Source organism: Microbispora sp. KK1-11, assembly GCF_006874435.1.
Classification (GTDB): domain Bacteria; phylum Actinomycetota; class Actinomycetes; order Streptosporangiales; family Streptosporangiaceae; genus Microbispora; species Microbispora catharanthi.
Map to the genome: position 1 here is coordinate 115,344 of NZ_VIRJ01000015.1, position 57,671 is coordinate 173,014.

Annotated in this window: 42 protein-coding genes (2 of these 42 cut by a window edge); 22 read left to right on the forward strand and 20 right to left on the reverse strand. The window is 72.3% G+C overall.

The features are described 5' to 3' along the window. The 9 genes in view from FLW16_RS22130 to FLW16_RS22165 are tightly spaced (at most 16 nt apart) and all read left to right on the forward strand, a layout consistent with a single transcriptional unit that may run on beyond the window. Positions 1-1,448, forward strand: partial view of a non-ribosomal peptide synthetase/MFS transporter gene (locus tag FLW16_RS22130; protein ID WP_142562017.1) — the 3' end only. 4,183 nt of this gene lie to the left of the window's left edge; only the last 1,448 of its 5,631 coding nucleotides appear in the window; the start codon falls outside the window, past its left edge; it ends in the stop codon at positions 1,446-1,448. Next, on the forward strand, positions 1,445-3,034 hold the full coding sequence (locus FLW16_RS22135; protein ID WP_142562018.1) for a class I adenylate-forming enzyme family protein: 1,590 nt from the start codon (positions 1,445-1,447) through the stop codon (positions 3,032-3,034). The genes FLW16_RS22130 and FLW16_RS22135 overlap by 4 nt, the downstream gene beginning before the upstream one ends. Before the next feature lies 1 nt (position 3,035). After that, positions 3,036-4,604 (forward strand): condensation domain-containing protein, encoded by a 1,569-nt coding sequence (locus FLW16_RS22140; protein ID WP_142562019.1) that lies wholly within the window; start codon positions 3,036-3,038, stop codon positions 4,602-4,604. Continuing rightward, on the forward strand, positions 4,598-4,831 hold the full coding sequence (locus tag FLW16_RS43880) for a phosphopantetheine-binding protein (protein ID WP_185949547.1): 234 nt from the start codon (positions 4,598-4,600) through the stop codon (positions 4,829-4,831). Before FLW16_RS22140 ends, FLW16_RS43880 begins: the two co-directional genes overlap by 7 nt. Continuing rightward, positions 4,828-6,639, forward strand: a complete 1,812-nt coding sequence (locus tag FLW16_RS22145; RefSeq protein WP_185949548.1) for a condensation domain-containing protein — start codon at positions 4,828-4,830, stop codon at positions 6,637-6,639. The genes FLW16_RS43880 and FLW16_RS22145 overlap by 4 nt, the downstream gene beginning before the upstream one ends. Before the next feature lie 16 nt (positions 6,640-6,655). Continuing rightward, positions 6,656-6,871, forward strand: coding sequence for an MbtH family protein (locus FLW16_RS22150; protein ID WP_396686800.1), 216 nt, complete (start codon positions 6,656-6,658; stop codon positions 6,869-6,871). Continuing rightward, positions 6,868-8,295 (forward strand): condensation domain-containing protein, encoded by a 1,428-nt coding sequence (locus FLW16_RS22155; protein WP_142562022.1) that lies wholly within the window; start codon positions 6,868-6,870, stop codon positions 8,293-8,295. The genes FLW16_RS22150 and FLW16_RS22155 overlap by 4 nt, the downstream gene beginning before the upstream one ends. Before the next feature lie 13 nt (positions 8,296-8,308). After that, positions 8,309-10,231: a non-ribosomal peptide synthetase gene (locus tag FLW16_RS22160; RefSeq protein WP_185949549.1), complete on the forward strand. Its 1,923-nt coding sequence runs from the start codon at positions 8,309-8,311 to the stop codon at positions 10,229-10,231. Further along, entirely contained in the window at positions 10,228-13,347 is a 3,120-nt protein-coding gene (locus tag FLW16_RS22165) for a non-ribosomal peptide synthetase (protein ID WP_142562024.1), read from the forward strand. Before FLW16_RS22160 ends, FLW16_RS22165 begins: the two co-directional genes overlap by 4 nt. Positions 13,348-13,431: 84 nt before the next feature. On the opposite strand, the gene FLW16_RS22170 is transcribed toward FLW16_RS22165, so the two are convergent. The 9 genes from FLW16_RS22170 to FLW16_RS22210 all read right to left on the reverse strand — a co-directional run bounded on the left by FLW16_RS22170 (position 13,432) and on the right by FLW16_RS22210 (position 24,290). Beyond that, positions 13,432-14,451, reverse strand: coding sequence for a LacI family DNA-binding transcriptional regulator (locus FLW16_RS22170; RefSeq protein ID WP_139572861.1), 1,020 nt, complete (start codon positions 14,449-14,451; stop codon positions 13,432-13,434). Positions 14,452-14,479: 28 nt separating this feature from the next. Continuing rightward, the gene (locus FLW16_RS22175) at positions 14,480-15,871 is read right to left on the reverse strand and encodes a GH1 family beta-glucosidase (RefSeq protein WP_142562094.1); all 1,392 of its coding nucleotides are present in this window, start codon (positions 15,869-15,871) and stop codon (positions 14,480-14,482) included. Between the two features lie 41 nt (positions 15,872-15,912). Further along, positions 15,913-16,719, reverse strand: a complete 807-nt coding sequence (locus FLW16_RS22180; protein WP_142562025.1) for a carbohydrate ABC transporter permease — start codon at positions 16,717-16,719, stop codon at positions 15,913-15,915. Positions 16,720-16,802: 83 nt separating this feature from the next. Beyond that, positions 16,803-17,777 carry a carbohydrate ABC transporter permease gene (locus FLW16_RS22185; protein WP_142562026.1) on the reverse strand — a complete coding sequence of 325 codons (975 nt, stop codon included), beginning with the start codon at positions 17,775-17,777 and terminating at the stop codon, positions 16,803-16,805. Positions 17,778-17,861: 84 nt separating this feature from the next. Further along, positions 17,862-19,208, reverse strand: a complete 1,347-nt coding sequence (locus FLW16_RS22190; RefSeq protein WP_142562027.1) for an ABC transporter substrate-binding protein — start codon at positions 19,206-19,208, stop codon at positions 17,862-17,864. 330 nt (positions 19,209-19,538) lie between these two features. Then, entirely contained in the window at positions 19,539-21,077 is a 1,539-nt protein-coding gene (locus FLW16_RS22195) for a sulfatase (protein WP_260615466.1), read from the reverse strand. A 203-nt stretch (positions 21,078-21,280) separates the two neighbouring features. Then, positions 21,281-21,925 carry a dihydroxyacetone kinase subunit DhaL gene (gene dhaL / locus FLW16_RS22200; protein WP_260615467.1) on the reverse strand — a complete coding sequence of 215 codons (645 nt, stop codon included), beginning with the start codon at positions 21,923-21,925 and terminating at the stop codon, positions 21,281-21,283. Positions 21,926-21,936: 11 nt separating this feature from the next. After that, positions 21,937-22,953: a dihydroxyacetone kinase subunit DhaK gene (locus FLW16_RS22205; protein ID WP_142562029.1), complete on the reverse strand. Its 1,017-nt coding sequence runs from the start codon at positions 22,951-22,953 to the stop codon at positions 21,937-21,939. Next, entirely contained in the window at positions 22,950-24,290 is a 1,341-nt protein-coding gene (locus tag FLW16_RS22210; RefSeq protein WP_142562030.1) for an MFS transporter, read from the reverse strand. The genes FLW16_RS22205 and FLW16_RS22210 overlap by 4 nt, the downstream gene beginning before the upstream one ends. A gap of 87 nt (positions 24,291-24,377) precedes the next feature. Between FLW16_RS22210 and FLW16_RS22215 the strand changes: the two genes are divergently transcribed. The 3 genes from FLW16_RS22215 to FLW16_RS22225 are packed head-to-tail and all read left to right on the forward strand — an operon-like array spanning position 24,378 to position 27,512. Then, on the forward strand, positions 24,378-25,265 hold the full coding sequence (locus tag FLW16_RS22215; RefSeq protein ID WP_185949550.1) for a dihydrodipicolinate synthase family protein: 888 nt from the start codon (positions 24,378-24,380) through the stop codon (positions 25,263-25,265). Between the two features lie 16 nt (positions 25,266-25,281). Then, entirely contained in the window at positions 25,282-25,989 is a 708-nt protein-coding gene (locus FLW16_RS22220; RefSeq protein ID WP_221891218.1) for a GntR family transcriptional regulator, read from the forward strand. Next, a complete protein-coding gene (locus FLW16_RS22225; RefSeq protein WP_396686784.1) occupies positions 25,947-27,512 on the forward strand; it encodes an aldehyde dehydrogenase (NADP(+)) in 1,566 nt (521 codons plus the stop codon). The genes FLW16_RS22220 and FLW16_RS22225 overlap by 43 nt, the downstream gene beginning before the upstream one ends. Positions 27,513-27,581: 69 nt before the next feature. Here the strand turns inward: FLW16_RS22225 and FLW16_RS22230 are convergent, their stop codons facing one another. Further along, positions 27,582-28,400, reverse strand: a complete 819-nt coding sequence (locus FLW16_RS22230) for an aldo/keto reductase (RefSeq protein ID WP_142562031.1) — start codon at positions 28,398-28,400, stop codon at positions 27,582-27,584. 99 nt (positions 28,401-28,499) lie between these two features. On the opposite strand from FLW16_RS22230, the gene FLW16_RS22235 reads away from it, so the two are divergent. Together FLW16_RS22235 and FLW16_RS22240 are read left to right on the forward strand one after the other, a co-directional pair. Next, the gene (locus FLW16_RS22235) at positions 28,500-29,531 is read left to right on the forward strand and encodes a hypothetical protein (RefSeq protein WP_185949551.1); all 1,032 of its coding nucleotides are present in this window, start codon (positions 28,500-28,502) and stop codon (positions 29,529-29,531) included. Next, the gene (locus FLW16_RS22240; protein WP_142562032.1) at positions 29,528-30,766 is read left to right on the forward strand and encodes a DUF6716 putative glycosyltransferase; all 1,239 of its coding nucleotides are present in this window, start codon (positions 29,528-29,530) and stop codon (positions 30,764-30,766) included. The genes FLW16_RS22235 and FLW16_RS22240 overlap by 4 nt, the downstream gene beginning before the upstream one ends. Here the strand turns inward: FLW16_RS22240 and FLW16_RS22245 are convergent. The 5 genes from FLW16_RS22245 to pulA form a co-directional block, all read right to left on the reverse strand. Then, positions 30,763-32,025, reverse strand: coding sequence for an alpha-2,8-polysialyltransferase family protein (locus FLW16_RS22245; RefSeq protein ID WP_260615468.1), 1,263 nt, complete (start codon positions 32,023-32,025; stop codon positions 30,763-30,765). The two genes, FLW16_RS22240 and FLW16_RS22245, sit on opposite strands and share 4 nt — an antisense overlap. Then, complete coding sequence (locus FLW16_RS22250) at positions 32,018-32,983, reverse strand: glycosyltransferase family 2 protein (protein WP_142562033.1); 966 nt, start codon at positions 32,981-32,983, stop codon at positions 32,018-32,020. Before FLW16_RS22250 ends, FLW16_RS22245 begins: the two co-directional genes overlap by 8 nt. Then, on the reverse strand, positions 32,980-35,082 hold the full coding sequence (locus FLW16_RS22255) for an N-acetylneuraminate synthase family protein (RefSeq protein WP_260615469.1): 2,103 nt from the start codon (positions 35,080-35,082) through the stop codon (positions 32,980-32,982). The genes FLW16_RS22250 and FLW16_RS22255 overlap by 4 nt, the downstream gene beginning before the upstream one ends. Before the next feature lie 123 nt (positions 35,083-35,205). Then, a complete protein-coding gene (locus FLW16_RS22260; protein WP_142562035.1) occupies positions 35,206-36,612 on the reverse strand; it encodes a cell wall metabolism sensor histidine kinase WalK in 1,407 nt (468 codons plus the stop codon). Between the two features lie 145 nt (positions 36,613-36,757). Then, the gene (gene pulA / locus FLW16_RS22265; RefSeq protein WP_142562036.1) at positions 36,758-42,532 is read right to left on the reverse strand and encodes a pullulanase-type alpha-1,6-glucosidase; all 5,775 of its coding nucleotides are present in this window, start codon (positions 42,530-42,532) and stop codon (positions 36,758-36,760) included. 121 nt (positions 42,533-42,653) lie between these two features. On the opposite strand from pulA, the gene FLW16_RS22270 reads away from it, so the two are divergent. Continuing rightward, positions 42,654-43,298, forward strand: a complete 645-nt coding sequence (locus FLW16_RS22270; RefSeq protein ID WP_260615471.1) for an amino acid-binding protein — start codon at positions 42,654-42,656, stop codon at positions 43,296-43,298. 8 nt (positions 43,299-43,306) lie between these two features. On the opposite strand, the gene FLW16_RS22275 is transcribed toward FLW16_RS22270, so the two are convergent. Beyond that, entirely contained in the window at positions 43,307-44,578 is a 1,272-nt protein-coding gene (locus FLW16_RS22275; RefSeq protein ID WP_142562037.1) for an ABC transporter ATP-binding protein, read from the reverse strand. A 313-nt stretch (positions 44,579-44,891) separates the two neighbouring features. On the opposite strand from FLW16_RS22275, the gene FLW16_RS22280 reads away from it, so the two are divergent. From FLW16_RS22280 to FLW16_RS22305, 6 genes are all read left to right on the forward strand, one after another. Beyond that, positions 44,892-46,187, forward strand: a complete 1,296-nt coding sequence (locus FLW16_RS22280; RefSeq protein ID WP_142562038.1) for an extracellular solute-binding protein — start codon at positions 44,892-44,894, stop codon at positions 46,185-46,187. Between the two features lie 3 nt (positions 46,188-46,190). Further along, positions 46,191-47,153: a carbohydrate ABC transporter permease gene (locus FLW16_RS22285; protein ID WP_142562039.1), complete on the forward strand. Its 963-nt coding sequence runs from the start codon at positions 46,191-46,193 to the stop codon at positions 47,151-47,153. Then, complete coding sequence (locus FLW16_RS22290) at positions 47,147-48,022, forward strand: sugar ABC transporter permease (protein ID WP_142562040.1); 876 nt, start codon at positions 47,147-47,149, stop codon at positions 48,020-48,022. The genes FLW16_RS22285 and FLW16_RS22290 overlap by 7 nt, the downstream gene beginning before the upstream one ends. Positions 48,023-48,048: 26 nt before the next feature. Then, a complete protein-coding gene (locus FLW16_RS22295) occupies positions 48,049-49,683 on the forward strand; it encodes a glycoside hydrolase family 13 protein (protein WP_142562041.1) in 1,635 nt (544 codons plus the stop codon). Between the two features lie 10 nt (positions 49,684-49,693). Further along, positions 49,694-50,716: a LacI family DNA-binding transcriptional regulator gene (locus tag FLW16_RS22300; protein WP_185949552.1), complete on the forward strand. Its 1,023-nt coding sequence runs from the start codon at positions 49,694-49,696 to the stop codon at positions 50,714-50,716. Positions 50,717-50,932: 216 nt separating this feature from the next. Beyond that, positions 50,933-51,826, forward strand: a complete 894-nt coding sequence (locus FLW16_RS22305) for a carbohydrate kinase family protein (protein ID WP_221891219.1) — start codon at positions 50,933-50,935, stop codon at positions 51,824-51,826. Between the two features lie 237 nt (positions 51,827-52,063). Here the strand turns inward: FLW16_RS22305 and eda are convergent, their stop codons facing one another. The 3 genes from eda to edd are packed head-to-tail and all read right to left on the reverse strand — an operon-like array spanning position 52,064 to position 55,463. Beyond that, the gene (eda, locus tag FLW16_RS22310; RefSeq protein WP_142562044.1) at positions 52,064-52,681 is read right to left on the reverse strand and encodes a bifunctional 4-hydroxy-2-oxoglutarate aldolase/2-dehydro-3-deoxy-phosphogluconate aldolase; all 618 of its coding nucleotides are present in this window, start codon (positions 52,679-52,681) and stop codon (positions 52,064-52,066) included. Next, complete coding sequence (locus tag FLW16_RS22315; protein ID WP_142562045.1) at positions 52,678-53,637, reverse strand: glucokinase; 960 nt, start codon at positions 53,635-53,637, stop codon at positions 52,678-52,680. Before FLW16_RS22315 ends, eda begins: the two co-directional genes overlap by 4 nt. Further along, entirely contained in the window at positions 53,634-55,463 is a 1,830-nt protein-coding gene (gene edd, locus FLW16_RS22320) for a phosphogluconate dehydratase (RefSeq protein WP_142562046.1), read from the reverse strand. Before edd ends, FLW16_RS22315 begins: the two co-directional genes overlap by 4 nt. A gap of 241 nt (positions 55,464-55,704) precedes the next feature. Here edd and FLW16_RS22325 point away from each other — a divergent pair, with 241 nt between their 5' ends. After that, positions 55,705-56,856 (forward strand): ROK family transcriptional regulator, encoded by a 1,152-nt coding sequence (locus FLW16_RS22325; protein ID WP_142562047.1) that lies wholly within the window; start codon positions 55,705-55,707, stop codon positions 56,854-56,856. Positions 56,857-56,904: 48 nt separating this feature from the next. Here the strand turns inward: FLW16_RS22325 and FLW16_RS22330 are convergent, their stop codons facing one another. Then, a protein-coding gene (locus FLW16_RS22330; protein WP_185949553.1) for a serine/threonine-protein kinase crosses the window boundary here: on the reverse strand, positions 56,905-57,671 show its end. The gene runs 1,048 nt beyond the window's last position; the window shows 767 of its 1,815 coding nt (coding positions 1,049-1,815); its start codon lies beyond the right edge, outside the window; the stop codon is at positions 56,905-56,907.

Consider the following 57,671-nt stretch of genomic DNA (forward strand, 5'->3'; position numbering starts at 1 on the left):
ACGGCGCGGCGGGCACACAGGTGCGCGTCGGCCCCCCGCCCAGCATGCGGCGCTTCCTCCTCGTCGCGGCCGGACAGCTCGTCTCGATCACCGGCTCCGCGCTGACCGAGTTCGCCATTCCGCTGTGGATCTACCTGACCACCGGTTCGCTCGCCAGGTTCGCGCTGTTCTCCGTGCTCGGCCTGCTGCCCGGCATGCTCGTCGCCCCGCTGGCCGGAGCCATCGTCGACCGGTTCGACCGGCGCAAGGTCATGATCGCCGGGGACGCGGCGGCCGGCGGCACCCAGCTCGTGCTGGGACTGCTGCTGTGGACCGGCAACCTGCAGGTCTGGCACATCTATCCGCTGCTGGTCTGCCTGTCCGTCGCGCTCACCTTCCAACGGCTCGCGTACGGCTCGGCCATCCCCCAGCTCGTGCCGAAACGGTTCCTCGGGCACGCCAACGGCGTCGTCCAGATGGCCACCGGCACCGCGCAGCTCATCGTGCCGCTGATCGCGGTCGGGCTGATGGCGGCGATCGGGCTGGAGGGCATCCTCGTCATCGACGTGGCCAGCTACGTTGTCGCCACGCTCACCGTCGCGTTGATCCGCTTCCCGGCGACGATGGCCTGGAAGCGGCGGGAGAGCGTGCTCGCCGAGATGATGGGCGGCATCCGCCACTCCTGGGGCAACCGGGGCTTCCGCGCGATGCTGTTCTACTTCGCGGTGCTGAACATCTTCCTGTCCCCGCTGTTCATGATGATCTCGCCGCTGGTGCTGTCGTTCGGGTCGCTGGCCGAGGTCGGACGGGTGTCGTTCGCGGGCGGGCTCGGCGCCTTCCTCGGCGGCCTGGCCATGGCCGCCTGGGGCGGTCCGCGCCGCCGGCGGTTGTACGGCGTGCTGCTGTCCACGCTCGCCCTGTCGGTGTTCTGCCTGCTGACCGGGCTGCGCCAGGACCTGTTCCTGATCGCCGTCGGCGCGTTCGGCATGTCGCTGTGCCTCACCCTGCTGAACGGCGTCTACGCGACGATCATCCAGGTCAAGGTGCCGCAGCGGTTCCACGGCCGGGTCATCGCGCTGAACACGCTGATCGCCTGGTCCACCCTGCCGATCGGGTTCGGCCTGGTCGCGCCGTACGGCGCGCAGGTCTTCGAGCCGCTGCTCGCCCCGGACGGGCCGCTCGCCGGCACGGCGGGCGCGGGGCTCGGCACCGGTCCCGGCCGAGGGATCGGCTTCATGTACGCCTGCTTCGCGGTGGCGATCGCCGTCATCGCGCTGGTCGCGCTGCGGGTCCGGGTGCTGCGCCGGTTCGACACCGACGTGCCCGACGCCCTGCCGGACGACGTCGTCGGCTACCAGGCCCTGACCGAACGCATCGCGGCCGCCCGTACGGAGACACGGCCAGCCGCGCGGGCGGACACACGGGAGGACACACGGGCGGCCCGCGAACCCGAGAAGGAGCACGCATGACGGGGACGACGGGGACGACGAGGACGCGGGGGACACGGGGGACGCCCGGGCTCACCGTGCCGGAGCTGCTGCGGCTGCGCGCGGGGCAGGAACCGGACGGCGTCGCGATGATCGTGGAGGGGCACGGGACGCTCACCTTCGCCGAGTGGGACCGCAGGTCGGCGGCGCTCGCCGCCGGGCTGGCGGGCCGGGGCGTCGCCCCGGGCGACCGGGTGGCGCTGCACTTCGGCAGCCGCGACTGGATCGACTTCGCCGTGGCGTTCTTCGGGGTGCTCAAGGCGGGCGCGGTGGCCGTGCCGATGTCGGACCGGCTGGCGCCGGCCGAGCTGCGCTACATGATCGAGCACTGCGCGGCGTCGGCGGTGCTGCTCGGCCGGGACCTCGCGGCGCCGTCGGGGGCGGGGCCCGGGGACAGGGCCGTGGAGCCGTGGACCGCGACCCCGGCGGAGCTGGAAGCCGGCTTCGGTGCGGAGACGGCGCAGGAAGGACCGCGGGTGCGGCCCGGCGACCTGGCGCAGATCCTCTACACCTCCGGCACGACCGGGCGGCCCAAGGGGGTCGGCGCGAGCCACGCCAACCTGGCCTACGGGTGCGTCACGCAGCCCAAGCACCGCAGGTTCGCCCACTCGCGCCACCTGCTGCACGCCTTCCCGATCGGCACCAACGCCGGCCAGACCATGCTGATCAACGCGCTGGACGCCCGGCCGACCGTGCTGACCCCGGCGAGGTTCACACCCGGCAGGTTCGCCCGGTTGATCGAGACCTACCGCCCCGGCACCGTGTTCCTGGTGCCCTCGATGGCGATCGAGCTGCTCGACGCCGGGCTGCACGAGCGGCACGACATGTCCAGCGTGGTGCTGCTGGGATCGGCGGCGGCCGCGCTTCCTCCCGCCGTGTCGGAACGTCTGTCGGTGGCCTTCCCGAACGCGACCGTGACGAACTACTACACGTCAACCGAGGCCGCCCCCGCCCAGACGATCATGATTTACGACCGGACGCGGCCGGCCGCGCTGGGACGGCCCGCGTTCGGCGGCTCGCTGCGCATCACCGACGAGGAGGGCGACCCGCTCCCGCCCGGGGAGACCGGCGAGGTGTGGATGCGCTCGCCCACCGCCACCCGGTCCTACTACGGCGACGCCGAGGCCAGCGCCCGGTCGTTCCGCGACGGCTGGGTGCGCATGGGCGACGTCGGATACGTGGACGCCGACGGCTACCTCTACCTCGTCGACCGGGAGAGCGACGTGGTCAAGAGCGGTGCGTTCAAGGTGTCCACGCTCCAGGTGGAGGCCGCGCTTCACGAGCACCCGGGGATCGCCGAGGCGGCCGTGTTCGGGCTCCCGCACCCGGTGCTGGGCTCCGTGCTGGGCGCCGCGATCGTGCCCAGGTCGCCGGGACAGCCGGAAGGCCCGGGGTTGTCGGAGAGCGAGGTGCGTGCCTTCCTGATGGACCGGCTGGCCTGGCACGAGCTGCCCGAACGGGTCCTCGTGGTCGACAGCCTGCCCAGGAACCAGTCAGGCAAGGTCATCAAGAAGGAGCTGCCCGCGCTGCTGGGCGCCTCCGTGATCAGCACGACGGAAGGCAAGTGAGATGTCAGCGACACTCATCGACGAGGGGGAGCAGGCGTCCCTCGCACAGCACGGCATGTGGATAACGGAGCAGATGGGCTGCGGGGGCCGGGTGTACCACATGCCGCTGGCCATCCGGTTCGACGGCCCCCTCGACGTGGACCGGCTGCTGGCCGCCTGCCACGACGTGGTCCGCGCGCATCCCCAGCTGGCCGCGGCCCTGGCGGAGCGGGACGGCGTGGTGCGCCTGGTGCCCGCCGCCGTGCCGCCGCCGATCGGGTTCGAGGACGCCACCGGGTTCGGGGACGCAGGGCGTGAGCCCGGCGAGCTGGTCGACCGCGAGACGTCGCTCGCCCTGGACCTGGGGACCGGGCCGACCGCCCGGTTCACGGTGTTCCGGCTCGCGCCGGAGCGGCACCTGCTCGTCTTCGTCGCCCACCACGCCGTCTTCGACGGCATGTCGAAGGACGTCCTGGTGCGCGGCCTGGCCGCGGCCTACGCCGGGCTGCCGTCGCCGGCCCTTCCCCTGACCTACGGCGAGGCCGTCGAGCGGGAGAACGCCCGGGTGGCCGAACTGCTCGGCGACGCCGCCGAGTTCTGGCGCGGCCGCTGGCAGGACCGGCAGGACCTGCGGCTGCCCGGGCTGTCCGGGGTCTCGACCCGCGCCGCGGAGGGCGACGCGGTCGACTTCGCGCTTCCCGCCGATCTCGCCGTCGCCGCGGACAAGATGGGCGTCACCCGGTTCGAGCTGGTGCTCGCCGCCGTGCACACCCTGCTCGCGGCGTACGGCAACGAGGACGCGGCGGTGGCCGTCGACCTGTCGACCAGGACCGAGGAGACGCGGGGCCACATCGGCCTGTTCGTGAACGAGCTGCCGGTGCCGGCCCCGGCACCGGGCGGGACGTTCGCCGAGTTCGCCCACTCCGTACGCGAGGAGTTGCGGGCCACGTACCGGTTCCGGGAGGTGCCGCTCGCGCGTGCGGTCGGCGGCGTGAGCCCGCGCACCGCGCTGACGCCGGTGTCGGTCAGCTACCGCAGGCGTGACGGGAGCGCGCCGGAGTTCCCCGGCGTCGAGGCGTCGGTGGACTGGATGTCGTTCAACCACGCGGTGCGCGGCACGCTGCACCTGCAGGTGGTGGACGCGCCGGACGGCGTCGCGGCCCGGCTGCAGTTCAACCCGCTCGTCCTGGACCGTGCGGGCTGCGAGACCGTCGCCGAGCACCTGCTCGCCCTGCTGCGGGCGCTGGTCGCCGCTCCGGACGCCGACGTGGCCGACCTGCCGCTTCCGTCCCCGGCCGCGCCTCTCGCCCGGGCCGAGGAGCCGACCCCCTCGGCACGGGCCGGCGAGGCGGACGCCGTGCCGTACCTCGCGGAGGTGGGCGAGATCTGGCGCGAGGTGCTGGGCATGCCGGAGATCGGTCCGGACGAGGACCTGTTCGACCTCGGCGGGCACTCGCTGTCGATCACTCAGATCATCGCGAAGGTGCGCGAGCGGATGGACGTGGAGCTGTCCTTCGACGTGTTCTTCGACGAGCCGACGATCACCGGGATCGCGGCGGAGGTCGCCCGCCTGCGGGAGGAGGCATGCTGAGGGAGCGCGTGGCCGAGCTGGTGTCGAAGGCGAGCGGCGGCGACCTGACCGTCGCCGACGTCCTGGCGGCGGACTGCAGCCTGCCCGCGCTCGGCCTCACCTCGATCGCCTACCTCCGGCTGATCGACCTGCTGGAGACCGAGTTCGACTGCGACGTCGACCTGGACGGCGGCCACCTCGACACGCTCGACGGCCTGGTCGAGCACATCGCGGGGCAGCGGAAGTGACCGCGAGCCCGCCTGCGCAGGTCACCGGTCTCACGGCGCTGCCGCCGCGCACCGTGGAGTTCCGCGGCGCACGGGGCGGGCAGGCCGCGCTGACCTGGGGCCAGCAGGGGATCTGGCGCTCCACGCAGTGGCTGGACGACGGCGACCCCTACTTCAACCTGGCCTGGACCCTGCCGGTGACCGGCGCGGCCGGCCTGGACGCCGTGCTGCGCGCCGTGGGCCGTCTCGTCGAGCGGCACGAGACGCTGCGCACGGCGTTCGTACGGGACGGGGAGGGCACCGGGGGCGACGGGGAGGGCACCGGGGTCGACACGGTCCAGCGGGTGAGCCGGGAGGGCCGGCTCACGGTCGGCGTGTACGAGGCGGCGGCCAAGCCGATGAGCGCGGCCAAGGCGCTGGCCGCCGAGCTGGCCGCGACCGGGTTCGACTACGCGGCCGAGCTGCCGATCAGGTGCGCGGTGGTCTGCCAGAAGGGCCGGCCGCGCGCGCTGGCGCTCGCGTTGTCCCATCTCGCGCTCGACGGCTGGTCGCTGAACATGGTGGCCGCGGAGTGGCCGCGGCTGGTCGCGGGGGAGGACCTGCCCGACCCGGGCTGGCAGCCGCTCGACCAGGCGGCCCTTGAGGGGGCGGACCCGCCGCCCGGGGGTCAGGCGCTGCGGCACTGGCGGACCGGTCTGGCGTCCGCCCCGCGTTCGATGTTCGACTTCCCGGCGAGGGAACCCGAGGAGCCGCGCTTCGTCCGGCACGGGATGGACTCCCCGGCGGCGGCCGTCGCCGCCGAGGCGCTCGCCGCCCGGCACGGCGTCACGACCTCCAGCGTGCTCACGGTCGCGAGCGCCGCGCTGCTGGCCGCCGTCACCGGGCACCCCACGGCGGCGCTGCAGCTCATCGTGTCGAACCGGCACCACCCGGGGATGGAGGCGATGGCCGGGCCCGCCGCCCAGGACGGGTTGTGCGTCATCGAGCTGGGGGCAGGCACGTTCGCCGACGCGCTGCGGCACGGGCACCGCAGGACCATGGCGACCTACCGGAACGGGCACTACGATCCCGCGCTCGTGCTGGCCGCGTGGGAGGCGCAGGCGTGGGACCGCGGCGCCGACATCGACCTGGACGCGTTCTTCAACGACGTCAGGCAGGCGGGCCGCTGGCAGGGCCTGCCGCCTGTCGATCCCGGGGACGCCGCGGCGCTGGCCGCACTGCGGGACCGGACCAGGACGTTCTTCGTCGGCGCCTACTCGAAGGTCAAGGCGAGGATCTTCTTCGCCACCGGCCCGGCCCCGTCCACCTGCGAGTTCTACGTGCTGGTGGACACGGCCTTCCTGCCCGGAGACGTCGCCGGGCGGATGCTCGCCGGCCTGGAGGAGCTGCTGGTCCGTGCGGTCTCCGAGGAGGTGCCGCTGGACCAGGTCGCGAAGGTGGCGGGCCTGGACCCGGTGCCGCGGCCCGCCGGGTGGACGGCCATCGGCCACGACTGGGTGGATGTGCCGGAGACCGAGGCGCTGCTGCGCCGGGTGTGCGGGACCGACCTGGCCGCGGTCGTGGTGGAGGAACCAGGAGACGACGCCGGAGACGCGGCCGCTGCCCGGCTCACCGGGTATCTCGTCGCGCGTCCCGGGCTGGACACTCCCGAGGCCGTCCACACCGCCGTGATGCGCGCCGCGGCCGGCCGCACCGACGTGCTCGCCCCCCACCACTACGTGCTGTGCACGGCGCCGCCGACCGGCCCCGCCGGCTGGCCCGCCTGTCCGCGCCTGATCGAGGGCGGTGGCCGGGCCCCGTCTTCCGCAATGACCGTCTTGGGAAGGTGACATGACCGACTCCCCGATGCTCGTGGTCGTCAACGACGAGGAGCAGTACTCCGTATGGTGGAGCGACCGCGAGCCGCCCGCAGGGTGGCGGGCCACCGGCTTCGCGGGCACGCGGCAGGAATGCCTGGACCACATCGAGACGGTGTGGACCGACATGAGGCCCCTGAGCGCACGCGATCCGGAGACGCTGAGCGTGCGTGACCCGGCAACGCTGAGCGCCCTGGACAGATGACCACCGCGGAGCGCCGCGCCGCGCTGATCGAGAAGCTGGCCGGCCTGCCCCCCGAGCGCCGGGCGGCGCTGCTGCGCTCCCTCGGGGGCGCGCCGCGGGATCCCGGCGGCCAGGAGTGGCCGCTGTCGCCGGGGCAGGAGCGCCTGTGGTTCCTCAGCCGCTTCGACCCCGGCGACACCAGTTACAACACGCCCTGGTGCATGCGGCTGCGCGGGCCGCTCGACGTGGACGCGCTGACCGCGGCGTTCACCCGGATCGTGGAGCGGCACGAGGTGCTGCGGACCCGCTTCCGGCTGCGCAGGGACGCCCCCGTGCAGGTCGTGCTGCCGCCGGGACCGGTGCCGCTGGAGAAGATCGCGCTCTCCGGCGAGGCGGACCTCGACCGGGCGCTGAAGGAGTTCGTCGAGCGCCCGTTCGACCTGGAGAACGGGCCTCCTCTGCGGGCCGGGCTGGCCGAGCCGGGCGAGGACGACGCGGTCGTGTGCATCGTCCTGCACCACATCGTGATGGACGGCTGGTCGCTCGACGTGCTCCTGCGCGAGCTCACCGAGTGCTACGCCGCCGGGCGCGAGGGACGTGAGCCCGAACTGCCGGAGCTGCCCACGCAGTATCCCCGCTTCGCCGTACAGGAGAGACAGCGGGACCACACGCAGGGCCTGGAGCACTGGACGCGCCGCCTGGCCGGCGCCCCCGCGCTGGACCTTCCGGCCGACCACCCCCGGCCGGACCGCTGGTCGGGGCGCGGCGGACGCGAGCCCCTGCTGCTGCCGCCGGAGGAGATCACGCCGCTGGAGAAGGTGGCCAGGAAGCGGCGCTGCACGTCCTTCATGGCCCTGGTCGCCGCCTACCAGGCGACCCTCGCCCTGGCGTCGGGACAGACGGACTTCTGCGTCGGCGTGCCGGTGGCCGGCCGGCCCCGCAGCGAGCTGGCGCCGCTGATCGGCTACTTCGGCAACACGATGGTGCTGCGCGCCGACGTGTCCGGCGACCCGTCGTTCCACGAGCTGCTGGACCGCGTGCGGGAGGCGACCCTGGCCGGGATGCGGCACGCGGAGGTGCCGTTCGAGCACGTCCTGGCCGCGCTGCGCGTCCCCCGCGACATCAGCAGGCCGCCGCTGTGCCAGGCCATGTTCAATCTGCACAACCTGCCCAAGGACGACCTGCTGGGGACCCGGATGGCCGACCTCGACCGGGAGGTCTACACGGTCCCGCCGAGTCACACCAAGTCGGAGGTCTCGATGGACCTGTGGCGGGGCCCGGAGGGGCTGGGCGGCGTCCTCGACTACAGCAGCGATCTGTTCACGCCCGCGACCGCGCGCCGCCTCGTCGGCGGTTTCGCCGAGGTCGTACGGCGGGCCGGGGCCGACCCGGACGTCCCGCTGTCGGCGCTGAGCGGCGCGTTCGCGAGCGTTTTCCCGAAGTGAAAGGTGCATGAGAGTGAGTGACGCGGTGAGCGGCGTGACCAGCCCTGATACGGCGCTCGCGCTGATCCGCCGGTGGCGTGACGCGAGCCCCGACGCGGTCGCGGTGAGCGGCGCCGGCGGCGTGCTGACATACCGGGAGCTGCACGACAGGGTCGACCGGCTGGCGGCGCTGCTGCGCGCCCGCGGAGTCGGCCCGGAGGTCCCGGTGGGCCTGTGCCTGGAGCGCTGCCCCGGCATGGTCGTCGCCCTGCTCGCCGTGTGGCGGGCCGGCGGCGCCTACGTGCCGCTCGACCCGGGATTCCCCGAGGACCGGCTCCGGTTCATGCGGGAGGACGCGGGCATCCGGCTGGTGCTGGCCGGCCAGGGCGTCGAGTCCCGGCTGCTCGACGGCGTCCCCGACGTCGTCGAGCTGGCGCAGGACGGCGTTCCCGTCGCGGGCTGGGCGCCCGGCAGCGGTGACGGCGACGGGCCGGCCGACGGCTCGGCCGACGGCGCCGTGGGCGATTTGGCCTACCTCATGTACACCTCGGGTTCCACCGGCAGGCCCAAGGGGGTCGCCGTGCCGCACGGCGCGGTGGTCAACCTGCTGGAGTCCTTCGCCTCCCTGCTGGAGCTCACCCCGCGCGACGCCTGGCTGGCGGTCACCACGCTGTCGTTCGACATCTCGGTGCTCGAGCTCCTCCTGCCGCTGGCCTGCGGCGCCCGCGTGGTGGTCGCGTCCGGGCACGAGACGGCGGACGGCCGCGCCCTGCGGTCGCGCGCCGTGGCCGAGGCCGTCACGATCATGCAGGCGACCCCGGCGAGCTGGCGCATCCTGCTCGAATCCGGCGGGGTCCCCGAGAACGTCGCGACCCGGCTGTGCGGGGGCGAGGCGCTGCCCCGCGACCTCGCCGACGCCCTCCTCGACGGCGGCGCCCGGCTCTGGAACGTGTACGGCCCGACGGAGACGACGGTCTGGTCGACGGCCGGGCGGGTAGCCCCGTCTCCGGCCCCCGTGGACCTGGGCGAGCCCATCGGCAACACGACGGTGCACATCCTCGGCCCCGACGGGCGTCCCGTGCCGCCCGGCGAGGCCGGTGAGCTGCACATCGGCGGCGCGGGCCTGGCCAGGGGATACCGCGGCATGCCGGGACAGACGGCGGCCAGGTTCCTGCCCGACCCGTTCTCCGAAGTGCCGGGGGCCCGCCTGTACGCCACGGGCGACCTCGCCAGGGTCGAGAACGGCAGGCTCCGCTACCTGGGCCGGGCCGACCAGCAGGTGAAGGTGCGCGGGTTCCGGATCGAGCTCGGCGAGATCGAGAGCGTGCTGCGGGCCGCGCCTGAGGTGGCCGGCGCCGCCGTCGGCGTCTGCGACGGTCCCGACGGGCTGCCGCGTCTGGTCGCCTACGTCGTACGCGCGGCCGGGGAGCCCGGGGAGCCCGAGGAGGCGGACCTGTGGCCGTCCCTGCGTGACCGGCTGCGCCGCGACGTGCCCGAGTACATGGTGCCCGCCCACCTCGTGGTGCTGGACGCCCTGCCGCTCACCCCCAACGGCAAGCTCGACCGCAAGGCCCTGCCCGTGCCCGAGTGGACCCGGGCGCGGAGCCGGCCGTACCGGCCTCCGTCCACCCCGCTGGAGGAGGACCTCGCGGCGATGTGGGGGGAGGTGCTGGGCATCGCGGAGCCGGTCGGCGTCGACGACGACTTCTTCGAGCTCGGCGGGCACTCGCTGACCGCCACCCAGATCATCGCCAGGATCCAGGCGCGCTTCGCGATCAACGTGCCGATCGTGGTGCTGTTCGAGAACCCCACGGTGGCCGACCTGGCGGCGGCGATGGACCGGCTGGACGACGACGACCTGGACCTCGCGGAGATCGCCGCGCTCCGCGACGAGCTCGACGGCCTCAGCGCCGAGGACCTGGCGGCCGTGCTCGACGAGATGGCGTCGGACGCATGAGGGCGCCCCTGTCGCCGGGCCAGGAACGGCTCTGGCTCCTGCAGAGGCTGAATCCCCGCGACGCCTCCTACACCATGTACACCGTCCGCAGGCTGCGCGGGCCCCTCGACACCGGCACCCTCGAACAGGCCCTCGCCGACGTCGTGGCCCGGCACGAGGGCCTGCGCACCCGGTTCGACGAGGAGGACGGCGTCCCCTGGGCGGTCGCCGAGCCGCCGGGGGCGGCGGGGTCGGTCCCGCCGGTCGAGCGGATCCAGGCCGGCGACGAGGAGCACGCCCGGCGGCTCGTCGCCGAGCGGGTGAACGCGCCGTTCGACCTCGCCGAGGGCGTGCCGCTGCGCGTCGCGGTCATCGCGATCGGCGCGCTGGACCACGTCCTGTGCGTCACGATGCACCACATCATCGGCGACGGCTGGTCGCTGGGGATCCTCTTCGACGACCTGGCGGAGTGCTACACCGCGCGCCTGCACGGGGGCGCGCCGAGTCTGGCGCCGCTGCCGGTCCAGCCGTCCGACTACGCCCGCTGGCAGCGCCGCCGCGCCGAGCGCGCGGTGCCGTACTGGCAGGAGCGGCTGGCCGATCCGCCGCCGCCCGACCTGCCCTGCGGCATGGGAAGCGAGGGGATCGGGGACGTCCGCGACGAGGATCGCGCGGGCTTCCAGGTCGTCCGGATGGGCCGGGAGGTCGCGGGCGAGCTGGACCGGCTCGCCCGCGAGCACAGGACCACCCTGTTCACCGTGCTCATGACGGCCTACCAGGTGCTGCTGCACCGGCACACCGGCCACACCGACGTCCTCGTCGGCACGGCCGTGGCCGGCCGCGACCGGGTCGAGCTGGAGCCGATGATCGGCTACCTCTCGCAGACCGTCGTGCTGCGCGGCGACCTCGACGGCGATCCGTCGTTCACCGAGTTGCTGGGGCGCATCAGGCATGAGGCGCTGACGGCGCTGAGCCGGCCCTCGGTCCCGTTCGAGCGGATCGGGCACCCCGCCGAGGCGCTGATGCCGACCATGTTCATCCTGCACACCCAGGACCTGGGCCCCACCCGGCCGTTCGGCGACCTGTCCGTGGGCTTCTTCCCCGACGGGTATCGGCAGGTCAAGCTCGGCCTGTACGCCGAGGCGTGGTTCGAGGACGGCGAGATCGTCGTGTCGTTCGGCCACGACGGGTCCAGCGGATCTCCGCACGAGGCGCAGGCCGTCCGGCGGCTCGCCGACCGCTTCCTGCTCCTGCTCGAGTCGGCCGTGGCCGAGCCGCATCGCCGGATCTCCGAGCTGCGCCTCTGGACCGGCGACGACGAGGCGGACATCCGTGCCATGGCCGGCGAGGGCGCCGACGCTGCGGGACCGATGGTCCCCGAGATGATCGCGGAGATCGTCCGGCGCACGCCCGGCGCCGTCGCCGTGGTGTGCGGGGAGACCGAGGTCACCTACGGCGAACTGGACCGGCGGGCGGCGCGTCTCGCCGCGGCGCTGCGGGCGGAGGGGGTGCGCCCCGGCGACGTGGTCGGCGTCTGCCTGCCCCGTTCGGTCGAGGCGATCAGCGCGCTGCTCGCCGTGTGGCGGGCCGGCGCGGCCTACATGCCGTTCGAGCCGGAGGAGCCGGAGGAGCGGCTGGCCTTCTCGCTCGCGGACGCCGGGGCGACACACGTGATCACGACCCGGGCGCTGCCCGCCGGGCTCACCGCCGTCGGCCCGCTGGGCGGCGAGGACGACGCGGCCCCCGAAGACCGGGGTGAGCCGGCGCGGACGCGCCCGGGTGACGTTGCCTACGTGATCTCCACCTCTGGCTCCACCGGCAGGCCCAAGGGCGTCGCCGTCGAGCACCGCGCCATCGCGGCCCGGATCCGGTGGATGCGCGAGGAGTACGGCCTGGCGCCCGGCGACCGCGTCGTCCAGTTCGCGTCGCTGAGCTTCGACACCCACCTCGAAGAGGTCTTCCCCACGCTCGCCGCGGGAGCGACCCTGGTGCTGCTGCCGGGCGGGGCGGCGACGCTGCCCGACCTGCTGGCCGCCCCGGGCGGGGAGCGGATCACGATGCTCGACCTGCCCACCGCCTACTGGCACCACCTGGTCGAGGAGATCGACCAGATCGCCTGGCCGCCCGCGCTCCGTCTGGTCGTCATCGGCGGCGAGCAGGCGTCCGGCGGCGCGGTCACGCGCTGGCGCGGCCGGTTCGGCGACGGCGTCCGCCTGGTGAACACCTACGGCCCGACCGAGGCCGCGGTCATCGCGACCGCGACCGACCTCGGCGCGACGCCGTACGGCAGGCCGCCGATCGGCCGGCCCGTCGGCGCGACGACGGTCCACCTGCTCGACGCCGCCGGGGCGCCGGTCCCGAAGGGCGTGATCGGCGAGCTGGTCATCGGCGGCGCCGGGGTGGCACGCGGCTACCTGCGCCGCCCGGCGCTCACGGCCGCCGCCTTCGTCCCCGACCCGGTGGGACCGCCGGGATCGCGGAGGTACCGCACCGGCGACCGGGCACGCTGGAACCAGGAGGGCGCGCTGGAGTTCCTCGGACGGCTCGACGGGCAGCTCAAGGTCCGCGGCTTCCGGATCGAGCCGGGCGAGGTCGAGGCGCGGCTGCTCGACCATCCGGGCGTCGGCCAGGCGTTCGTGACGGTCCACGCCGAGGAGCTGGTGGCGTACGTGACCGGGACCGCGACCGGGGAGGAGCTCGCCGGGCACCTCGCGCGGACCCTGCCGCGCCATCTCGTCCCGACCGCCTGGGTCGTTCTCGACGCGCTGCCGCTCACCAGCCGCGGCAAGGTGGACCGCGCGGCGCTGCCCGCGCCGGTCAGGACGCCGTCGGCCGGGCACGTCCCGCCCAGCACGGACGCGGAGCTGCTGGTGGCCGAGATCTGGGCGGAACTGCTCGGCGTCGGCTCCATCGGCGTGAACGACGATTTCTTCACCCTGGGCGGGCACTCGCTGCTCGCGACGAGGATCGCGGCCAGGCTGCGCCGGGGGACCGGGGTGGAGGTCCCGGTCCGGACGATCTTCGAGCGGCGCACCGTGGCCGAGCTGGCGGTCGCGCTGGAGGACCTGCTGGTGGCCGAGCTGGAGAACATGTCGGAGGAGGAGGCCGAGCGCCTGCTCTCGTCCACCGGCGGCTGACCTCCCCCACAACGACGAGACCGCCGCGCACCCTCGGGTGCGCGGCGGTCTCGTCGTCGTGGTCCTGTCGTCGCCGTGGCCGGGTCAGGCGGAGGCGCGGATCACCAGGTGGGTGTCGAGGATGACGACCGGCTGCTCCAGCGGCTCGCCGTTGATCCGGGCGATCAGGAGCTGGACCATCTGCCGGCCCATCGCCTCGGTCGGCTGGTGCACGCTCGTCAGCTGAGGATCGGTGTGCAGCGCCACCTTGGAGTCCTCGAAGCCGATCACCGCGACGTCGTCGGGCACGACCAGGCCCTGCTCCTTCAACACCCGCAGGGCGCCGACCGCCATCGGGTCGGAGGCCGTGAACACGGCGTCCAGGTCGGGGTGACGGGCGAGCAGGTCGCGCATGCCCGCCTCCCCGCTCTCCTCGGAGAAGTCGCCGTACGCGACGCGCTCGGTCATACCGGTGGCCAGCAGCGCGTCGCGGTATCCGGCGAGACGGTCGACGCCCACGCCCATGTCCTGCGGACCGGCGATGGTGGCGATCTTGGTACGGCCCTTGGAGAGCAGGTACTTGACCGCCTGCCGGGCGCCGGCCCGGTTGTCCATGTCGACGAAGCTGTACGGGTTGAGCCCGACCGGGCGGCCACCGAGCACGGTCGGCACGCCCAGCTCCTCCAGCCGTCCCGGCAGCGGGTCGGCGCCGTGCACCGAGGTGAGCAGCACGCCGTCGACGTGCTGCCCGGTCAGGTAGTGCTCCAGCCGGTCGTGCTCGGCACGGTTCTGCGCCATCGTGAGGATGAGCTGGAGGCCGGTCTCCGCCAGCGCGGAGCCGATGCCGCGGATCAGCCCGGCGAAGTACGGCTCGTCGAAGACGCGCTGCTCCGACTCCGACACCACCAGCGCGATGGTGTCGGTCCGATTGGTCACGAGGGTGCGCGCCGCCCGGTTGGGCACGTAGCCGAGCTCCTGGATCGCCAGTAACACCGCGTCGCGGGCCCGGTCGCTCACCTTGGGCGAGCCGTTGATGACCCGCGACACGGTGCCGCGGCCGACCCCGGCGCGTGCGGCGACCGCTTCCAGAGTCGGCCGGCCTCCGGAACGGCGGTCCCCGTTCATCTATACTGCCCCCTTATCGTGTCTGCGCTTATTGTGCCCGACCCAGCAGGCCGCCGTGTCTGATGGTGTCGGCATACCACAAAGCGCTCGATTTCATGGTCCTCGCCTGGGTCTCGTAGTCGACGTAGACAAGGCCGAAGCGCTTGCCGTATCCCCAGGCCCACTCGAAGTTGTCCATCAGCGACCAGGCGAAGTAGCCCTGAAGCGGGATGCCCGACTCGATGGCCGCGTGGCAGGTCCGCAGGTGGGCGTCGATGTAGGCCACCCGATCGGGGTCGTGCACCGTGCCGTCCTCGCCGATCACGTCGTCGTAGGCGGCGCCGTTCTCCGAGATGTAGAGCGGGATCCGCGGATACTCGTCGGCGATCCTGCGCAGCATCTCCTGCAGGCCGCTGTCGTCGATCTCCCAGCCCATGGAGGTGACCGGGCGGCCGCCGTTGACGAAGCCCACGTGCTCGCTGCCGATCCACGGCGACCCGGAGTCCGTCGGCGCGGCGGCCGCGGACGCGGCGCCGCCGGGCGCACCGGAGACGGTGAAGCGGCTGTAGTAGTTGATCAGCAGCATGTCGAGCGGGGCGGCGATCGTGGCCAGGTCGCCGTCCTGGATGAACTCCATGTCGGACAGGTGGCTCAGATCGGCCAGCACGTCCTCGGGGTAGGAGCCCTTGAGCAGCGCGTCCAGGAAGAAACGGTTCTGCAGCCCGTCGATGCGGCGGGCGGCGTCCTGGTCGGCCTCGCTGCCCGTGGCCGGCGTGACCGGGTACACGTTCACGCACCCGCCGATCTGCGAGTGGGCGTTCTGCGCCCGCATCGCCTGGACGGCCAGGCCGTGCGCGAGGTTGAGGTGGTGCGCGGCGCGAAGCGCGGCGGCCGGCTCGCGCCGCCCGGGGGCGTGCTCGCCGGAGGCGTAGCCGAGGAACGCGGCGCACCAGGGCTCGTTGACCGTGCTCCAGTTCCTGACCCGGTCGCCGAGCTCGGCGTGCACGGTCGCGGCGAAGTCGGCGAAGCGCTTCGACGTGTCGCGCGACGGCCACCCGCCGGCGTCTTCGAGCGCCTGGGGGAGGTCCCAGTGGTAGAGCGTCAGCCACGGGTCGATGCCGTAGCTGAGAAGCTCGTCGATGAGCCTCTTGTAGAAGTCGAGGCCCTTGGCGTTGTACGCGCCGGAGCCGTCGGGCTGGATCCGAGGCCAGGAGACGGAGAACCGGTAGGCGGTGAGGCCGAGGTCCGCCATGAGCCTGACGTCCTCGCGATACCGGTTGTAGTGGTCGATCGCGATCTCGGCGGTGTCTCCGCCCACGACGCGTCCGTCCTGGCCGCAGAAGGTGTCCCAGATGGAGCGGCCCCGCCCGTCCGCGGCGATCGCGCCCTCGATCTGGTAGGCGGAGGTGGCGGCGCCCCAGACGAACCCGGTGGGGAACATCAGGCCGGCCGTCTCCGCTTCGGGTCGTGTGCCTTGCGTTGTCACGCCTTGACCGCACCTTCCATGAGCCCGCCGATGATCTGTCGGCCGAACAGGATGAAAACGACGATGAGCGGGAGGATCGACAAGAGCGTGCCGCTGAAGATCAGCACGTAGTCCGTCCCGTACTTCGCGTTGAGCGAGTTGATCGCGACCTGGACCGTCGGGTTGTCCGGGTTCAGCACGATCAGCGGCCACATGAACTCGTTCCAGTTCAGCATGAACGTGTTGATGCCCAGCACTCCCATGCCCGGCCGTACGGCGGGCAGGATGACGTTCCACCAGATCCGCAGCGTGGAGGCGCCGTCGACGCGGGCGGCCTCGACCAGCTCGTTCGGCACGGCCTGCTCGGTGTACTGCGTCATGAGGAAGACGCCGAAGCCGTTGAGCAGGAAGGGCAGGATCACCGCCTTGATCGAGCCGACCCATTCGAGGTTGACCATGAGCCGGTAGAGGGGGACCTGGCCCATCTGCTGCAGCGGGACCATCATGGTCAGCAGCACCAGCAGCAGCAGGATCTTGCCGCCCTTGAACTGCAGCCGGGCGAACGCGAAGCCGGCGAACGTCGAGATCAGCACCACCGAGACCGTCACCGTGGCGGCGATGATCAGCGAGTTGGTCAGACCGGTCATGTAGTGCGCGTCGGGGTTGGACAGCACGCGCTGGACGTTCTCCCCGAGCTTGCCGCCCGGCAGGAACGGCGGCGGCATGTCGGTCGCCTCGGTGTTGGTGCGCGAAGCGATGACGATCATGTAGTACAGCGGGAACGCCGAGATGATGATCGTGACCGCGAGGACGAGTTTCGTCATCGGCGTGGCGGTCCAGAGGCCGGCGGCACCTCCCGGCGCCTTGGCGCGGCGCCGCCGCGGGGTGGCTGGCGCGGAGAGCGTGGTCACTTGTTGCCCCCGATCCGGCGGATGAGCAGGAAGTTGATGGCCGATCCGATGAGGATGAGCAGGAACAGCAGCCAGGCGGCCGCGGAGGCGTAGCCGTAGTCGAACTCGCGGAAGCCCTGCTCGAAGATGAACATCGAGACGGTCTGGAACTGGCTGTTGGTGCCGCCGTGGACGTTGCCGTTGTAGAACGTCGTCGGCTCGGAGAACAGCGTGAGGCCGCCGATGGTGGAGTTCAGCACCACGAAGATCATCGTGGGCCGGAGCATCGGAACCGTGATCTGCCAGAACTGGCGCCGCCGGGACGCGCCGTCGATCGAGGCCGCCTCGTAGAGGTCCTTGGGGATCGTCTGCATGCCGGCCAGGAAGATGATCGCGTTGTAGCCGGTCCAGCGCCAGTCGATCATCGTCGCGATGGCGAGCCAGGAGGGGAGGCGCTCGGTCTTCCAGCTGACGGGGTCGATGCCGAACCAGCTCAGCACCCAGTTGATCATGCCGTAGTCGCGGCCGTACAGCTGGGTGAAGACGACCGCCACCGCGACGACCGAGGTGACGAGGGGGAGCAGGACGCCCAGCCGGACGAACAGCTGTGCCTTCATCCGCTTGTTGAGCGCGTTGGCCAGCAGCAGGGCCAGCAGGATCTGCGGGACCGTCGCGATGACGAACATCGCGAGCGTGTTGACGACCGCCCTCCAGAAAGCGGAGTCGTCGAGCAGTGCGGCGAAGTTGCCGAGGCCCGTCCACTCGACCGTGCCGGTGAGGTCGTAGTCGAAGAACGAGTAGTAGAGGGTGAAGCCGAGCGGGAAGAGCCCGAAGACCAGGAAGAGCAGGTAGTAAGGAGAGACCAGGAGGTACGGCGCGGCCTTGAGGTCCAGCCAGGTCAGAAAGGACCGGCCCGGTCTCGGCCGGACGTGCCTCCGGCTGGGCGGCATCGGTGCCCGGGTGGGTTGCCCGGCGTCGACGTGCAGGCTCATAAGTTACCTTTCGGGTGAAAGCAGGCGACCGGCCCGCCGGCGGGGTGCCGCTGCGGCGGGCCGGTGCTCACCTGGCGGGCGTGATCAGCCCGCGGCCTTCACGGCGTCGTCGACGAGCTTCTTCCAGCCGTTCGCGTACGGCACGGAGCCGTCGTCGATGGCGGAGACGACCGACTCGATGGCGTTCTTGACCTGGGCGTGCTTGACGCCGAGGAAGATCGGCTGGAGCGAGGCGGCCGACTTGGCGAAGATCTCACCGACGGGGGCGTCGTTGAAGTACTCGTTCTTCGCGCCCTGGACGGCCGGGTCCTGCTGCGCCTGGACGTTGCTCGGCATGTTGCCGGCGTAGTTGAAGACGCTGACCTCGGCGTCCTTACCGGTCAGGTAGTCGAGGACCTGCGCCGCCTCCTTGGGGTGCTTCGACTGCTTCGGCACGGCGAGCCAGGAGCCGCCCCAGTTGCCGCCGCCGCCGGGCACCGCCGCGACGTCCCACTTGCCCTTGAAGTCCGGTCCGGCGCCGCCGTCGCCGCTCACCGCGCCGAGCATCCACGACGGGCAGCCGAGGGTGGCGAACTGCGACTTCTTCATGCCGGTGTTCCACTCGGGCGTGAAGTTGCGCAGCTTGGCCGTGAGGCCCTCCTGGCTGATCTTCTGGGCGAAGTCGTACGCCGTCTTGACCGCCGGGTTCTTGTCGACGATCAGGTTGTTGTCCTTGTCGAAGTAGGTGACGTTGCCGTTCTTGGCACCCTCCTGGACCAGGACCACGTTGTAGAGCGTGTTGGTGCCGTCGACGAACTTGGTGTCCTTGATCTTGTCCTGGAACTTGTGGGCGACCTTGACGAAGTCGTCCCAGGTCGGCCAGAGCTTGCTGACCTCTTCGCGGTCGGCGGGCAGACCGGCCTTCTCGAACAGGTCACGGCGGTAGCACAGGCTCATGCCGCCGACGTCGGTGCCGAGGCCGAACAGCTTGCCGTCGGCGGTGACGCCGTTCTCCCACTTCCAGGCGGCGAAGTCGCTCTTGCGGTTCTGCAGGCCGAACTCGCCGAGGTCGGCCCACCACTCGGGGTGCGCCTTGGCGAGGCCCATGCCGCCCTCGTCGATGCCGACGACGTCGCCGGCGCCCGCGCCGGACTGCAGCCACTGGATCATCTGCGGCCAGTAGACCTGCTCGAACTGGTCGGTCAGGTTGTCATACTTGATCTGGATGTCCTTGTGCTCGGCGTTCCACTTGTCGACGGCCTCCTTGTAGCCGAAGTTCTTGCCGCCGCCGAACGTCTGGAGCGTGATGGTGACGGGGCCGGCCGCCGCCGAGGACCCGCCGCCCGACGCGGTGTCGGCCTTGTCGTCGGACTGGCAGGCGGTGGCGCCGAGAGCCAGCGCCGCCACCGCGGCGACCGCGAGCAGCCTGCCGCGGCGCGAGGTTGCAATCATTCCGGACCCCTCTCAGGTGGTATCCCGAATCGTTCGTGGGAGGTGCATCCCAGGCCGGTCCCCGATCTCACGGCCCGCGATCGAAGGTTGTGCTCGGTGCTCCCGCACGTACCAAGTGCCGTTGGGAGCGCTCCCACGAAGGGTCCTCTATGAGCAACCGGGGCGTCAATATGCCGAAACCTAACTGTTACTCCCTGGGTGGTTAGAGCCGGTCAATGGGACATACTAGGACATAGCGCGCTTGGGAGCGCTCCCATAGCCATATGGGCAGAAATGAATAGGGGGTGCCCCGAACCCGCCGGGGCACCCGCCCTTATCCGCTCGGTCACCTCACCCGTGGGCCGCCGCGCCCGTCCCCAGGGACACTCCGCCGTCCAGCGAGACCCCCGTGCCGGAGATCACTGTGCCGGAGACCACCGTGCCTGCGGCGTCCGCCAGCCGGCACGTGGGTCCGGAGCAGGCCCGCAGCAGCGCGAGCCGGGCCGCGAGCGCGGCCGTCAGGCCCGGGCCGGCCGTCGCCGCGATGTTGTGCAGCTCCGCCGGGTCGTCCCGCAGGTCGTAGAGCTGCCGCTCCCCGGTCTCGTACTCCACGTACGCGTATCGCGCGGTCCGCACCATCGCGTACGTGGGCGGCGAGTGCGGCGAGTAGGAGGGGTGGTAGAACTCCGCGAGCACGGCGTCGCGCCAGGGGACGTCGTGCCCCTGCAGGAGCGGGACGAGCGAGCGGCCCTCGGCCGTGGGCGGCACCGCGGCCCCGCCCAGCTCGGCGAACGTGGGCGCGAGGTCGACCGTCGACGTGAGCGCGTCGATCACGCCCCCGGCGGGCACCCCCGGCCCGCGCACCACCATCGGCACCCGGATGTCCTCCTCGAAGGGCGTCGTCTTGCCCGGCCGCAACCGGTGCTGGCCGAGGTGGAAGCCGTTGTCGGAGGTGAAGAAGATGTAGGTGTCGTCCAGGCGGCCCGCCCGGCGCAGCGCCTCGACCAGGGCGCCCACCATGTCGTCGACACCGAGCATGGCCCGCAGCCGGTCGCGGTGAACGCGGTCGATCCGCCGCGTGTCGGCGGCCGACAGCGGCGTGCGCTCGCTGAGCCAGCGGGGCTCGGCGGACAGGTCGGCCTGGTCGAACGACGCGGTCCGCGGCGCCTGCTCGCCGGCGAAGGCGGCGGCGTGGCGCGGCGCGTAGTGCGCGGGCAGGTGCGGCGCGACCGGGGCGAGATAGAGGAAGAACGGAGTGTCTCCTCCGGCGGCGGAACCGGTCGCGAACGCCGCGGCCTTGGCGCTCAGCACGTCCTCCAGGTAGTCCTCGGGGGCGTCGCCGTACCGCCGGATCGCGCCGTTCTCGTTGAGCGCGTAGCCGTACTCCTGGTAGAGGCGGGTGACGGGGACGTGCCATTCGTCCCAGCCGGGCGGCACGTACGTGCGCGGCGCGCCCTCGGGGTAGTTGTTGAGATACTTGCCCATGAGCGCGGTGCGGTAGCCCGCGTCGTGCATCCAGGTCCCGAGGGTGGAGGCCTCCAGCGGCCGGAACTTCGGGAACCCGCCGGTCGGCGACCGGTTGCTCTCCACCTGGTGGCTGTGCATGTACTGCGAGCGCAGGATGGACGAGCGGGAGGGGCAGCACCAGGGATTGGTGACGAAGAAGCGGGACAGCGTGGTGCCCTGACGCACCAGGAGATCGGTGATGTTGGGGAACCTGCTCAGATCCGACGCGTCCAGGTCGTCGGTGAGGATCAGCACGATATTGGGCCGTTGAGCCGCGAGCGTGGGGGCGGGCTCGGCGCGGGAGGCGCCGGTGAGCCCGAGGCACAGCAGGAGCGCCGCGGCGAGCCCGGCCCACAGCTTTCTCGATCGTCGTGGTTGGGGCACGGCAGCAATCATTGCCACGCCCCCGGCAGGGGAAACGTACGCAGCGTGACCGTGTGACCGCGCCCTGTCCGTTATGCGGGAGACTCTGGTGAATCCTGCCGCCACGAGCGCGGACCCACCGGCCACGGCACGGCACGAATCGGAAGCCGTCCCTGTCCGCCGCCGGGATCAGCTCGTCCGGCCGCTCGGCGAGGGGGTCTCCTTCAGCCCTCGGCAGCGGTGATTCGCGTGACCTCCGCGGCGGTCATGCCCGCGCCGGGTTCCAGTACACGGGCCGCCGATATCAGCAGCAGTGCGACGGCGACGGCCCCCGGGTCCGGAACGCCGACGCTGCGGTCGCCGACGTAGCTGGCCCTTCCCCGGCGGGCGCGAAGCGAGGAGGTGGCCCTCGCGCCGTCGGCGGCCCCGCGTGCGGCGCCGCTGAGCGTGCCCTCCGCGGCGAACCCTTCGATGGCGGGGACGAGGGCGTCGACGAGGGTCCGGTCGCCGGGTTCCGCCTCGCCGACACGCTGGATCGCGGCCAGGCCCGCGGCGAGCCCCTCCCGCCAGGCGGCCACGGGATCAGGGAGGCGTTGCCCGGCCCGCGCGAGCTCCGCGAACATGAGGCCGAACAGTGGTCCGCTGGTGCCGCCGACCTCGTCGAGGAACACGGACGCCGCCACGGCGAGCGCCGGCTCCCGTGACTCCGGCGTCACTCGAGATGCGGCGTCCAGCCGGTCGACGACCCGCCGCAGGCCGTCACGCAGGTTGTCGCCGAAGTCGCCGTCTCCGGCCCTCCGGTCCATAAGAGTGAGGTCCGCGTGGGCGTCCTCCACCACGCGGTGGTATTCACGGATCACTGGTTCCATGCATGTGGCGGTCATCGGGAGAGCACCTCGTCGTGGTTCGGAAAGGCGGGGGTGATCGAGGGCGCCCGCCACAGGTCCAGCCAGCCGGGCGCGAGCCGCGTCAAGGTGAGCGAGAACCCCCTCATGTCGAGCGCGGCGACGTACGTCCCCACCAGTGATGCCGCAAGGCGTTCGCCTCGGTCGCCCAGGATCCGCGACACATGGCCGAAGACCGAATACAGCTCCAGGGCGGTCGCCGACCCGAGCCCGTTCACGACCAGCAGGACCTCCGAGCCGCCGGTCGGCAGGGCCGTCAGCAGGTCGGTCACCATGCGTTCGAGGAGCCGGGAAAGCGGTGGCCGGGCGATGCTCGTGGCGGCTCGTTCCCCATGGATCCCGACGCCGTACTCCAGTTCTTCGGGATCGAGATCGAAGGCGGGTTCCCCCGCCCGCAGGGTGGTGTACGAGCGGGAGGCGACCGCCAGGCTGCGGGACGCGGCGGCGACGCGGGTGCCGAGCTCGGCCAGTTCGCCCAGGCCGAGTCCGGTGTCGGCGGCGGCGCCCAGGATCTTCTCCACCACCACGGTGGCCGCGGTGCCCCGGCGTCCGGTCGCGGTGTCGTCCCTGTCGGTCGCGAGGTCGTCGTCGACCAGTACGCGGCGTACGGCGACGCCGTCCTGGCGCAGTCTCTCGGCGGCGATGCCGAAGTTGATCCGGTCTCCGGTGTAGTTCTTCACGATATGCAGGACGCCCTCAGGGCCGGCGGCCGCCCGGCTCGCCTCGTAGACCTGCCGGTTGTGCGGTGAGGCGAAGACCTGGCCGGGTGCGACGGCGTCCAGCATGCCCCGCCCCAGGAATCCCGCGTGGAGTGGTTCGTGGCCGGAGCCTCCGCCGGACACCAGACCGACGCGCCGGCCGGGATGCCGCTGCCGGGCGACGAGGTGAAGCGGGTCGTCCCGCATCTCGATCAGGTGGCCGTGGGCCTCGGCGAACCCGGCACAGGCCGCCCGGACCAGGTCTCGTTCGTCGGAAACGAAGGCGGCGGTCATCGATGTGCCATCTCCTGAGTGTCGGCGGACGTGGGGTGGGCGGCCTCGCCGGAGCGCAGCCGCGAAGCGCTGACGCTGGAGATGACGGCGATGGCGACGCCGTAGAGGGCGACGTAGCTCCAATGGCCCCCGGCGGCCACGAGCAGCGAGGTGCCGATGAGCGGAGCGAGGCCTCCGCCGAGCGTCGCGCCGAACTGCTGGGTGGCGGACAGGCCGGTGTAGCGCATCCGCACCGGATAGAGATTGGCGAACAGCGCGGCCTGCGCGCCGTACATGGCCCCGTGCCCGATGCCCAGCCCGAGCGTCATCGCGAGCGTCGTGAGGAAGAAGTCGCCCGTGGAGACGAGCAGGAAGAACGGGATGGCGAGCACCACCTGGAACAGCGCTCCGCCGACGTAGACCTTGCGGCGCCCGATGCGGTCGGAGAGGGCACCGAAGATCGGGAGCGTGAGGCATTCGACGACGCAGGCGATGAGCACGGCCATCAGGATGGGCGTGCGCGGCAGGCCCAGGTGGGTGGTCGCGTACGCGACCGCGACCACGTAGTAGACGTTGTAGAGCCCGCTCTCGGCGATCTTGGCGAGGATCGACAGCACGACCTTCCCGCCGTAGCCGGTCAGGAGCTCCGTGATCGGCAGACGCTGCGTCTCACGGTCGGCGCGCATCTTGAGGAACTCGGGACTCTCGCTCACCCGCAGGCGGATGTACACGCCGACGGCGATGAGGAGCACGCTGAGCAGGAAGGGCACGCGCCATGCCCACCCGTCGTAGGCGCCCTCCGGCAGCACGGTGGTGAGGAGGGTGACCAGTCCGACGGGCAGGAGAACTCCGGCAGGGGTGCCGATGTGGACCAGCGACGTGTAGAAGCCCTGCCGTCCCCGCGGGCTGTACTCCAGCGCCATCAGCACGCCGCCTCCGTACTCGCCGCCCATGCCCAGGCCCTGGATCAGCCGGATCAGCACCAGCAGGATCGGCGCGGCCACCCCGATGCTCGCGTAGGAGGGGATCAGGCCGATCGCGAACGTGCCGAGGCCCATCATCAGCATGGTGGTGATGAGGACGTTCTTGCGTCCGAGCCGGTCGCCGAAATGCCCGAAGACCAGCCCGCCCAGTGGTCGCGCGATGTAGCCGACGAAGAAGGTGGCGAACGACGCGAGTGTGCCGACCAGCGGGGTGCTCTCCGGGAAGAAGACCTTGTTGAAGACCAGCGCCGCGGTCGTGGAGTAGAGGGTGAAGTCGTAGTACTCGACGGTCGTGCCCAGCGCGCTCGCGGTGACGACTCGTTGAAGGGGTGTTCTCCCGAGAGGGGCGCCGCCCCCCGTGGTCGGGCTTGTCATGAGTGTTTCTCCTTGGCTCAGGTCAAGGTGAGGCTCTGGTAACGTAATGCATCAGATATTAGATGTACAGGTCTCGTAGGAGGACCAGTGGGCAAGCTCGACCTGCACGGCATGATCTCGACCGTGGTGACGCCGTTCGACCAGCGGGACCAGGTGGACCTGGACCTGCTCCGCGCGGAGGTCAAGTACCTGCTCGGCGCAGGCGTGACCGCGATCTGCGCGTGCGGCAGCACGGGCGAGGGGCAGACCCTCTCGATGGAGGAGAGCCGGCTCATCTGCGAGACCGTCGTGGACGAGGTGGCGGGCCGCGTCCCGGTGATCGGCGGGGTGATCCAGAACTCCACCGCGCAGGCGATCCGGTACTCGCTGGCTCTCAAGGAAGCCGGAGTCGACGCGCTGCAGGTCACCCCGGTGCACTACGTGTTCAAGCCCTCGGCCGAGGAGACGGTCGCCTACTATCGCGAGATCGGCGAGGCCGTGGACCTCCCGATCGTGCTGTACAACGTCGTGCCGTGGGCGCTCGTGCCGGTGGACACGATCGAGAAGCTCTCCGCCGTGCCGCACCTCGTCGCCGTGAAGCAGAGCGGCGGGGACATGCACCTGCTGGCCGACCTGCTCCACCGGGTCCGTGACCGGTTCACCATCCTGGCGGCCCTGGACGACCTCCACTACGCGGCCTTCGTCCTCGGCGCGCACGGGGCGCTCGCGGCGATCCCGACGGTGACGCCGCGGCTGAGCGTGGAGCTGTGGGACGCCGTCCAGGCCGGCGACCACGCCCTGGCGCTCGAGCTGCACGAGAGGATCCTGACCGTGTGGCGGGCGATCGACGGGCCCAACCTCCCGGCGACGATCAAGGCGGCACTCGAGCTGCAGGGCCGGGACGGCGGCCTCCCGCGCAGGCCCTTCTCGCCGGCCACGCAGCAGGAGCGGGAGCGCATCCGGGCCGCTCTCGCCGCGGCTAACCTGATCGATTAGACATCACGCTGCACCGATGGAGGAGGCCCTGTTGGCCGTGCCCATGTCGAGCCCCTCGAGGCCAAGCCTGAAGGTGGAGTCCATCGCCGACCAGCTTTACCGTTTTCTGTGCGACCGCATCACCAGCGGTCACTATCGCCCCGGTCAGAGGCTCGACCCCGGAGCGATAGCCGCCGAGTTCGACGTCTCGCGCACACCTGTGCGCGACGCGCTCGTCCGGCTGGAGCACGACAACCTGATCGAGACGCGACCCCGGTCAGGCACCTTCGTCGCCCGGCCGGACGTCAACGACGTGCACGAGGTGTGCCAGGTGCGCAAGGGCATCGAGTGGCTCGCCACGGGCATCGCCGCCCTGAAGATGTCCGACGCGCAGATCGCGGATCTGCGGGCGGAGGTCGTCGAGGCCCAGGAACAGGCCGAGAAGGGCTCGTACGAGCCGTTCTTCGTCAGCGACACCCGGCTGCACAGGGAGATCGTCGCCGCTACCGGCAACCAGCGTCTCATCGCCATCCGAGCCTCCGTTGATCCGTTCGTGCAGTGGCTGCGTGTCCTCGGCGCGACCGGCACCCACCGCACGGCCGGATCCACGGCCCGCCACCTTCAAATCCTCGACGCCATGGCGGCTCGCGACGTGGCCGCCGCCCAGCAGGCGGCGGCCGTCCATCTCGACGAGGTCGCGGCGTGGACCGCCGCGGACATGGAGTCGCACGTCATCGAGACCTGAGCCGCACGCACTATCGGAATGGAGTCGCCCTGTCTCACGAAACCGGGTCCCACGAAACCGGGTCCCACGAAACCGGGTCCCACGACACCAGCCCCCAAGCCCTGACCTCCGTTCTCGCCGCGAGCGCCGCTGGCGCCCGCGCCTTCGCCCGGACGACCTCCGAGGAGCGGTCCGGCATGCTCCACGCGATCGCGGCGGCACTCGACGCCCATGCGGAGGAACTGGTGCCGCTGGCACGGGCCGAAACGCATCTGCCCGAACCCCGGCTGCAGGGCGAGCTGAAGCGCACGAGCTTCCAGGCTCGCCTGATCGGTGACCGGCTGCGCCAGGGGTTGCTGGCCGATGTGCGGATCGACCACGCCGACCCCGGCTGGCCCATGGGCCCACGTCCGGACATCCGGCGCACGGCGGTTCCGCTCGGGCCGGTGCTGGTGTTCGCGGCCGGCAATTTCCCCTTCGCCTTCAGCGTCGCCGGAGGCGACAGCGTCAGCGCCCTGGCCGCGGGCTGCCCTGTGGTGGTCAAGGCGCACCCGGGGCACCCGCGACTGTCGCGGCGTACGGCCGAGGTGGTGGCCGCCGCACTGAGGGAGGCCGGGGCACCCGAGGGGGTCTTCGCCCTGATCGAGGGCGTGGCGTCGGGGGTCGCCGCCGTGCAGGACCCGAGAGTCCGCGCCGTGGCCTTCACCGGCTCACTTCGCGGTGGCCGCCATCTCTTCGACCTGGCATGCGCCCGCGACGAACCGATCCCGTTCTACGGCGAGCTCGGGAGCACCAATCCCGTAGTGATCACGCCCTCGGCCTGGCGGAGCCGGGCGGAGGAGGTGGCGCGAGGGCTCGCAGCCTCATTCACGCTCGGGTCGGGACAGTTCTGCACCAAGCCCGGCATCGTGCTCGTACCCGACGCCTCGGCGCTGATCGCGGCGCTGCCGCCGGTGCACAGCGGGCCGATGCTGACCCCGGGGCTCACCGACGGGTTCCGCAAATCGCTCGACGAGCTGTCGGGCACCCCTGGTGTCGAGGTAGCCCTGGTCGGCGAACCTCTCGAAGAGGGAGTCCCCGCCCCTGTGGTCCTGCGCACGACCGCGGCCACCGTGCTGGCCGCGCCGCGGGTGCTCGAACTGGAGTGCTTCGGTCCGTCGACTCTGCTCGTGGAGTACGCGCGGGAGGACGAGGTGTACGAGGTCGTCGGGGCACTGCGCGGGCAACTGACGGCCACCGTGCAGGCCGGGCCGGACGACGACGAGCTGGCGCTGGCACTGGTGCCCCTGCTCGCCGAGCACGCGGGCCGCGTGCTGTGGAACGACTGGCCGACCGGTGTCACCGTCAGCGACGCCCAGCAGCACGGCGGACCCTACCCGGCCTCGACCGCTCCGGCCACGACGTCGGTGGGAACCGCGGCCGTCGCGCGCTTCCTGCGGCCGGTCGCCTTCCAGAACCTCCCGGATGCCGCCTTGCCCGCGGAACTCCGGGACGGCGCTTCCGGCCCGCGCCTGGTCGACGGGCACCTGAAGACACCGAGCTGAGGCGCCTCCCGCCGCCGGGGACCCCGCCACCTCGACCGCGGAACGCGGTCGAGGTCCGGCGCCGGCCGGTCAGCCGAGGGTGGCGGGGTCGGGGCCGAGACGGCGGCCCTCGTCGAGACCGTTGATCGCGGCCATGTCGTCCGGGCTCAGCGCGAAGTCGAAGACCTCGATGTTCTCCTTGATGCGCGACGGCGTCACCGACTTCGGGATCACCACGTTGCCGAGCTGGATGTGCCAGCGCAGCACCACCTGCGCGGCCGTCTTGCCGTACTTCGCGCCGATCTTGGCCAGGACGGGCAGGTCGAGCAGGCCCTTGCCCTGCCCGAGCGGGCTCCACGCCTCGGTGGCGATGCCGCGCTCGGCGTGCAGGCCGCGCAGTTCCCTCTGGGCGAACTGCGGGTGCAGCTCGATCTGGTTCAGCGCGGGGATCACATCGGTCTCGGCCAGCAGGCGCTCCAACGTGCCCACGGTGAAGTTGGACACCCCGATCGCCCGCACCCGCCCGTCGGCGTACAGCTTCTCCAGGGCCTTCCACGTCTCGACGTACCTGTCCTGCCTGGGCGCCGGCCAGTGGATCAGGTACAGGTCGAGGGTCTCCAGGCCGAGCCGCCGCATGCTGGCGTCGAAGGCGCGCAACGCCTCGTCGTAGCCGTGCTGGTCGTTCCAGAGCTTGGTGGTGACGAACAGCTCCTCACGGGGGACGCCCGAGGCGCGCAGGGCGCGGCCGACGCCCTCCTCGTTGCGGTACAGCCTCGCGGTGTCGATGCTGCGGTAGCCGTATTCCAGCGCCGTCGCCACGGCCTTCTCGGCCTCGTCGTCGGCCACCTGCCAGAGACCGAAACCGAGCTGGGGCATCCGCACATTGTTGTTCAAAGTGATGGCGTTCATGCCTCCCATGCTGCCGTAATGCCCCGAGAAGATCCCTTCGGGGTCTGTTCACCGGGTGTTCCCGCCGTCGTCGTGTCGGGCGGCTAGGGTGAGCGCGTCGTGAACGTTTCTTTACGGGGCGTGGAGAACGAGGGACGGCGCCACGCCGCCGAGCAGGGGCAGGCCGTCGCGTGGGTGGAGTCCCCTCTGCAGCTGCTGTGCGTCGTCGAGGCGCACCACGCGGGGCTCCTCGGGACCGTCACCACGGTGGTGCCGCGGGCCGGGCTGCCGGCCCTGCGGCTGACCCGCCGCGAGCTCGAGCGGCTCGGGCTGCCGAAGGGGCTGGAGTTCGCCGAGCCGGCCGAGCGGGTTCCCCGGCCGGCCCGCGTGTGGGCGGTGGGCGACGCCTTCTCCGGGCGCGTCCAGCTCGCCCTCGTCACGTCCCTTCCCGGCCGTACGGTGCTGGTGGACGACGGGCTGGCCACGATCCGGCTGCTCGAGCTGCTGGTCGCGCGTCGTCCGCTGCTGCGGGCCCGCGGGACCCCGGGCCTCGGCCGCAAGGTGCTCGCCGCGGCCGCCGGGTTCCGCCTGCGCACCCGCAGGCCCACGGTGTTCACCGCGCTCCCGGTGCCCGCCGGCCTCGCCGAGGCGGTGGAGGGCACGGGCGCCCGGCTCGTCCGGCACGACTTCGCCTGGCTGCGCGCCCGGCCCGCCGACCGGCCGCCGCAGGAGCGCACCGTCGTGCTCGGCACCTCGCTCGTACGCAACGGGCTCATCCATCGCGACCGCTACCTGCGCTGGCTGGAGCGGATCGACGAGCCCGTCGCGTACTTCCCCCACCGGCGTGAGGATCCCGGGGACCTCGACCGGGTGCGCCGGATCGCCGGGCTGACCGTGTACGACGCCGGGGCGCCCGCCGAGATGACGCTGCGCGACCTGCGGCCGGACCAGCGGGTGCTGAGCCTGCCGTCCACCGCGGTGACCTCGCTGCGCGTCCTGCTGTCGGCCCGGGGCGTACGGGTGGAGACCGTGGACGTGCCGGAGGACTGGTGGACGGCCTCGGCCGCCCCGTCGCTGCGCTCCCACCTCCAGCTCTTCGCGCACCAACCTCATCAGCCCCACACGCACGATCCCGGAAAGGTCGCTCCTTGACCCGTCTGCTCGCCGTGGCCGACTCCGACTCGTATCTCAAGTGGGCCGCGGGCCTGCTCGACGCGACTCCGGAGGACTGGGTCACGGATCTGGCCGTCGTCCGCACTCCCATCACCCCCTCGGCGGCGCAGATCGCGGCCGCCGTGAGCGGCACCCGCGCCGAGGGCGAGGGGCTTCCCCCGGTGCTGCCGGCGCGGCAGCTGCGTCGGGCCGCCGAACGGTTCCGGCCCGACGCCGTGCTGCTGGCCTGCACCGGGCCGGTGGTGGACGCGCTGGCGGCGGAGACGCTGGCCGGGCTGCGGCCCCGGCCGGTGCTGGTGTCGGGGCTGCCCGGGATCTCGGTGCCCGCGACGGAGAAGGCCTGGGTGTTCCGCAGCGGCTGCGACCTGTTCGTCGTGCACAGCGGCCGGGAGGTCGCCGAGTTCTCCGAGATCGGCGCGCGGCTCGGCGGGGGAGGGACGGGGGGAGGGGCGGTGGCGCTGGCCCGCCTGCCCTACCTGGACCTGCTGCCCCGCGAACCGGGCGCGCACCACGCCGGGGGCGTGCGCGACCGCGTCGTGTTCGCCACCCAGGCCAAGGTGCCCAGGCGGCGCGAGGAGCGGGAGCGGATCCTGCTCGCCCTGGCCGCGCTCGGGCGGGCCCGGCCCGACCTGGACGTGGTGGTCAAGCTGCGGGCCCGCGACGACGAGCGGCAGACGCACAACGAACGTCACCACTACGAGCGGCTGTGGACCGCGATGGAGGCCGAGGGCCGGGTGCCCGCGGGCGCCGTGCGCTTCGCCGCAGGCCCGATGCACGAGCACCTGAGTCGCGCCGCCGGGTTCGTCACGGTCAGCTCGACGGCCGCGCTCGAGGCGATCGCCGGGAACGTGCCGCTGCTCGTGCTGTCCGACTTCGGGGTCAGCGCGGAGATGATCAACCTGGTGTTCGAGGGCAGCGGCTGCCTGGGCACGCTCGACGACCTGGCCAAGGCGGACTTCCGGGTGCCGGCCGAGGAGTGGTGCCGGGCCAACTACTTCCACGACTCCTCGGCCAGCGACTGGACCGGCCGCGTCGCCGCGCTGGTCGCCGCGGCCCGCGCGGGGACGCTGGAGCCGGCCCGCTCGCTTCTTGACGGTCCCGAGCACGCCGCCGCCCGCCGCCGTGCCCGGCTGCGCCTGGAGGTGCCGCCCAGGGTCCTGCGGTACGGCTACCGCGCCAAGCGGCGGATGCGCCGCTACCTCAAGGCGTTCTAGCGGGACAGCAGGCGGCGCAGGCGCGCCTGCGGACGGGCCGGCGCGGGGGCCGGGCGTTCGATCAGGCCGAGCGACTCCAGCCTGCGCTTCTTGAAGTAGCGCGCCGGTCCGTGGGCGCCCACGTAGGCCGCCGCGGTCTCGCGCAGGCCGGGGTGGGCCGCGCTCTGCATGCAGTAGCCCACGGCCGCCACCAGGGCGGTGAGGTCGGCGGCGGGCGGCTCGGTGACCGTGCCGTCGGCCTCCAGCCGGGGCAGCGTGGCGTCCACGATCGTCGCCGGGATCCGGTTGCTGTTCTCGTACGGCGTGAGCCGTTCGAGCACGAGATCGGTGCCGGTGGCCGCGACCGGCAGGCCGAACAGCCGCCGCGCGGTCACCAGCGCGGTGGAGAAGCACCCGGCGACCAGCTCGGGGCGGTGCGCGGCGAAGCACGCCTCGGCGGGCGTCGTCTCGGGGGCCACGAGGAGGTCGACGCCCAGCTCCGCGGCGACCGGCCGCAGCTCGCGGGCGTGCCGCCGCCCGGCGGCGGGGTGCGGCTTGAACAGCACGGTCCGGTGGCCGCGCGCCGCGAGTCCGCGCAGCATGCGCTCATGCAGCGCGGCCTCCTCTGCGGCCGTGACCAGGCCGAGCGCGGACAGGTACTGGCCGAGGACGACCGCCTCGGCGCGGGGAGCCTCCTCGGCCGCTTCCCCCACCCGGCCCACCACGCGTGCGAACGACGCGTCCGTCAGGGACTCGGCCGGCACCCCGTGCTCGGCCAGGAGCAGGGGCGTCAGACCCGGGACGAGGTCGAGGTGGAGCAGCCGGGCGATCCGGCCGGCGATCTCCTGGGGGAGCGGGTCGCGGGTCGGCCCGTAGCTCATGAGGCCGTCGGAGTAGACGGTGATCGGGCAGTCCTTGACCAGGCCCGCGAGCGTACGCGACGGGGACACCGCGATCGACTCCAGCACCAGCTCGTCCGGCTCGCCGATCAGGTCGCGCAGCAGGCGGCCGAGCATGGGCGTCTCGATCGAGCGGGGCTTCCAGTCCGACGGGTGCAGCGGCGCGATGATCTCGTTCCAGGACAGGACGCGGTCGAACCTGTCGCGCAGCGCGGCGAACCCCGGCGCCTCGTCCAGCGCCGGGGTGACCTCGGGGATCGCCGCGTTGTTCGACACGAGGAGGACCCGGCCGCCGTCGCGGAACCGCCCCTCGTCGATCGCCGCCGCGAGCGTCATCGCGCCGAACAACGTGGAGGCGTAGAACAGCGTGGAGTCAGGCACGCGGCCCTCCTGTCGTGTGGGGGCCCGGTAGGTAGGAGTCGAGCAGCGCGGCCCGCTCGGGCTCCAGGCCGCCGACGGCCTCGGTGAGCGTCTCGTGGGGCAGCCGGGCGAGCGCCGCCCGCGCCCGCTCGTCGAACCGGGCGCGTACGGCCGGGGTGAACCGGTCGGCCAGCTCCACGTGGTGGGCGAGCAGCGCGCACAGGTTGCGGGCCGCCTTGGGCAGGTAACGCGGCTCGGCCTCGTCGAGCACGATGTCGTAGGCGTCGAAGAAGTGGAGCTGCCGCTCGTCGCCGATCTGCGTGAGCGAGGCCGAGAGCCCGCGCCGGTAGAACACCCCGGCGAGGGAGACCACGGCGTACGACCGGGCCAGGCGGTGCAGCCGCCAGATCCACGGGCGGTCCTCGGCGGTGTGCAGCCCGGCGGGGAAGGTCAGCAGGTCGTCCAGCTCGCGCCGGTAGATCCCCGCCCAGGCGTAGGGGTAGTCGACCATCGTCTTGAAGCCGGCCGGCAGGATGCCGTCGCGCGGGTCCAGCACGACGCCGCGGCGCGGCTGCGGCGCGCGGTGCGTCTCCCGTCTGCGGCCCTCGACCTGGACGTGGTCCACGCGCACGAAGTCGCATCCGAGCCCGTCGATGGCGGCGACGAGGCGGGGCAGGTAGCCGGGCGCGAGCCAGTCGTCGGCGTCGAGGAAGGTGACGTACCGGCCGGCGGCCAGCTTCAGCCCGGCGTTGCGGGCGCCGGCCAGTCCCAGCGGCACCGGGTTGCGGACGACCGTGAGCCCCGGCAGGTCGCGCCGGAAGTCCTCGACGACCTCCGGCGTCGCGTCCGCCGAGCCGTCGTCCACGACGACGACCTCGGTCTCGAACTCGCGCGTCCGGTTGCGCACCAGCGACGTGAGCGCGTCCCCGAGGTACGCCTCGCCGTCCCGGACCGGCACGACCACCGAAAGTGTGATCATGCCGTGACGCGGCGCAGGCGGGTCCGGGGGGCCTCCTCGCCCGGGTAGACGCGCTTCACGCCGTCGCCGAGTGCGGTCTCGATGATGCGGATGTCGCGGACCAGGTGCTCCAGGCCGGTGGGCTCCAGCGAGGCGGCGTGGTCGGAACCCCACATTGCCCGGTCGAGGGTGATGTGCCGCTCGACGGTCACCGCGCCCAGCGTCACGGCGGCGAGCGAGATCTGCAGCCCGCGCTCGTGTCCCGAGTAGCCGACCGGCACGCCGTACCGCTGCTGCAGCGTGGTGATCATGCGGAGGTTGGCCTCCTCCGGCGGGAGCGGGTAGGTGGAGGTGGCGTGCATCATCACCAGGCGCTCGGTGCCGAGGATCTCCACGGCCGCGTCGATCTCCTCGATCGTGGACATGCCGGTGGACAGGATGATCGGCTTGCGGGTGGCGGCCAGCGCGCGCAGCAGTTCGTGGTCGGTCACCGAGGCCGAGGCCACCTTGTGCGCGACGACGTCCATGTCCTCGAGGAACGCCACCGACGGCACGTCCCAGGGCGAGGCGAACCAGTCGACGCCGCGCTCCTCGCAGTACTTGGCGATGTGGGCGTACTCGTCCGCGCCGAACTCGGTGCGGATCTTGTACTCCATGTAGGTCATCTCGCCCCACGGCGTCTGCCGGATCTGGTCGCGCTGCTCGAGCGGCACGCAGATCTCCGGGGTCCGCTTCTGGAACTTGACCGCCTGGCAGCCGGCGTCGGCGGCCACGTCGATGAGCTTGCGGGCGATGTCGACGTCGCCGTTGTGGTTGATGCCGATCTCGCCGATCACGTACACGGGCCGGCCCGGGCCGACCAGCGACCGGCCGATCCGCACCGGCCGCGGCTGCCCGACGTGGCGGGGCACGGTGACGGGCGCGGTGACGGGCGCGGTGACGGGCGCGGTGACGGGCGCGGGGGCGGGGACGGTCTCCAGCGCGGTGGCCGGGCGGGCCGCGAGCACCCGGTCGGACAGCTCGCGCACGGCTCCGGCGCCCCCGGGGGCCGACAGCACGACGCGGGCGGCGGCGCGCACCCGGGGGTGGGCGTCGGGCACCGCGACCGGCCAGCCGACGATCGCCATGCAGGACAGGTCGTTGACGTCGTTGCCGACGTACGCCACCCGCTCGGGAGCCAGGCCCTCGGCGGCCAGCCACTCGCGCAGCGCGACGTCCTTGGCGCCGAGGCCCTGCACCACCGGCACGCCCAGCTTGGCGGCGCGCGCGGCGACGACCGGGTTGCGCTCGGTGGACAGCACGAGCACCTTCACGCCGGCCCGGCGCAGCAACGCGATCCCCATCCCGTCGGAGCGGCTGACCGCGACCATCTCCCGGCCGTCGGAGTCGACGAACGCGCGGTCGTCGGTGTGCACGCCGTCGAAGTCGGTGACGACCGCGTCCACGTCGATCGGCAGCGGCTCGTCCACGAACGGCGCGAGCGCCCGGGCGATCTCCAGGTCCTCGGGGGTGTCGATCTCGACCGCGTGGCGGGCGGGCACCGGCTGGACCGCGACCCTGCCGAAGAAGCGGTGGCCGCGCTCGCGCAGGCCCTCCGCACGCATGACGTAGAACGCGCCGGTCTCGCGGAAGTGGGGCTCGCGGTCCTGGCGGCGCGGGCGCACGGCCGGGTCGTGGTTCACCCCGTGGCCGGCGCCGGTCCAGACGAACTCGTAGGTCTCGGTGCCGGAGAAGACGGAGTCGGCCTCGCCGTCCAGCACCTTCGCGACGGCGGCGTCGAGGTCGCGGGGATCGAGGAACGCGCTGGTGCACTGGACGAGCACGACGATCTCGGGCTCCTCCTCGGACAGCTCCGACAGGGCGTGCAGCACGGCGGACTCGCTGGAGGCGGTCGAGCCGCTGAGATCGGCGGGCCGGCGCACCACCCGGGCGCCCGCGGCCTCGGCCGCCTCGGCGATCCGGTCGTGGTCGGTGCTGACGACCACCTCGTCCACCAGCTCGGCCCGCAGACAGGCGTCCACCGCCCGGGCGACGAGCGGGACGCCGCCCACCTTCTCCAGGTTCTTCAGCGGGACGCCCACGGAGCCTCCACGGGCGGGGACGACGGCCAGCACTCGCACGAGTGACTCCTCTACCTGCGACATCGGGAACCCTGTGACCCGTGGGGGCCGGGGTGTCCCGAAAACTAGCCAGCAGGTCCTCCAGTTGGGGGTTACTGGGCTGAACGACCAGGGGCGCGGTCCTTAACTTTGGGTGTCGCCGGACGGGTCGGCGCCATCGGGGGCGGGATCGCCCGCGGTGTCCGGGGCCAGCGGCAGCGTGATCACGAAACGCACCCCGGGTTCGCCGTCCGTGACGTCCTCGACCCGGATGGAGCCGCCGTGGGCCTCCACCACCTCGCGGGCGATGGCCAGGCCGAGGCCCGTGCCGCCCCGGTCGCGGCTGCGTGCCGCGTCGGTGCGGTAGAACCGCTCGAAGATCCGCTCGCGGTCCGCCTCGGGAATCGGCCGGCCGTCGTTGCGCACGCACAGGACGGCCGCGTCCTCGGTGCGCGCGACCCGCACGCAGACCACCGTCAGCGCGTGCCGCTCGGCGTTGTCGAGCAGGTTCGCCACCACCCGGGCGAGGTGGCGGCGCATGCCCCTGACCGTCACCCCCGGGGTGTTGTGGAGGTGGGTCGGCAGCCGTTCCGGCCGCCGCTCGACCTCGGTGACGACCAGGTGGGACAGGTCGACCTCCTCCCGATCAGTCTCGGGAACCGTGGGGATCCGCGCGAGCAGGAGCAGGTCGGCGACGATGGCCTCCAGGCGCTCGGTGTCGCGCAGCGCGGAGCAGACCGCCTCACAGGTGTCCTCGGGGTGCAGCCGCGCGCTCTCCAGCTGGGCCCGGATCCCGGCGATGGGGGTGAGCAGTTCGTGCGAGGCGTCGGCGGCGAACTGCCGCTGCCGCTGGATCGAGGTGTCCAGCCGGGACAGCGCGTCGTTGGCCGCCTGGGCCAGCCGGGAGAACTCGTCGTCGCCGGGCGGTTCGGGCACCCGGCCGCCGGGGTTCCTCTCGGTGATCTCGGCGAGCTCCGACCGGATCGCCTCCACCGGCCGCAGCGCGCGGCCCGTCACCTTGTAGGCCGTCCAGCCCGCGAGCGCGGTGAGCAGCAGGGCCGCCAGGAGCAGCGCCGGCAGCGTGAAGGACGTGTCGAGGATCGCCGGGGCCGCCCGGCCCGCGTAGACGAGGTCGGAGCCGGGTCCCGGGGAGACCCGCAGCACCGTGATGTAGAGGCAGTCGCGCCCGGCGGGCGAGCAGGCCGTCGTCTGGGTGACCTCGCGGTCGGGGGCCGGGCGTAACGGGCTCAGGCGGGGCACGCCCTTGGCCGCCGCGCTCTCGGCGACGACCCGGCCGTCCGGTCCCGCCACCTCGATCAGGTCGATGTCGTTCCCGCCGGTCGGTACGGGGTTGCGCAGGCGCCCTTCGCGGATCTGCGCGGCGACATAGGTGGCGGTGTCCAGGCTCCGGTCCCAGATGCGGTCGGCGACCAGGTCGCGTACGAGCACGTGCACCACGATCGCGAGCGGGATCAGCAGAATCGCCGCTGTCCCGGTGGCGAGGAGTGCCAGCCGGGCTCGCAGTGACGGGGAGCGCCTGGGGAGGAGCATTACCCGAGGCTACTGATGGTCATCTTTAGGGAAACTCGCGACAGCGAAAAGCTCACCCCAAAGTTGCCAAAAGTCTCTCAATGAGTGCAACCGGGCGCGGGTCTCCGCGCCCGGTTGCACTCCTGCGGGCGTCCCTACGGCCTCCCTACGGTGTCTCGGTGAACACCGCGACCGTGCGGGCGGACACGGTCAGCGTGCCGGTCGCCGAATCCGCCGCCGACTGACGGACCACCGGGTCGTCCGACGCCGCCTGCACGGGGTGCAGCGCGACCCGGGCGCCCTTCAGCGCGGGGACGGCGGGTGCGGCGGTCCTCCCGGTGGCGTTGAACACCACGTAGATCGCCTTGTTCGCGGGATCGACGCCGGTGGCGTCGATGCGCATGACGATCACGCCAGGGGCGCCGGACGGCGGGAAGGAGACCCGCCTGCCGATCTCCGCGGCGGAGCCGAGTGAGAAGGCGGGGGAGGAGTAGCGGATCCGCAGGAACTCGCCGAACCTCGCCCGGGCCGCCCCGATCGCCGCGCAGTCGGGTTTCAGCGCGGGGTCGGCCAGCAGGGGCCGCGCGTACGGCCAGCGCGCCTCGTTGTCCTTCGCGGGCGGCAGGCCGCCGCCGAAGCCGTTGCCCTGGCGGCAGTCCCACAGCAGGCGGTTGAACCAGTCGCCCGAGTCGTAGGAGTTGCGGTCGAGCGACTTCGACCGCAGCCGCTCGCTGCCGGCGTGGACGAACGCGGTGCCCTGGCCGAGCAGGACCGTCGCCAGCGACAGCGACTGCATCCTGACCCGGTCGGCCATCGGGGTGTCCCTGGGCAGCTTGTAGGCGAGCGCGTCGAAGAGCGTCTCGTTGTCGTGGGCGTCCACGTAGGTCACCGTGTCGCCGGGCCCGGCGGCGTACCCCGCGGGGCTGCCGTTGTAGTCGACCTCCGAGCCCTTGACCGGCGTGCCGGACGACCCGGTGAACGTGAAGTCGCGCAGGTTGCCCGCCAGCCCCAGCTTCACCAGGTCCTCGTAGTGCGCGAGCCGGTCGCCCGGCTCGTCGCCCAGCGTGGAGTCGGCCAACCCCGAGCCGAAGCCCCGGACGCCCGGGTCCGCGTCGAACGGCGTGCCGCCGCGCACCGCGTCGCGCAGCCGGTCGCTGAAGGTGCCGATCCCGGTGCCCGCCATATGGGCCTGGGTGGCCTGCTCGAACCGGGCGCCGTCGGCCACCTCGCCGAAGTTCCAGCCCTCGCCGTACAGGATGATCGACTTGCCGTCCACGCCGTCCTTGTCGGGCGTGAGCGCGTCGAGGGCCTTGCGCACGGCCAGGATGTTCGCCTTCGGGTGGTGGCCCATCAGGTCGAACCGGAAGCCGTCGACCTTGTACTCCTTCGCCCAGGTGACGATCGAGTCGACGACGAGCCTGCCCATCATCGCGTGCTCGGGGGCGGTGTTCGCGCAGCAGGTGGAGGTGGCCACCGTGCCGTCGTCCATGAGCCGGTGGTAGTAGCCGGGGACGACGCGGTCGAGCACGCTGGCGGGGTCCTGCCCGGCGGCGTGGGTGTGGTTGTAGACGACGTCCATGACCACGCGCAGGCCCGCGCCGTTGAGCCCCGCGACCATCTCGCGGAACTCCTTGATCCTCCGGTCCGGGTCGGTCGCGTACGAGCCCTCGGGCACCGTGTAGTGCAGCGGGTCGTAGCCCCAGTTGAACGAGTCCTTCGCGGCCGTCTCCGCGACGCACGCCTGCTGCCGGTCGGAGTCCGGCGGCAGCGCGGCAAGGTCGCAGCCGGGCTCGGCGCGATCGGCCTTCCGGTCGGGCACGGTGGCGAAGTCGAAGACCGGCAGCAGGTGGACGTGGGTCAGCCCGTCCTTCGCCAGGCTCCGCAGCTCGGTCATCCCGGCGCTGCCGGTCTCGGTGAACGCCTTGTACGTGCCGCGCTCGGCGGCCGGCACGGTGGCGTCGGAGGCCGAGAAGTCGCGCACGTGCAGCTCGTAGATCGACGCCCGGTCCTGGCGCACCGCCGGGGGCTTCTTCAGCGCCGTCCACCCCTCGGGCCGGAGCGACCGGTCGTCCAGGTCGACGATCCGGCTGCGCCCGGAGCCCGCCGAGACCGACAGGCTGTAGGGGTCGGTGACCTCGTTGGTCACGATCTTCCCGGCGGCCGGGGCGTAGACGGTGACGAGGTAGGTGTAGTACCTGTCCCGCCACGACGCCGGGCCGTCGATCGACCACACGCCCGTCGCGTCGTCCCTGCGCATCCGGTGGACCGTCCTGCGATCGGTGGACGGGCCGTCGTAGAGGGCCAGTTCGACCTTCTGGGCGGTGGGCGCCCAGACCGCGAGCCCGCCGCGGCCGGTGGGGCCGAGCGGGACCTTGGCGGCCCCGGCGTACAGGTCGTCGAGCACGCCCGGGATCTGCACGCCCGTGGCGGTCAGCAGCGCGCCCGAGGGCCCGCGCTCGATCGCCACGACCTGGCCGCGCAGCGCGTCGCGCACGAGGTCGGAGTCGCGCGGGTCCACCTTCAGCGCGCCGTACGCCGCCAGATGCGGCCACGCGGCCTTCTGCGCGTCGGTGAGCCGCCCCGGCGCCAGGCGGATGAGATGGACGTCCCCGGTCAGGTCGCCCTTCTCGTACGCGATGTCGCCCTTGGGGGAGTAGGCCAGCGCGTAGTGGTTCGCCGCGGGGACCTCGCCCTTCCAGGCGACCGTGTCGCGGTCGATCCACTGGGCCGTGGCCTTGGACAGGTCGGCGTCCGCCCCGGTGGCCGCGGGCTGCGGCAGCAGGTATCCGTCCACACCTGACAGTTTCCACACCTCGTGGCCGGTCACGCCGAGGTCCAGCGACTGGTCGGCCTGCTGGTCCTTCTGGTCGCCCTTGTGGATGATCCACCCCAGCGTCTTGGCGTCCTGTCGGAGCGGCACCTCGAAGTACACGCCGAAGGCGTCGGTCCCGGCCGGCTTGAGCGGGTCGCCCCACTCGACCGAGCCGGACGCGTCGCCCCAGAAGTGCAGGCCCCAGCCGTCGTAGTCGCCGTCCGCCCGGTGGTAGTGCAGCACCGCGACGTTCCGCGCCGCCGCCGCGCTGCCGTGGATCGCCGCTTCGCCCGAGTTCACGTACGCGGCGGGCCGCCTGGCCGGCACGAACGACTGGTCGGGCCCGGGGTCCTTCGTGTCGCCCTTGTGGATGATGTAGTTCAGCGGCGCGTCGGCGTTCTTCAGCGGCACCCGCCAGAAGGCCCCGAACGCGTCGGTCCCGTCCGGCGGCCGCGGGGAGGCCCACTCGGTGCCCGCTCCGTCGGCGAGCCCGTCACCCCACAGGTGCAGGCCCCAGCCGTCGTAGGCGCCGTCGGAGCGGCGGTAGTGGACCGTGGCGTACCCCTCGGCGGCGGCCCGGGAGGCGTACGCGTCCGGCCTGCCCTCGACGAGCCACACCTCGCCCGTACGAACCGGGTCGACCATCCGGTCGCCCTGGTCCTTGGTGTCGCCCTTGTGGGTGATCAGGCCGACCTCGGTGGCCCCCGGCTTGAGTTTGAGCCAGGCGAAGCGTCCGAACGCGTCCTCGCCCTCGAAGGCGACCGGCGAGCCCCACTCGACCGTCTGGTCGATGTCGCCCCAGGCGTGCAGCCCCCAGCCGTCGTAGTCGCCGCCGTCGCGCTTGTAGTGGACCACCAGGTGGTCGCGCTTGACCGCGCCCGGCTCCTCTGCCGCGGGCTCAGGCCCGGCCGTCGCGGTCGCCGTGGCGCCCGCGTGGCGGCCCGCCGCGTCCTTGACGACGGCCTTGTAGGTGAGCGGGGTGCCCTCGGGCACGCCGGTGAGGTCGTGGAAGACGCGGTAGGTGTGGCCGTTGGGGGCGTCGTCGGTGCCGAGCACCCGCCACGGCGTGTCCCCGGCCTTGACGGCGAAGGTGACCTGCGCGAACCCGTCGCCTGCCACCTCGGCGGAGATCGCCACCCGCCCGTCGCCGGCCGTGCCGCGCAGCGTCGTGCCGGGCAGCGTGAGGGAGATCTCCGGCGCCCCGGCCGGGGCGGCCAGGGCCCTGTCCGCGCGGTAGACGACGGCCGACAACGGCGGCACGGTCACGGACAGCTTCCCGTCGGCCCCACCGGTGAGCCGTTGCGTCCCACCGTAGACCTGCGTGAACGAGGCGCCGGGGGAGTACGTCGGTATTCGGACGGTCTTCGCCGCCGCGCCGTTGTTGAGCGCCACGACGAACTCGACCCGTTCCTTGGCGGCGATGCGGGAGAACGCGAAGACGTTCCCGCTCGCCAGCCGCACGGTCTGGGCGCCGTCCGCCAGCGCGGGATAGCGGTCGCGCAGCCGCGCCAGCTCGGCGATGGAGGTGTAGAGGGGATGGGTGGTGACGAAGTTGTCGGTCGCGTGGGTGGCGGTGGTGCCGATGAGGTCGTCGTCGAGGTAGTCGGCCGTCTTCGAGGCGAACATCGGCTGCCGGGCGTCCTTGTCGCCTCCGCCGCCGGTGAAGCCCTGCTCGTCGCCGTAGTACACGACCGGCTGGCCGCGGGTCAGGTACATGAGCTGGTGGGCCAGGCGGTCGCGGGCGAGCAACGCGGCGTCGTCGGCCGCGGGGTCGTCCTGCCTGAGGAAGTACCCGATCCGGCCCATGTCGTGGTTGCCGAGGAACGTCGGCAGCGACGAGGCGTTGGAGTCGGCGTCGGTGAAGTAGTCGTCCGCGGCGTACAGCCTGCCGAGGCTCGCGGCGTCGCCGCCGCTCGCGTACGAGCGCGCCGCCTCCTGAAAGCCGAAGTCCAGCGTGGCGTCGAGCGTGCCGGTGGTGGTGTAGCGGCTCTCGAACGCCGGGTCGGAGCTGTAGACCTCGCCGAACATGAAGAACCTGTCGTTGCCGAGCTTGGCGGCGTAGCCGTGCAGGGCGGGCGCGAAGCGCTGCCAGAACTCCATATCGACGTGCTTGGCGGTGTCGATCCGGAAGCCGTCGATGCCGGTCTCCTTGACCCACGTCGTGTAGATGTCGGTCATGCCCTTCACGACCTCGGGCCGCTCGGTCCACAGGTCGTCGAGGCCGGAGAAGTCGCCATACTCGGAGCTCTCCCCGGAGAAGGTCGAGTCACCCCGGTTGTGGTACATCGTCGGGTCGTTCAGCCAGGACGGCACCTTCGACCTGGCCGTCACCACCGGCGTGTACGGGAACGACTCGGCGGTGACCTTCGGGAAGTCGTCGCGCAGGGCGTAGTCGCGGTCGTCGAAGGCCCGGCCGGAGGCGTCCACGTAGGGGTAGGCCGCCTTGCCGCGATAGCCGTACGTCTTCTCCGCGTAGTCGATGAGATCGGCGGTGTGGTTGGTGATGATGTCGAAGAACACCTTCATGCCGCGCTTGTGCGCCTCCTTGACGAGGCTCTTCATCTGCGCGTTGGTGCCGAGATGCGGATCGATCCTGGTGAAGTCGGTGATCCAGTAGCCGTGGTAGCCGGCGCTGGCACCTTCCCCCGTGCCCTGCACGGGCCGGTTCCCGAACGACGGCGTGAGCCAGATGGCCGTGCTGCCCAGGCCCTTGATGTAGTCGAGCTTCCCGATCAGGCCCGCGAGGTCGCCGCCCTGGTAGAAGCCCTTGTCCGCGGGGTCGAAGCCGGTCGTCAGCCGGTCGCCGCTCAGCCCGCCCCGGTCGTTGGAGGGGTCGCCGTTCGCGAACCTGTCGGTCATCGCGAAGTACAGCCGCTCGCGGGACAGGTCGGCGCGGAGGGCGTCGCGGGCGATTTCGGCGTCGGACGGCGCGCCGGCCGCGACGGCGCCCGCCGTGCCCGTCGCGACCGTGTCCGTCGCGACCGTGCCCGTCGCGACGGAGCCTGCCGAAGCCAGGGCCGGCGCCGCCGGGGGAGGCGCCGGGGGGAAGACGATGAGCGCGGCGGCGAGCGCCGCGACGGTGGACAGCGCTGCGGGCACGCGCGTACGCCGGTGCTGGGGGGTCACCATGGCCCGGAAGCTACTGTCGGCCCCCGGCTCGTGCAAGACTTTGCTGCAACTTCCAGAAACATTGCAGCCATTCCGTGACCCACCGCCGTAACAGGCGCGAAACGTGTGTCCGACACTGTTGGTGTCGCACGAGAAGGAGGTGATGGGGATGCTGCTGCGGCTGCGGGTCTCGCTCCCCGACCGGCCCGGGGTGCTCGGCCAGGTGGCGCGCGCGTTCGGGGTCATGGGCGCGGACATCCTGCAGGTCACCGTGCTGGAGCGGCAGGCGGGCCGCGCGGTCGACGACTTCACCGTCTCCTGGTCGGGCGTCTTCGAGCCCGGCGAGCTGCGCGAGCGGATCGGCGTGGTCCCCGGCACGCGGGTGGAGGCCGTGTGGCCGACCCGGGAGGTGCCCGGATCGACCCCCGACTACGACCTGCTCGGCCACGTCGCCGCGGACCCCGACCGGGCGTACGTCACCCTCGTCGACGCGGTGCCCGACCTGGTCAGCGCCGAGTGGGCGGTGGCGGTCGACTCGGCCGACGGCGCGATCGTCCACGGAAGCTGGCAGGCCCCCGAGAACGTGCCCGCGGCCGAGCTCACCCCGCTGCGCGCCTCGGCGTTCGAGGAGGGCGGGCTGCACCTGGCGAGCGTGCCGATGGACGGCGTCCACCTGGTGGTGGCGCGTTCCCAGGGACCGGCGTTCCACCGGGCCGAGCTGGACAAGATCGTCCGCCTGGTGGGGATCGTCTCCGTGCTGGCCGGCGGCGTCAGCCGCACCGCCTGACGGTGGTCCTACCGGCGCGGCGGGTCGATGCGGGTGCCGTCCATGGTGAACAACATGAGCCGGGAGACGTCGACGGCGACCCGGCCGGCGTCGCCCGCGCGCCATACGGGCCGGTTGCCGAGCCTGACGATCAGGTCCGCGCGGCGGTGCGTGCCCGACTGCGAGAGCGCCGGCGGCTCCTCCTCCTCCACAGGGGCCGAGCCGTTCAGCAGGCGGCGCATCATCGACCGCGCCTTGCCGCCGCCCCCCGCGCCGTTCATCTGGCGGCGGTCCGGCGGTTCCGGCACGTTGACGGCCGGGATCCCGGCCTCCAGGTAGGCGAGCCACTCGTGGCCGTGATACTCCAGCGTCCTGACCCGGCCGAAGAAGGTCGGGCCCTCCGTCCGCTCCGGCACCGGCACCAGCCCGTCCGGCCGGATCCCCACGATGATCTGCATGCCGGTGTGCTGCGACACCGCGTACGCCCGTGGATCGGTCCAGGGCATCGTGATCTGATGAGGGCCGAAGTCGAGCATGATGAACTGGTTCTGCGGGGTGCGCACGGTCGCCGCGAGCAGGTTGAGCTGCTGGGAGTTGAGGAACGCGGCGGTGAACGCGGTCGCGGGGTCGTTGTAGACCTGCGCCGGGGTGCCGAGGTCCTGCAGCACGCCCCGGTTCATGATGGCGATGCGGTCGGCCAGGGTGAGTGCCTCGACCTGGTCGTGCGTCACGTAGATGGTGGTGACGCCGAGGGCGCGCACCAGCGACGAGATCTCCATGCGCAGCTCGGTGCGCATGCCGGCGTCCAGATTGGACAGCGGCTCGTCCATCAGGAACAGGGAGGGCTGGCGCACGATCGCGCGGCCCATCGCGACGCGCTGGCGCTGGCCGCCGGAGAGCGTTCCCGGCCGCCGGTCGAGCGTCTCGTCGATGTGCAGTGCGCGCGACAGCTCGACGACCCGCTGCTTGACCATGGTGGGGTCCGCCTTGGCGATCTCCAGCGGGAACGACAGGTTGCCGCGTACCGTCCGGTGGGGATACAGGGCGCCGTTCTGGAAGACCATCGCGACGTCCCGGTCCCGGGGCGCGAGGTGGTTGGCGAGCTGCCCGCCCAGCCACAGGTCGCCGGAGGTGATCTCCTCCAGACCCGCGATCATGCGCAGCAGCGTGGACTTCCCGCAGCCCGACGGCCCGAGCAGGACGAGGAGTTCACCCTCGTCCGCGCGCAGGTTCATGCGGTCGACCGCGAGGTACCCCCCCGGGTAGATCTTCGTCACGTTGTCGAGGACGACGGTGCTCATGCGCGCTCGTTCCTCCCGGGCAGGCACGCCCGGATCCCCAGCCTTCGGTGTGAATGATGAGGTAGTACATCGCGTCGCGGGCACTCGTGTCCATACGTGTCGTGAAAGATCCGCCATCTACGTGCAACTTCTCGTTACTCCTAACTTTCCCCTTGCTAAAGACGGCTGTCAGGGTCGCGCCGTGACCTCCCCGCGCCCCTTTCTGAGGCGTCAAATGTAACGAAATTGCTGAAAGTTTCTGTAAGGCCTTTCATCCCGTTCGCACCCCTGTTACGTTCCGCTCAAATCCCCCTGAGCAAGGAGTGCGACGCAGATGAGGCGAGTCCTCACGTCCGCGGCGGTGGCCGCGGCGCTCGCGTTGGCGGTCACCGCCTGTGGCGACGGTTCCGGCGACGCCGGATCGGCCCCGGCGAAGAGCGCCGCCCCCGCCGAGGTGGCCGGCACGGTCACCTGGTGGGACACCTCGGACGCCACGACCGAGGGCCCGGTCTTCCAGGAGATCATCAAGGACTTCGAGGCCAAGTACCCGAAGATCAAGGTCAACTACGTCAACGTGCCGTTCGCGGATGCGCGGGACAAGTTCAAGACCGCCGCGCAGTCCGGGTCGGGCGCGCCCGACGTGCTGCGCACCGACGTGGGGTGGGTCGCGGAGTTCGCCTCGCTCGGCTACCTCGCGCCGCTCGACGGCACCCCCGCGGTCGACAAGCCCGAGGAGTTCCTGCCCGTCCCGGCCGCCAGCGGCAAGTACAACGGCAAGACGTACGGCGTGCCGCAGGTGACGGACACCCTCGGGCTCCTGTACAACAAGGAACTACTGAAGAAGGCGGGCTACGACGAGCCTCCGGCGACGATGGCCGACCTCAAGAAGGCGGCACTCGACGTCAAGTCGAAGACCGGAGCGGGCGGCCTCGCCCTGAACGTGGACGCCTACTTCCTTCTTCCGTTCATCTACGGCGAGGGCGGCGACTTCGTCGACGTCCAGAACAAGAAGATCACGATCTCGTCCCCGCAGAGCGTGGCGGGGGTGAAGATCGTCGAGGACCTGATCACGTCGGGCGCCGCCGTCAAGCCGGCGCTACAGGACAGCTACACGAACGCCGAGACCGCGTTCAAGGACGGCAAGGTCGCGATGATCTTCAATGGTCCGTGGTCGAACGCCGACAACCTCGGTGGCAAGGTGTTCAAGGACAACCCGGACAACTTCGGCGTCGCGCCGGTCCCGGCCGGCTCGGCGAAGGCGGGCTCGCCCCTGGGCGGCCACGACTACACCGTCTACGCCGGTTCCAAGAACCTCGACGCGTCGTACCTGTTCGTCCAGTTCATGGACAGCGCGGAGAGCCAGGCCAAGATCGCCGGCAAGCTCGGCCTGCTGCCGACCCGCCAGCCCGCCTACAGCGCCTCCGAGGCCACGGCCAACCCGAAGATCGCCCAGTGGCAGAAGCCGATGGAGACGGCCGTCGAGCGTCCCTGGATCCCCGAGGCCGCCTCGCTGTTCCAGCCGCTGGTCGAGGGCTACCAGAAGCTCGCCGGCGGGCAGACGACGACCGAGCCCATGCTCAAGGACGTCGCCACCGCCTACCAGGGCATCCTCAAGGGCTGGAGCCTGTAGGACATGACGGCTGACGTCGTCGCGACGAGAAGGGCCGCGCCCCGTTCCGGGGCGCGGCGCCTCCTGTCGCGTCACTGGTACGCGTGGGCGATGACCGCGCCGGTCGTCATCGTGATGCTGGTGCTGGTCGGCTACCCCCTCGTGCGAGGCGTGTACCTGTCGCTCACCGACGCGACCGAGGGCAACATGGGCCGCACGATCGGGATGAACGTCATCCCGTCCACCTACGAGTTCGTGGGCCTGAAGAACTACGCCGACATCCTCACGTCCTCGGAGTTCCTCGGCCGGCTGGCCTGGACGGTCGTGTGGACGGTCGTGTGCGTCGCCCTGCACGTGGGCATCGGCCTCGGCCTGGCGATGCTGCTGAACCGGCCCATGCGGCTGCGGTCGCTCTACCGGATCCTGCTCGTGCTGCCCTGGGCCGTGCCGGCCTTCGTGTCCGCCTTCATCTGGCGCTACCTGCTGAACGGCGAGTTCGGCGTGGTCAACGCCATGCTCCGTGCCGCGGGGTTCGCCGGGATCAGATGGCTGGACGACCCGTTCTGGGCCAAGGTCTCGGTGATCGCCTGCAACGTGTGGCTGGGCGTGCCGTTCATGATGCTCGCGCTGCTCGGCGGCCTGCAGGCCATCCCGCGCGAGCTGCACGAGGCCGCCGAGGTGGACGGCGCCACGCCGTGGCAGCGCTTCCGTCACATCACGCTGCCGGGCCTGCGCCCGGTGTCGAGCACGGTCGTCCTGCTCGGCACGATCTGGACGTTCAACCAGTTCCCGGTCATCTTCCTGCTGACCAAGGGAGGGCCGGGCGGAGCCACGGAGATCCTCGTGACGTACGCCTACCGCCAGGCGTTCGAGGGCATCAGGAACTACTCGGGCTCCGCCGCCTGGGGCATGGTGATCCTCGCGCTGCTCGTCGTGATGGCCACGGTCTACCGGCGCGCGCTCAGGCAGCAGGGGGAGGCATGGTGACCCAGGCCGCCGGCCAGGCGCGGCCCAGGGCGCGGGGCCGCGACTCGCGCAGCCCCGGCAGGTCGATCGCCCTGCACCTCACGCTGATCGCGGCGAGCATCGTGTCGGTGTTCCCGGTCGCGTGGCTGGTGCTGACCTCGCTCAAGCCGCGGACGGTCATCGAGACCGCCTCGGTCGCGCCGATCGACCACCCCACGCTCGCCAACTACACGCAGGTCCTGGGGGAGACCCGGTTCCTGACGTGGGCCGCCAACTCCGTCATCGTCTCGCTCCTCACGGCCGTGCTCGGCGTGCTGCTGTCGGCGACCACCGGCTACGCGGTCTCCCGCTTCCGCTTCCCGGGCTTCCGCTCGGTGATGTGGATGCTGCTGATCACGCAGATGTTCCCCGTGGCGATCCTGATCGTGCCGATCTACAACCTGATGGCCGGTCTCGGGCTGATCAACCAGTTCCCGTCCCTCGTCATCGCCTACCTCACCTCCACCGTGCCGTTCTGCGCGTGGATGATGAAGGGCTACTTCGACACCGTCCCCGTGACGATCGACGAGGCGGGCCGGGTGGACGGACTGTCCCCCTTCGGCACGTTCTGGCGGCTCATCCTGCCGCTGGCCAAGCCCGGCCTGGCCGTGGCCGCGTTCTACTCGTTCATCACCGCCTGGGCGGAGGTCGCGTACGCGACCGCGTTCATGACCGGCGACGACAAGTACACGCTCGCGGTCGGCCTGAGCCAGTTCGTCGGCCAGCACAAGGCGGAGTGGGGCCTGCTGACGGCCTCGTCGGTGCTGATCGCCATCCCGGCGGCCGTCGTCTTCCTGCTCGTCCAGCGCCACCTCGTCACCGGCCTGACGGCCGGCGCGACGAAGGCGTGACCCTATATGAGAATCGGGGGATCCCAATGACCGAACTCGCCGTCCAGCCGTCCGCGGTCGCGACCCGGTGGTGGCGCGACGCGGTGATCTACCAGGTGTACGTCCGCAGCTTCGCGGACGGCAACGGCGACGGGATCGGCGACCTGCTCGGCGTGCGCAGCCGCCTGCGGTACCTGTCCGACCTCGGCGTGGACGCGATCTGGCTGACGCCGTTCTACCCCTCGCCGATGGCCGACTTCGGGTACGACGTGGCCGACTACCGCGACGTCGATCCGCTCTTCGGCTCGCTGGCGGACGCGCAGGCGCTGATCGCGGACGCCCACCGGCTGGGCCTGCGGGTCATCGTGGACGTGGTGCCCAACCACACCTCCGACCGCCACCCCTGGTTCGAGGCGGCGCTGCGGGCCGGGCCGGGCAGCCCCGAGCGGGAGCGCTACATCTTCCGCGAGGGCAAGGGCGCGGCGGGCGAGCTGCCGCCCAACGACTGGGAGTCGATCTTCGGCGGTCCCGCCTGGACCCGGGTCGAGGACGGCCAGTGGTACCTGCACCTGTTCGCCCCCGAGCAGCCGGACCTCAACTGGGAGCACCCGGAGGTGCACGAGGAGTTCGCCGACGTGCTGCGGTTCTGGCTGGACCTCGGCGTGGACGGCTTCCGGATCGACGTGGCGCACGGCATGGTCAAGGCGCCCGGCCTGCCCGACGTGGGCGCCCGGGGCCAGGCCGAGATGATCGGCGCGCAGGTCGTGCCGTTCTTCGACCAGGACGGCGTGCACGAGATCCACCGGGCCTGGCGCCGCATCCTCGACTCCTACGAGGGCGAGCGGATCGGGGTGGCCGAGGCGTGGGCGCCCTCGCCCGAGCGGCTGGCCAACTACGTCCGCCCCGACGAGCTGCACCAGGCGTTCAACTTCCACTTCCTCAAGACGCCGTGGGACGCGGGGCGCTTCCGGGAGGTCATCGACGAGTCGGTGCGCACGTCGGCGCTGGTGGGCGCGCCTCCGACCTGGGTGCTGTCCAACCACGATGTCAAGCGGCACGTCACCCGCTACGGCGGCGGCGAGCGCGGCCTGCGCAGGGCGCGGGCGGCGGCGCTGCTCATGCTGGCGCTGCCCGGATCGGCCTACGTCTACCAGGGCGAGGAGCTGGGGCTGCCCGAGGTGCTCGACCTGCCGGAGCAGTACCTGCAGGACCCGCAGCGGCTGCGCGACCCCGACAGCGGGCGCGACGGCTGCCGGGTGCCGCTCCCGTGGACCGCCGCGGGCGAGCCGCCGTACGGCTTCACCCCGCCGGGCACCTACGAGAGCTGGCTGCCGATGCCGGCCGACTGGCGCGACCTGTCGGTGGAGGCGCAGCAGCGGGACGGCGCGTCGACGCTCAGCCTCTACCGGACCGCCCTCGCCCTCAGGCGGGAGCACCCCGAGCTGGGCGACGGCACCCTGACCTGGATCGACAGCCCGGCCGGCACGCTGGCGTTCCGGCGCGGCGACTCGTTCGTCTGCGTGCTCAACATGACGCCGGAGTGGGTGGAGATCGGCCCCGAGTACGGCGCGGGCCAGGGATACGGCGACCTGCTGCTGGCCAGCGGAGGACCGGAGAGCGCCGGCGACGTCGTCCGGCTCGCTCCGGACTCCGCCACCTGGTGGACCGCCAGAGATGTCTAAAGTAATGCTCATGAACAACACACGGCTCGCCGACATCGCCGCCCAGGCCGGAGTCAGCGAGGCGACGGTGAGCCGTGTGCTCAACGGCAAGGCGGGGGTCTCCCCGGCCACCCGCCAGGCCGTGCTCACCGCCCTCGACCTGATGGGCTACGAGCGGCCCCAGCGGCTGCGCCAGCGCAGCAACGGCCTGATCGGCCTGGTGATCCCGGAGCTCGGCAACCCGATCTTCCCGGCGTTCGCGCAGGCGATGGAGAAGTCGCTGATCCAGCACGGCTACACGCCGATCCTGTGCACGCAGGAGCCCGGCGGCGCCCCCGAGGACGAGTTCACCGAGATGCTCCTCGACCGGGGCGTGTCCGGCATCGTCTTCGTCTCCGGCCTGCACGCCGACACCACCGCGCGGATGGACCGCTACACCCGGCTCACCGACCGCGGGCTGCCGATCGTGCTGGTCGACGGCTACAACGAGGCCATCCCCGCGCCGTTCATCTCGCCCGACGACCGGCTCGCCGCGCGCCTGGCCGTGCAGCACCTGGTGGACCTCGGGCACGAGCGCATCGGCCTCGCACTGGGGCAGCGGCGCTTCGTCCCGGTCATCCGCAAGATCGAGGGCTTCCGTCAGGCGATGGCGCAGTTGCTCGGCCCGGCCGACGTCGAGGACCTCATCCAGCACTCGCTGTTCTCCGTCGAGGGCGGGCAGGCCGCCGCCGCGGCGCTGCTCGACCGCGGCTGCACCGGGATCTTCTGCGCGAGCGACCTCATGGCGCTCGGCGCGATCCGCGCCGCCCGCGAGCGCGGGCTGTCGGTGCCCGGGGACGTGTCGGTCGTCGGGTTCGACGACTCGCCGCTGATGGCGTTCACCGACCCGCCGCTGACGACCGTGCGCAAGCCGATCGGCGCCATGGCGGCCGCCGCCGCCGAGACCCTGCTCGAGGAGATCGGCGGCACTCCCGCCAAGCACGTCGAGCTGGTCTACCAGCCCGAGCTCGTGGTGCGCGGCTCCACCAGCTCGGGCCCGCTGGTCAACCGCTGAGTCCCGCCACTGCCGCCTGAGTCCTGCCAGCTGAGTCCTGCCGCCTGAGTCCTGCCGCGGCCGCCCGTCGCGGCGTGGAGCGCCCGGTGCGGGTCCGCCGCACCAAGAGGCCGGTCCCGGCCTGCCCGCGCCGGCCTGATCGCCTTTCACCCCTGTTCCGGCGCGTGTGCGAGGTCACCGCGCCGGACCCTCATGACGTCCTCAGGAGCGTTGCGAATGACCGATCACCCCTTCGACGTCCTGGTCGTCGGCGGCGCCGGCGTCGACACGACCGTCTACGTGCCCGAACTGCCCCTGCCGTACGCCGACACCTACGCCGTGCCGCCCGTCGTGGACCGGATCGGCAACACCGGCGCGGGAGTCGCGCTCGGCTGCCACGCCCTCGGCCTGCGCGTGAAGTTCGTCGACCTCATCGGCGACGACCCGCAGGGCGCGCTGATCCGCGACCACCTCGCCGCGCGCGGCGTGGACTTCGCCCACGCCCCGTCGGAGGCGGGCACCCGCCGCAGTGTCCTGCTCGTGGGCCCGGACGGCAGGCGCCTGTCGCTCTTCGACCCCCGGGTCGTCCCCGGCCAGCGGATGCCCCGCGACCTCTACCTGCCGGCCCTCCGGTCGGCCCGGCACGTCCACGTCTCGATCGTGGACTTCGCCCGGCACGTTTACGCCGACATCCCGGACGGCACGACGGTCTCGACCGACCTGCACGACTGGGACGGCGAGAACCCGCACCACGAGGACTTCGCCTACTCCTCCGACGTGGTCTTCCTGTCCGCGGCCAAGCTCGGCGGGCGGCATGAGGAGGTAATGCGGGCGATCGCGGAGCGGGGCCGCGCGTCGGTGGTCGTGTGCACGGCCGGGGCCGAGGGCTGCCACGTGCTGGCCGAAGGGAAGGTCCGCAGCTTCCCGGCCGAGCCGCTGCCCGGCCCTGTGGCCGACAGCAACGGCGCCGGCGACGCGTTCGTGTCCGGCTTCCTGTACGGCCGCCTGGCCGGCCGGCCCCTGGAGGAGTGCGTACGGCTGGGCGCGGTGGCCGGGGCGCACGCGTGCACGTCGGAGGGCACGCACGAGGACCCGATCGGCCTGGACGCCCTGCTGGGCACGGTGTCGTGAGACCGGGCGCTGTGTCGTGAGACCGGATGCCGTGTCGTGAGACGACGCCGGGCCCGCCACCGCAGGTGAGCGGTCGCGGGCCCGGCACCCATGGACGTGCCCGGGTCGCGGGCACGAGCATGGCCACCGGCTCCGCCGAGGGAGGAAGGACGGACCGGCGAGCTGGGGAAACTCAGAGAGCGCTCAGAGACCCAGCGCGGACGGGAGCGCTCAGGGGCGCGGCGCGGGTGGGAGCGCTCAGGGACGCAGCGCGGCGGCCTCGGACGCGAGCTTCTCGATCCTGGCGAAGTCGCCCGCCGTGACCAGGCTGCGCGGCGTGAGCCAGCTTCCGCCGACGCAGCCGACGTTCGGCAGGGCGAGGTAGGCAGGCGCGTTCGACGGGGTGATCCCGCCCGTGGGGCAGAACCGCACGTCGGGCAGCGGGCCGCTCAGCGACTTCAGGTACGCGACACCGCCGGCCGGCTCGGCCGGGAAGAACTTGAGCTCGCGCACGCCGCGCTCGGCCAGCGTCATCGCCTCGGTGGCCGTGGCGACGCCGGGCAGGAACGGCAGGCCCGCGGCGAGCATGGCCGCGAGCAGGCCGGGCGTGGTGCCGGGGGAGACGAGGAAGCGGGCGCCGGCCCCGGCCGCGGCCTCCACGTCCTCGGGCGAGCGCACGGTGCCCGCGCCGACGACGGCCTCCGGCACCTCGGCGGCGATCCGCCGGATCGCGTCGAGGGCGACCGGAGTGCGCAGCGTGACCTCGATGACCGGCAGCCCGCCCGCCACCAGGGCCCGGGCGAGGGGGACGGCGCTGTCGGCGTCGTCGAGGACGACCACCGGGACGACCGGCGCGAGGTCGAGAAGGTTGCTCATACCAGCTCCACATCGGGGTTTCGTTGGGCGAGCCAGGCGGCCGCACCCGTCAGCGCGGGCTGCTCGGCGGTGATCAGAACGGTGGCGATCGCGGCGGCGTACTCCGTCAGCGCCGGCGCGGTCGTCTCGAACCGTTCCCGGAACGCGCTGCCGGGGATCCGTGAGACCAGGCGGGGCAGCACGCCGCCGCCCAGGTAGACCCCGCCCCGCGCGCCGAGGGTGAGCGCCACGCCGCCGGCGAAGCCGCCGAGCAGGGCGAGGAAGACCTCCACGGTCTCGGCGCACAGCGGCTCGTCCGAGGAGGTGATCTGCGCCGCCGTACGGGCCTGCGGCGCGACGCCGCGCACGAGCGCGAGCCCGCGGTGCAGGCGCGGCAGCCCGGTGCCCGACAGCAGGTGCTCGGCGTCCACGTACGGCAGGCCGTCCGCGCGCAGCGCCCGGACGATCTCCATCTCCAGGTCCGTGACGGCGGGAACCGCCACGTGCCCGCCCTCGCCGGGCACCGGCTGCCAGCCCTCCCGTACGGGCACGAGACCGGCCACCCCGAGCCCGGTGCCGGGTCCGAGCACGGCCTTCGTCAGGCCGGCGGTCGGCGGCGGGCCGCCGAGCGGCACGAGGTCGTCCCCCGCCAGGTGCGGCAGCGAGATCGCCAGCGCCTCGAAGTCGTTGAGCAGCACCGTACGCGGGATGCCGAGTTCCTGCACGGACCCCGTCCATCCCGCGTTCGTCAGCCGGTACCGGTCGTCGTCGACCGGACCGGCGATCGCCAGGCACGCGGCCCCCGGCCGAACTCCGCCCGCATTGTCTGCGAGATAGGCGGCTACGGCATCGGCAAGGCCGAGATGCTGGGAAACGTCGAGTACGGCTACCGCCTCCGGCTGCCCTCCGGGCCGCGTCACCAAACCGAACCTGGCGTTGGTTCCGCCGATGTCCGCGACCAGCCAGGGAAGGCTCACGCGGCACCTCCGAAGACGCTCGCCCCGCGCTCGGCCGGGCCGACCGTGCGGCGGAAGGAGGCGAACAGCTCGCGGCCGGTGCCGGCCCACTGCTCGTCGGTCAGCGCGGCGCCCTCCGGCGTACGCCCGGTGAGGTCGGCCAGCACGGTGAGGGTCCCGGCGGCCGAGTCGAGGCGGATCACGTCGCCGTCGCGCACCAGCGCGATCGGCCCCCCGTCCGCGGCCTCGGGAGACAGGTGGATCGCCGCGGGGACCTTCCCCGAGGCGCCGGACATGCGACCGTCGGTGACGATGGCCACCTTCTGGCCGCGGTCGAGCAGGACGGCCAGCGGCGGCGTGAGCTTGTGCAGCTCCGGCATGCCGTTGGCCCGGGGGCCCTGGTAGCGGACGACCGCGACGAAGTCCTGCCCGTCGAGCTCGCCCCGCTCGAACGCGGCGAGCAGGTCGAGCTGGTCGTCGAACACCTTGGCGGGGGCCTCGATCACCAGGTGCGCCGGCTTGACGGCGGAGACCTTGCTCACCGCCCGGCCCAGGTTGCCCGACAGCATGTGGATGCCCCCGTCGGGGGAGAACGGCTCGGCGACCGGCCGCAGGACCTCGGCGTCGGTGCTGGGCTCGGTCCGCTCCTGCCACACCAGCGCGCCCTCCTTGAGGGCCGGAGCCGATCGGTAGAGGCCGAGGCCGCGCCCGGCGACCGTGAGCACGTCCTCGTGGAGCAGCCCGGCGTCCAGCAGGTCGCCGATGAACACCGCCATGCCGCCCGCGGCCTGGAAGTGGTTCACGTCCGCCTGGCCGTTGGGGTACATCCGGGTGATCAGCGGCACGACCTTGGACAGGGCCGCCATGTCGTCCCAGGTCAGCTCAATGCCGGCGGCCGCCGCCATGGCGACCAGGTGCATCGTGTGGTTGGTGGAGCCGCCGGAGGCGAGCAGCGCGACGACCGCGTTGACCATCGCCTTCTCGTCCACGATCTCGGCGACGGGCGTGTACTCCTCGCCGTGCGGGGTGATCTCGACAGCCCGCCGCGCCGCCGCCCCGGTCAGCGCGTGCCGCAGCTCGGTGTGCGGGTTGACGAACGTCGCCCCCGGCAGGTGGAGGCCCATGACCTCCATGAGGAGCTGGTTGGAGTTGGCGGTGCCGTAGAACGTGCAGGTGCCGGGGGAGTGGTAGGACGCCGCCTCGGCGTCGAGCATCTCCAGGCGGCCGATCTTGCCTTCGGCGAAGGACTGCCGCGCCCTGGCCTTGACCTTGTTGGGCAGGCCCGAGGTCATCGGCCCGGCGGGGACGAATATCGCCGGTAGGTGCCCGAAGCGTAAGGCGCCGATGAGCAGCCCCGGGACGATCTTGTCGCAGACCCCGAGCAGCAGGGCCGCGTCGAACATGTCGTGCGACAGCGCGATCGCGGTCGCCATCGCGATCACGTCGCGGCTGTAGAGCGACAGCTCCATGCCCGCCCGGCCCTGGGTGATGCCGTCGCACATCGCGGGCACGCCGCCCGCCACCTGCGCCACGCCGCCCGCCTCCCGGACCGCCCGCTTCAGCTCCGGCGGGTAGGTCTCGTACGGCTGGTGCGCCGACAGCATGTCGTTGTACGACGTCACGATGGCCACGCCGGGCTTCGCCGTACCGCGCAGGTCGATCTTGTCCTCGGCGGGCGCGGCGGCGAAGCCGTGGGCCAGGTTGGCGCAGCCGAGCCGCCCCCGGGCCGGCCCCCGCTCACGCAGCTCGGCCCCGGCGCGGCGCACCCGCTCCAGGTAGGCCCCGCGGCTTTCGCGGCTTCGCGCGACCACGCGCTCGGTGACCTCGGTGATAACGGGGTTCGTCACGGAAGGTCCTCCTCCTGCCGGGGCCGCCGCGAGGCGGGGTCCAACTCGCCCCGGGGCTGTCGTCCCGGGACGTGTGCCCGGCGGCACGTCCGGCCCCCGATCCGTTGATCGGGCACCAGGTATCGATCAGGCACGGATGGGACAGTATCGGGAAGTTATGCGACTTTTCAAGCCCACTTTTGTAACTCGAAATGAATAAGTCATTGAACTTAGGTGAGCTTCTGTGCTTCACTTACGCTCGATGTCACGTTTAGCCACTACCGGTGAGGTCCTCCAGCTCATCCGCAGCGGGGAGGCGGTGACGCGTGCCGACATCGGCCGTGTGACGGGCCTGTCCCGCCCCGCCGTCGCGCATCGCGTCGCCGACCTGCTCCAGCGCGGGCTGATCGTGGAGGACGCCGAGGGGCCGTCCACCGGAGGCCGCCCGCCCATGCGGCTGCGCTTCGCCGCCTCCGGGGGAGTCGTCCCGGTGGCCTCGCTCGGCGCCCGCCGCACCCAGATCGCGCTGTGCGACCTCGCGGGCGAGGTGCTGAACCGCACCGACCTGGACATCGACGTCGAGGAGGGGCCGGGCGTCGTCCTGCCCCTGCTCATGGACACCTGGGAGAAGCTGCTCGACGGGCGGGACGACGTCGTCGGCATCGGGCTGGGCGTGCCGGCGACCGTGGAGTTCGCCGCCGGACGGGTCGAGAGCGCCCGCGTGATGGCGAGCTGGACCGGCGTGGTGATCCCGCCGGTCATCGCCGAGCGGTTCCGCGTGCCGGTGCTCGTGGACAACGACGTGAACGTCATCGCGATGGGCGAGCACCGGGTCGTCTACGCCTCGGAACTCGACGACCTGCTGTTCGTGAAGGTCTCCACCCGGATCGGCGCGGGAGTGATCTCCGGCGGCGGCATCCTGCGCGGCGCGCTCGGCGCGGCCGGGGAGATCGGGCACATCCCCGTGCGGGACGGCGGGGGCGTGCTGTGCCGCTGCGGCAACCTCGACTGCGTCGACTCGGTCGCCAGCGGCACCGCGATCCTGCGCGACCTGCGGGCCAAGGGGCGCGACGTGGTGTCGCTCGCCGACGTGACAGCCCTGGTCCGGGCCGGCGACGCGGAGACCATGGCCGTGGTGCGGCAGGCCGGCCGCTGGCTGGGCGAGGTCATCTCCGGCGCGGTCAACCTGCTCAACCCCGCCGTCGTGGTCCTCGGCGGCGACGTCGCCGAGATGTTCCAGCCGCTGGTGTCGGGCGTGCGCGAGGTCGTCTACCGGCGCTCGACCCAGCTCGCCACCCGCAGCCTGCGCATCGAGCGCAGCCGCCTCGGGCCCGGCGCGGGCATCACCGGCTGCGCGCTCATGGTCCTCGACCACGTCCTGTCGGCCCAGGCCGTCGACGCGGCCGCCCGCTGACTCCCTTCCCCCGGCGAGGGACCGGATGCCCGGTTCAGGGTGCGCGGCTCAGGAGGCCGGGGCGACGATCGGCCGGGCCGGGCCCCACGCACGGTAGGTCGTCGTGAAGGACGACGAGAGCAGTCCCCGCTGCGGCATGGACGCCTTCCAGGCGAACACGAACCTGACCGGCAGGTCCTCCTGGTCGAGTGTCAGCGTGTATGAGATGCGGGACCTGTCCAGACCCCGCGCCGGGCTCAGCCAGCTCGCGAGGAAACCGCGCAGCACGTAATCGGCGTCCGCGACCTGGACCCCGCCCGAGTACGTCCTGCCGTCCTTCCCGGAGCGGTAGACCCGCGGGGTGGCGCCGACGAGGGTCAGGATCGTGGGGATCGAGCCGACGAGGATGAAGAGCGCGGCGCCCGCCGCCGCGCCGTCGCGCCCACGGGCGGCCGGCCCCTGCGGGTCGAGATCCAGCGGCAGCTTCTCGCCGTTCGGAAGGTGGACGTCGTCGGCGATGACGACGACGCGTTTCCGCTCGCTTTCCGGATAGGTGACGCGCATGTCGTAGGAGCCGCCGTAGTACAGGCGTGAGGGATCATGGGTGAATCGGCCGTCGGCCTCCAGGTAGGTGTCGCTCTCGGTGAACGCCCCCTCGCAGGCGAACTTCGCGGAAGGAGTGGCCGTGACGGCGGCGTCGATCGCCGCGCCCAGCTCCACCGGAGTCCCGGGAGCCGCGACCGGCGAAGCGGTCCCGGCGGCCGTGCGGCCCGGCGAGGCGGGGACGCTCGCGGTGGGTCCGCCCGCAGCGAGGGAGGAGGAGCCGGACGCGGCCG

Bases quoted from the DNA above. Each gene is read 5' to 3' on its own strand.
- FLW16_RS22285 (WP_142562039.1), top strand. From the start codon at position 46,191: ATGACGGCTGACGTCGTCGCGACGAGAAGGGCCGCGCCCCGTTCCGGG.
- eda (WP_142562044.1), bottom strand. From the start codon at position 52,681: ATGAGCAACCTTCTCGACCTCGCGCCGGTCGTCCCGGTGGTCGTCCTC.
- FLW16_RS22185 (WP_142562026.1), bottom strand. From the start codon at position 17,777: ATGAGCCTGCACGTCGACGCCGGGCAACCCACCCGGGCACCGATGCCG.
- FLW16_RS22180 (WP_142562025.1), bottom strand. From the start codon at position 16,719: ATGACGAAACTCGTCCTCGCGGTCACGATCATCATCTCGGCGTTCCCG.
- FLW16_RS22135 (WP_142562018.1), top strand. From the start codon at position 1,445: ATGACGGGGACGACGGGGACGACGAGGACGCGGGGGACACGGGGGACG.
- pulA (WP_142562036.1), bottom strand. From the start codon at position 42,532: ATGGTGACCCCCCAGCACCGGCGTACGCGCGTGCCCGCAGCGCTGTCC.
- FLW16_RS43880 (WP_185949547.1), top strand. From the start codon at position 4,598: ATGCTGAGGGAGCGCGTGGCCGAGCTGGTGTCGAAGGCGAGCGGCGGC.
- FLW16_RS22300 (WP_185949552.1), top strand. From the start codon at position 49,694: ATGAACAACACACGGCTCGCCGACATCGCCGCCCAGGCCGGAGTCAGC.
- FLW16_RS22275 (WP_142562037.1), bottom strand. From the start codon at position 44,578: ATGAGCACCGTCGTCCTCGACAACGTGACGAAGATCTACCCGGGGGGG.
- FLW16_RS22220 (WP_221891218.1), top strand. From the start codon at position 25,282: ATGGAGGAGGCCCTGTTGGCCGTGCCCATGTCGAGCCCCTCGAGGCCA.
- FLW16_RS22260 (WP_142562035.1), bottom strand. From the start codon at position 36,612: ATGCTCCTCCCCAGGCGCTCCCCGTCACTGCGAGCCCGGCTGGCACTC.
- FLW16_RS22325 (WP_142562047.1), top strand. From the start codon at position 55,705: ATGTCACGTTTAGCCACTACCGGTGAGGTCCTCCAGCTCATCCGCAGC.
- FLW16_RS22230 (WP_142562031.1), bottom strand. From the start codon at position 28,400: ATGAACGCCATCACTTTGAACAACAATGTGCGGATGCCCCAGCTCGGT.
- FLW16_RS22170 (WP_139572861.1), bottom strand. From the start codon at position 14,451: ATGAACGGGGACCGCCGTTCCGGAGGCCGGCCGACTCTGGAAGCGGTC.
- FLW16_RS22190 (WP_142562027.1), bottom strand. From the start codon at position 19,208: ATGATTGCAACCTCGCGCCGCGGCAGGCTGCTCGCGGTCGCCGCGGTG.
- FLW16_RS22205 (WP_142562029.1), bottom strand. From the start codon at position 22,953: ATGACCGCCGCCTTCGTTTCCGACGAACGAGACCTGGTCCGGGCGGCC.
- FLW16_RS22140 (WP_142562019.1), top strand. From the start codon at position 3,036: ATGTCAGCGACACTCATCGACGAGGGGGAGCAGGCGTCCCTCGCACAG.
- FLW16_RS22210 (WP_142562030.1), bottom strand. From the start codon at position 24,290: ATGACAAGCCCGACCACGGGGGGCGGCGCCCCTCTCGGGAGAACACCC.
- FLW16_RS22150 (WP_396686800.1), top strand. From the start codon at position 6,656: ATGCTCGTGGTCGTCAACGACGAGGAGCAGTACTCCGTATGGTGGAGC.
- FLW16_RS22295 (WP_142562041.1), top strand. From the start codon at position 48,049: ATGACCGAACTCGCCGTCCAGCCGTCCGCGGTCGCGACCCGGTGGTGG.
- FLW16_RS22165 (WP_142562024.1), top strand. From the start codon at position 10,228: ATGAGGGCGCCCCTGTCGCCGGGCCAGGAACGGCTCTGGCTCCTGCAG.
- FLW16_RS22250 (WP_142562033.1), bottom strand. From the start codon at position 32,983: ATGATCACACTTTCGGTGGTCGTGCCGGTCCGGGACGGCGAGGCGTAC.
- FLW16_RS22290 (WP_142562040.1), top strand. From the start codon at position 47,147: ATGGTGACCCAGGCCGCCGGCCAGGCGCGGCCCAGGGCGCGGGGCCGC.
- dhaL (WP_260615467.1), bottom strand. From the start codon at position 21,925: ATGGAACCAGTGATCCGTGAATACCACCGCGTGGTGGAGGACGCCCAC.
- FLW16_RS22305 (WP_221891219.1), top strand. From the start codon at position 50,933: ATGACCGATCACCCCTTCGACGTCCTGGTCGTCGGCGGCGCCGGCGTC.
- FLW16_RS22280 (WP_142562038.1), top strand. From the start codon at position 44,892: ATGAGGCGAGTCCTCACGTCCGCGGCGGTGGCCGCGGCGCTCGCGTTG.
- FLW16_RS22175 (WP_142562094.1), bottom strand. From the start codon at position 15,871: ATGTTCCCCACCGGGTTCGTCTGGGGCGCCGCCACCTCCGCCTACCAG.
- FLW16_RS22155 (WP_142562022.1), top strand. From the start codon at position 6,868: ATGACCACCGCGGAGCGCCGCGCCGCGCTGATCGAGAAGCTGGCCGGC.